Source organism: Caballeronia sp. GACF4 (genome assembly GCF_023631025.1).
Taxonomy (GTDB): domain Bacteria; phylum Pseudomonadota; class Gammaproteobacteria; order Burkholderiales; family Burkholderiaceae; genus Caballeronia.
Window position 1 is genome coordinate 1 of sequence record NZ_JALQDW010000006.1, and the last position, 57,671, is coordinate 57,671.

48 protein-coding genes (1 of these 48 running past the window's edge) are annotated in these 57,671 nt (G+C 60.5%); 20 read left to right on the forward strand and 28 right to left on the reverse strand.

Translation table 11 applies throughout. The features are described from left to right. Window positions 1–277 precede the first annotated feature (277 nt). The 3 genes from NCR40_RS07880 to NCR40_RS07890 are packed head-to-tail and all read right to left on the reverse strand — an operon-like array spanning window position 278 to window position 6,425. Window positions 278–3,682: a DEAD/DEAH box helicase family protein gene (locus NCR40_RS07880; RefSeq protein ID WP_250509146.1), complete on the reverse strand. Its 3,405-nt coding sequence runs from the start codon at window positions 3,680–3,682 to the stop codon at window positions 278–280. A 14-nt stretch (window positions 3,683–3,696) separates the two neighbouring features. Continuing rightward, window positions 3,697–4,890 carry a restriction endonuclease subunit S gene (locus NCR40_RS31450; protein ID WP_350029293.1) on the reverse strand — a complete coding sequence of 398 codons (1,194 nt, stop codon included), beginning with the start codon at window positions 4,888–4,890 and terminating at the stop codon, window positions 3,697–3,699. After that, a complete protein-coding gene (locus NCR40_RS07890; protein ID WP_250509147.1) occupies window positions 4,887–6,425 on the reverse strand; it encodes a type I restriction-modification system subunit M in 1,539 nt (512 codons plus the stop codon). The genes NCR40_RS31450 and NCR40_RS07890 overlap by 4 nt, the downstream gene beginning before the upstream one ends. 347 nt (window positions 6,426–6,772) lie before the next feature. On the opposite strand from NCR40_RS07890, the gene NCR40_RS07895 reads away from it, so the two are divergent. The 5 genes from NCR40_RS07895 (at window position 6,773) to NCR40_RS07915 (ending at window position 10,640) form a co-directional block, all read left to right on the forward strand. After that, window positions 6,773–7,942, forward strand: a complete 1,170-nt coding sequence (locus NCR40_RS07895) for an endonuclease/exonuclease/phosphatase family protein (RefSeq protein WP_250509148.1) — start codon at window positions 6,773–6,775, stop codon at window positions 7,940–7,942. Next, window positions 7,939–8,409, forward strand: coding sequence for a hypothetical protein (locus tag NCR40_RS07900; protein ID WP_250509149.1), 471 nt, complete (start codon window positions 7,939–7,941; stop codon window positions 8,407–8,409). The genes NCR40_RS07895 and NCR40_RS07900 overlap by 4 nt, the downstream gene beginning before the upstream one ends. A gap of 803 nt (window positions 8,410–9,212) precedes the next feature. Further along, window positions 9,213–9,584, forward strand: coding sequence for a response regulator (locus tag NCR40_RS07905; RefSeq protein WP_244831710.1), 372 nt, complete (start codon window positions 9,213–9,215; stop codon window positions 9,582–9,584). A gap of 80 nt (window positions 9,585–9,664) precedes the next feature. Further along, a complete protein-coding gene (locus NCR40_RS07910; protein ID WP_244831711.1) occupies window positions 9,665–10,003 on the forward strand; it encodes a hypothetical protein in 339 nt (112 codons plus the stop codon). Window positions 10,004–10,046: 43 nt separating this feature from the next. Continuing rightward, on the forward strand, window positions 10,047–10,640 hold the full coding sequence (locus tag NCR40_RS07915) for a pyridoxamine 5'-phosphate oxidase family protein (RefSeq protein ID WP_250509150.1): 594 nt from the start codon (window positions 10,047–10,049) through the stop codon (window positions 10,638–10,640). Window positions 10,641–10,658: 18 nt separating this feature from the next. Here the strand turns inward: NCR40_RS07915 and NCR40_RS07920 are convergent, their stop codons facing one another. After that, entirely contained in the window at window positions 10,659–11,783 is a 1,125-nt protein-coding gene (locus NCR40_RS07920; protein ID WP_250509151.1) for a sensor histidine kinase, read from the reverse strand. A 428-nt stretch (window positions 11,784–12,211) separates the two neighbouring features. On the opposite strand from NCR40_RS07920, the gene NCR40_RS07925 reads away from it, so the two are divergent. Next, window positions 12,212–12,433, forward strand: coding sequence for a YjzC family protein (locus NCR40_RS07925; protein WP_244831714.1), 222 nt, complete (start codon window positions 12,212–12,214; stop codon window positions 12,431–12,433). A gap of 70 nt (window positions 12,434–12,503) precedes the next feature. Here the strand turns inward: NCR40_RS07925 and NCR40_RS07930 are convergent, their stop codons facing one another. Further along, a complete protein-coding gene (locus NCR40_RS07930; RefSeq protein WP_250509152.1) occupies window positions 12,504–12,905 on the reverse strand; it encodes a DUF6632 domain-containing protein in 402 nt (133 codons plus the stop codon). 329 nt (window positions 12,906–13,234) lie between these two features. Here NCR40_RS07930 and NCR40_RS07935 point away from each other — a divergent pair, with 329 nt between their 5' ends. The 4 genes from NCR40_RS07935 to NCR40_RS07950 all read left to right on the forward strand — a co-directional run bounded on the left by NCR40_RS07935 (window position 13,235) and on the right by NCR40_RS07950 (window position 18,305). Then, window positions 13,235–14,821 carry a sugar ABC transporter ATP-binding protein gene (locus NCR40_RS07935; RefSeq protein ID WP_250509153.1) on the forward strand — a complete coding sequence of 529 codons (1,587 nt, stop codon included), beginning with the start codon at window positions 13,235–13,237 and terminating at the stop codon, window positions 14,819–14,821. Next, window positions 14,818–15,816: an ABC transporter permease gene (locus NCR40_RS07940; protein WP_244831717.1), complete on the forward strand. Its 999-nt coding sequence runs from the start codon at window positions 14,818–14,820 to the stop codon at window positions 15,814–15,816. The genes NCR40_RS07935 and NCR40_RS07940 overlap by 4 nt, the downstream gene beginning before the upstream one ends. A gap of 98 nt (window positions 15,817–15,914) precedes the next feature. After that, complete coding sequence (locus tag NCR40_RS07945; RefSeq protein ID WP_250494969.1) at window positions 15,915–17,057, forward strand: substrate-binding domain-containing protein; 1,143 nt, start codon at window positions 15,915–15,917, stop codon at window positions 17,055–17,057. A 177-nt stretch (window positions 17,058–17,234) separates the two neighbouring features. Beyond that, the gene (locus tag NCR40_RS07950) at window positions 17,235–18,305 is read left to right on the forward strand and encodes an SDR family oxidoreductase (protein ID WP_250509154.1); all 1,071 of its coding nucleotides are present in this window, start codon (window positions 17,235–17,237) and stop codon (window positions 18,303–18,305) included. A gap of 142 nt (window positions 18,306–18,447) precedes the next feature. On the opposite strand, the gene NCR40_RS07955 is transcribed toward NCR40_RS07950, so the two are convergent. Both NCR40_RS07955 and kce read right to left on the reverse strand, forming a co-directional pair. Then, complete coding sequence (locus NCR40_RS07955) at window positions 18,448–19,800, reverse strand: MFS transporter (protein ID WP_250494968.1); 1,353 nt, start codon at window positions 19,798–19,800, stop codon at window positions 18,448–18,450. A 57-nt stretch (window positions 19,801–19,857) separates the two neighbouring features. Then, window positions 19,858–20,796 carry a 3,5-dioxohexanoate:acetyl-CoA acetone transferase gene (kce, locus tag NCR40_RS07960; protein WP_250509155.1) on the reverse strand — a complete coding sequence of 313 codons (939 nt, stop codon included), beginning with the start codon at window positions 20,794–20,796 and terminating at the stop codon, window positions 19,858–19,860. A 157-nt stretch (window positions 20,797–20,953) separates the two neighbouring features. On the opposite strand from kce, the gene NCR40_RS07965 reads away from it, so the two are divergent. From NCR40_RS07965 to hfq, 4 genes are all read left to right on the forward strand, one after another. Beyond that, window positions 20,954–21,979 carry an AraC family transcriptional regulator ligand-binding domain-containing protein gene (locus NCR40_RS07965; protein ID WP_250509156.1) on the forward strand — a complete coding sequence of 342 codons (1,026 nt, stop codon included), beginning with the start codon at window positions 20,954–20,956 and terminating at the stop codon, window positions 21,977–21,979. Between the two features lie 175 nt (window positions 21,980–22,154). After that, complete coding sequence (locus NCR40_RS07970) at window positions 22,155–23,315, forward strand: helix-turn-helix transcriptional regulator (protein ID WP_250509157.1); 1,161 nt, start codon at window positions 22,155–22,157, stop codon at window positions 23,313–23,315. 289 nt (window positions 23,316–23,604) lie between these two features. Continuing rightward, entirely contained in the window at window positions 23,605–25,383 is a 1,779-nt protein-coding gene (locus NCR40_RS07975) for a hypothetical protein (RefSeq protein WP_250509158.1), read from the forward strand. Between the two features lie 213 nt (window positions 25,384–25,596). Next, window positions 25,597–25,869 carry an RNA chaperone Hfq gene (gene hfq, locus NCR40_RS07980; protein WP_250469659.1) on the forward strand — a complete coding sequence of 91 codons (273 nt, stop codon included), beginning with the start codon at window positions 25,597–25,599 and terminating at the stop codon, window positions 25,867–25,869. Window positions 25,870–25,881: 12 nt separating this feature from the next. Here the strand turns inward: hfq and NCR40_RS07985 are convergent, their stop codons facing one another. After that, window positions 25,882–26,895: a hypothetical protein gene (locus tag NCR40_RS07985; RefSeq protein WP_244831727.1), complete on the reverse strand. Its 1,014-nt coding sequence runs from the start codon at window positions 26,893–26,895 to the stop codon at window positions 25,882–25,884. A 123-nt stretch (window positions 26,896–27,018) separates the two neighbouring features. Next, on the reverse strand, window positions 27,019–28,434 hold the full coding sequence (locus NCR40_RS07990; RefSeq protein WP_250509159.1) for an amidase: 1,416 nt from the start codon (window positions 28,432–28,434) through the stop codon (window positions 27,019–27,021). Between the two features lie 135 nt (window positions 28,435–28,569). On the opposite strand from NCR40_RS07990, the gene NCR40_RS07995 reads away from it, so the two are divergent. Continuing rightward, window positions 28,570–29,481, forward strand: coding sequence for a LysR family transcriptional regulator (locus NCR40_RS07995; protein ID WP_250509160.1), 912 nt, complete (start codon window positions 28,570–28,572; stop codon window positions 29,479–29,481). 68 nt (window positions 29,482–29,549) lie between these two features. Beyond that, window positions 29,550–30,107, forward strand: a complete 558-nt coding sequence (locus NCR40_RS08000; protein ID WP_244831730.1) for a TetR/AcrR family transcriptional regulator — start codon at window positions 29,550–29,552, stop codon at window positions 30,105–30,107. Here the strand turns inward: NCR40_RS08000 and NCR40_RS08005 are convergent. From NCR40_RS08005 to NCR40_RS08070, 14 genes are all read right to left on the reverse strand, one after another. Continuing rightward, on the reverse strand, window positions 30,060–31,556 hold the full coding sequence (locus tag NCR40_RS08005; RefSeq protein ID WP_250509161.1) for an efflux transporter outer membrane subunit: 1,497 nt from the start codon (window positions 31,554–31,556) through the stop codon (window positions 30,060–30,062). The two genes, NCR40_RS08000 and NCR40_RS08005, sit on opposite strands and share 48 nt — an antisense overlap. Further along, window positions 31,553–34,687 (reverse strand): efflux RND transporter permease subunit, encoded by a 3,135-nt coding sequence (locus NCR40_RS08010; RefSeq protein WP_250509162.1) that lies wholly within the window; start codon window positions 34,685–34,687, stop codon window positions 31,553–31,555. The genes NCR40_RS08005 and NCR40_RS08010 overlap by 4 nt, the downstream gene beginning before the upstream one ends. Before the next feature lie 15 nt (window positions 34,688–34,702). Then, window positions 34,703–35,983 (reverse strand): efflux RND transporter periplasmic adaptor subunit, encoded by a 1,281-nt coding sequence (locus tag NCR40_RS08015; RefSeq protein WP_250509163.1) that lies wholly within the window; start codon window positions 35,981–35,983, stop codon window positions 34,703–34,705. 422 nt (window positions 35,984–36,405) lie between these two features. Further along, window positions 36,406–37,305, reverse strand: a complete 900-nt coding sequence (locus NCR40_RS08020) for a Solitary outer membrane autotransporter beta-barrel domain (RefSeq protein WP_250509164.1) — start codon at window positions 37,303–37,305, stop codon at window positions 36,406–36,408. 119 nt (window positions 37,306–37,424) lie between these two features. Continuing rightward, window positions 37,425–38,432 carry a GntR family transcriptional regulator gene (locus NCR40_RS08025; protein ID WP_250469667.1) on the reverse strand — a complete coding sequence of 336 codons (1,008 nt, stop codon included), beginning with the start codon at window positions 38,430–38,432 and terminating at the stop codon, window positions 37,425–37,427. Between the two features lie 91 nt (window positions 38,433–38,523). After that, complete coding sequence (locus tag NCR40_RS08030; RefSeq protein ID WP_459905921.1) at window positions 38,524–39,702, reverse strand: ABC transporter substrate-binding protein; 1,179 nt, start codon at window positions 39,700–39,702, stop codon at window positions 38,524–38,526. A gap of 41 nt (window positions 39,703–39,743) precedes the next feature. Then, complete coding sequence (locus NCR40_RS08035) at window positions 39,744–40,793, reverse strand: CobW family GTP-binding protein (RefSeq protein WP_250509165.1); 1,050 nt, start codon at window positions 40,791–40,793, stop codon at window positions 39,744–39,746. After that, window positions 40,790–41,089 carry a hypothetical protein gene (locus NCR40_RS08040; RefSeq protein ID WP_244831737.1) on the reverse strand — a complete coding sequence of 100 codons (300 nt, stop codon included), beginning with the start codon at window positions 41,087–41,089 and terminating at the stop codon, window positions 40,790–40,792. The genes NCR40_RS08035 and NCR40_RS08040 overlap by 4 nt, the downstream gene beginning before the upstream one ends. A gap of 12 nt (window positions 41,090–41,101) precedes the next feature. Then, a complete protein-coding gene (locus tag NCR40_RS08045; protein ID WP_250509166.1) occupies window positions 41,102–41,857 on the reverse strand; it encodes an SDR family NAD(P)-dependent oxidoreductase in 756 nt (251 codons plus the stop codon). Window positions 41,858–41,882: 25 nt separating this feature from the next. After that, window positions 41,883–42,638, reverse strand: coding sequence for an SDR family NAD(P)-dependent oxidoreductase (locus NCR40_RS08050; protein ID WP_244831739.1), 756 nt, complete (start codon window positions 42,636–42,638; stop codon window positions 41,883–41,885). A gap of 18 nt (window positions 42,639–42,656) precedes the next feature. Next, window positions 42,657–44,027, reverse strand: coding sequence for an MFS transporter (locus NCR40_RS08055; protein ID WP_250509167.1), 1,371 nt, complete (start codon window positions 44,025–44,027; stop codon window positions 42,657–42,659). 23 nt (window positions 44,028–44,050) lie between these two features. Then, complete coding sequence (locus tag NCR40_RS08060) at window positions 44,051–44,932, reverse strand: polysaccharide deacetylase family protein (protein WP_244831741.1); 882 nt, start codon at window positions 44,930–44,932, stop codon at window positions 44,051–44,053. 231 nt (window positions 44,933–45,163) lie between these two features. Next, window positions 45,164–46,054: an alpha/beta fold hydrolase gene (locus tag NCR40_RS08065; protein WP_250509168.1), complete on the reverse strand. Its 891-nt coding sequence runs from the start codon at window positions 46,052–46,054 to the stop codon at window positions 45,164–45,166. Window positions 46,055–46,170: 116 nt separating this feature from the next. Then, a complete protein-coding gene (locus NCR40_RS08070; protein WP_244831743.1) occupies window positions 46,171–47,058 on the reverse strand; it encodes a LysR family transcriptional regulator in 888 nt (295 codons plus the stop codon). Window positions 47,059–47,237: 179 nt separating this feature from the next. Here NCR40_RS08070 and NCR40_RS08075 point away from each other — a divergent pair, with 179 nt between their 5' ends. Next, window positions 47,238–48,347 carry an alkene reductase gene (locus NCR40_RS08075; protein ID WP_250509169.1) on the forward strand — a complete coding sequence of 370 codons (1,110 nt, stop codon included), beginning with the start codon at window positions 47,238–47,240 and terminating at the stop codon, window positions 48,345–48,347. A 269-nt stretch (window positions 48,348–48,616) separates the two neighbouring features. Here the strand turns inward: NCR40_RS08075 and NCR40_RS08080 are convergent, their stop codons facing one another. From NCR40_RS08080 to NCR40_RS08090, 3 genes are read right to left on the reverse strand one after another with little or no spacing between them, the layout of a single operon-like run. Beyond that, window positions 48,617–49,768 carry an epoxide hydrolase family protein gene (locus NCR40_RS08080; protein ID WP_250509170.1) on the reverse strand — a complete coding sequence of 384 codons (1,152 nt, stop codon included), beginning with the start codon at window positions 49,766–49,768 and terminating at the stop codon, window positions 48,617–48,619. 31 nt (window positions 49,769–49,799) lie between these two features. Then, window positions 49,800–51,134: a tricarballylate/proton symporter TcuC gene (tcuC, locus tag NCR40_RS08085; RefSeq protein WP_250509171.1), complete on the reverse strand. Its 1,335-nt coding sequence runs from the start codon at window positions 51,132–51,134 to the stop codon at window positions 49,800–49,802. A 43-nt stretch (window positions 51,135–51,177) separates the two neighbouring features. Next, the gene (locus NCR40_RS08090) at window positions 51,178–52,338 is read right to left on the reverse strand and encodes an L-talarate/galactarate dehydratase (RefSeq protein WP_250509172.1); all 1,161 of its coding nucleotides are present in this window, start codon (window positions 52,336–52,338) and stop codon (window positions 51,178–51,180) included. Window positions 52,339–52,538: 200 nt separating this feature from the next. On the opposite strand from NCR40_RS08090, the gene NCR40_RS08095 reads away from it, so the two are divergent. The 3 genes from NCR40_RS08095 (at window position 52,539) to NCR40_RS08105 (ending at window position 55,948) form a co-directional block, all read left to right on the forward strand. Beyond that, window positions 52,539–53,570: a LacI family DNA-binding transcriptional regulator gene (locus NCR40_RS08095; protein WP_250509173.1), complete on the forward strand. Its 1,032-nt coding sequence runs from the start codon at window positions 52,539–52,541 to the stop codon at window positions 53,568–53,570. A 105-nt stretch (window positions 53,571–53,675) separates the two neighbouring features. Then, on the forward strand, window positions 53,676–54,986 hold the full coding sequence (locus NCR40_RS08100; RefSeq protein WP_250509174.1) for an SGNH/GDSL hydrolase family protein: 1,311 nt from the start codon (window positions 53,676–53,678) through the stop codon (window positions 54,984–54,986). A gap of 134 nt (window positions 54,987–55,120) precedes the next feature. Further along, the gene (locus tag NCR40_RS08105) at window positions 55,121–55,948 is read left to right on the forward strand and encodes a phosphodiesterase (protein WP_250509175.1); all 828 of its coding nucleotides are present in this window, start codon (window positions 55,121–55,123) and stop codon (window positions 55,946–55,948) included. Between the two features lie 9 nt (window positions 55,949–55,957). Here NCR40_RS08105 and NCR40_RS08110 read toward each other — a convergent pair whose 3' ends face one another. Both NCR40_RS08110 and gcvA read right to left on the reverse strand, forming a co-directional pair. Then, complete coding sequence (locus NCR40_RS08110) at window positions 55,958–57,340, reverse strand: MFS transporter (protein WP_250509176.1); 1,383 nt, start codon at window positions 57,338–57,340, stop codon at window positions 55,958–55,960. A 127-nt stretch (window positions 57,341–57,467) separates the two neighbouring features. Continuing rightward, on the reverse strand, window positions 57,468–57,671 hold the end of the coding sequence (gene gcvA / locus NCR40_RS08115) for a transcriptional regulator GcvA (RefSeq protein WP_250509177.1). Its footprint extends 684 nt past the window's final position; the window shows 204 of its 888 coding nt (coding positions 685–888); its start codon lies beyond the right edge, outside the window; it ends in the stop codon at window positions 57,468–57,470.

Below are 57,671 nucleotides of genomic sequence, written 5' to 3' on the forward strand. Positions count from 1 at the left end.
GGCAGCGGCCCTCGGGCCGCTGCCTGAGAAGCGACGGTGCGTTTCTTCTTCATCGGCATATCCATGACTTTTACCTCTCATAATATGCCTCGCCCACAGAATTACGGATAGGTCCCTCGCAACAGCCCCCATCGGCGAACTCACACTTACGACCCGTTGCGGTCTTTCGAGTCGCGCTCTCCGCGGCGTCCCTTTCTAAGCCTTGAGCAGTCGTTGATTCAATTTTCCAAGGCACCTGCACCGTCGGGGTGAACAGGGTTGCACCTAGACACAGTGTCTAAGCAGCGGCCCTAGCTCGGATCAAATCCAGCACTGTGACCAACTGATCGACCTGATCGGCGAGAAAAATTGCCTCGGGCCCGGCAGGACACATATCCACGAAAGGAGTTTCATATAGACGAGATGCATCCATAACGCCGTTCTGCATCAGTTCCTCGACGATGAGGTTGATGAACTCGATCTGATCCGGGGTCGCGGTCGTTCCGCTGATGAACTCGCTGAACGCCTGCATCGCGGCTTCGCGTTCCAGACCCACCAGCGACCGGATGAAGATGCCCAAGCCCTCGCTCTGTTCGGTCGCGGACTTGATGAGTTCCGGCGAACCCCCTGCTTCGACCAGCATCTTCTCGAACTCTTCGAGGTCGGCTGCTGTCAGCGGCTGGTTACGACGAAGTCGCTGCAAAGCCAGATGATTCTCGTGCGCCCGCAGAAACGCTCTGGCCTTTTCTTTGAACTTGGCCATATTGAGGCCCGCCGTAACCTGTGGCAGCGTGACTTCGGTCATGTCGCCGAGTTCGTCCTCGAAGTCCGTATAAACGATCTTTTTCTTAACCTTCGGAATAAGCTTGATGAGGGCGCGCAGCCGACGACGCGCGGTTTCCAGCATCGGTACGGTGACATCTTCCCACCATTCGTCACTTGCGACTGCGCTGATAAGAGCGATCTGCGCCTTGATCGCGGGAATGGCGATCTGTTCCTCGAGTTCACTGGCGATTCCCTGAATCTTCTCGCGAAGTCCGGCAAACCCCGTTCCAGCCTGCAGAATGGTGAGCTGCGCGCGCAAAACCAGCATATCGAAGCGCTTGGCCTCCTCGTCACTGTCGATGAGCGTGCTCGGCAAGTCAGCCACACGCTCGGACAATTCGTGGAAATCTTCCTGCGAGAGCGACTTCCAGGCATCAGCCTGACCGAATTTGTCGACGAACTGGCGCTGCGGCCGAACCACGAAGTTATCGACGTTCATCGCCGCAACCTGCGAATGCAGCAGCGCTGCCGTCTCTGTGCGCAACTGTCCTTCGGAGAGATGGCCGCCATAAGGTGGCTGCTCAGGCTCGTTCATTTCGCCTTGCGCGCGTTCGTCGAGCGCGCCGATCATTTCCAGCCGCGCCTTGAAAAGGCGCGTCCCGAGCGGTTCGGTAGTCGAGCCTTCGGCGAAGTCCTGACTCGCACCGAAGAATTCCAGGTTCTGGCAGAAATCGAAGATAAAGAATTCTTTCTTGTCCTGACCTGGACCGAACAGATCGGGACGGAGGCGCGTGCCGCGTCCGACCATTTGCCAAAATTTCGTCTTCGAGCGCACCGCCTTGAAGAAGACAAGATTGACGATCTCCGGCACGTCGATGCCGGTATCGAGCATATCGACCGAAACCGCGATATGCGGCATCCTCTCCGGCTTCGAGAAGTCGTCGATGATCGTCTGCACGTACGTGGTCTTGTACGTCACCATCCGCGCAAAGTGTCCTTTGTACTGCGGATAGTTGACGTCGAAGCGCCTTGCGATGAACTCGGCGTGATCGTTGTTCTTCGCGAAGATGATGGTCTTGCCGAGCAGATCGCCGCCTGCAACTTTCTGCCCTTTCGTCATGAGCACTTCGAGCGCCTTGTCGACTGTATCGGTGTTGAAGAGCCACTTGTTCATGGCTTCCGTATCGACTTCGGTCGGCATCGTGCCGTCTTCGTTCCATTCGACGGCATCCCATTCCTCTTTCTCCTCTTCGGAAAGATCGTCGTAACGAATGCCTTCGCGCTGGAACTTGAGCGGGACAGAAATCGGCACGGGCGGCACAAGATGCGAATTAGCGACCGCTTCGTCGAGACCGTAAGCGTCAGTGGGGACACCTTTTTCGAGGTCGAATAGGCTGTACGTGTCTTTATCGACTTCATCCTTGGGCGTAGCCGTCAGACCGACGAGCATCGAGTCGAAATAATCAAAGATCGCGCGATATTTCCGATACACGGAGCGATGCGCTTCGTCGATGACGACAAGATCGAAATGTCCGACGCCGAAGCGCCGCACGTCGTTGTGGGCTTCGTCGATGAGTCCCATCATCGTCGGATACGTCGACACGAACACACGGCCCTCGGTGTACTTGTCCGTCACCAGATTCACTGGCGACGAATCGGGCAGATGGGTCTTGAACGCGCCGACGGCTTGATTGACGAGCGCCACACGATCCGCGAGGAACAAAATGCGCTTGGCCCAGTTGCAACGCATCAGCACATCGGCGAGCGCGATGACCGTGCGCGTTTTGCCCGTGCCAGTCGCCATCACGAGCAAGGCCTTGCGCTGGTTGTCGATTTCGAACGTTTCTCCGACACGACGAATGGCGCGCGTCTGGTAGAAGCGCTCGACGATCTTCGCATTGATGACCGCTTCCGCCAGCTTTCTGCGGCTCGTGCGTCGCTGGATGACGAGTTCGAGTTCCGACCTCTTGTAGAAGCCTTGCAGTGCGCGACGCGGATAGGACTGGTCATCCCAGATCCAGTTTTGGTAGCCGTTCGATAAGAAAATGACCGGGCGCTGTCCATATTGCTTTTCGAGGCAGTCAGCGTAGAGCTTGGCCTGTTGCTCGCCTTCTAGTGGGCTCTTGGTCGTGCGCTTGGCCTCGATCAACGCCAGCGGCTTGCCGTCGTCGGCCCAGAGCACGTAGTCGACATAGCCGATGCCTTCGTTGTTCGGCATGCCGGTGACTTTGACTTCGTGGTCCTTCGCCGGGTTGAGCGTCCAGCCCGCTTCCCTGAGCATCAAGTCGATGAAAGCGCGACGCGTATCGGCTTCCGAATAGTCGTGGGTGTCCGGCTGTGCGCTGTTGGCCTTTTTCGCGGCCGCAACTTCCTCGCGCAGTTTCTGGAGCTCTTCGTCGAGCGCTGTTTTGTCGGCGAGCAGATCGGAAAGGCGTTTGTCCTTTGCAGTCAGTTCGTCGTTGAGGCGCTGGATTTGTTCGAGCGTCTTCGCAGGCGGCGCGACGGTGACGGGCTTCGGAATCAGGTAAAGCGAGAACGTGAGGCCGGGATCGGGGCGAGTCGTGCGGCTGTAGGTGCGGGAGAGCCAATAGCAGAGGTGGAAGAGTTCGCGCGTGGCATTTTGCGCATCGGTGACCGCGATTTTCTTCACGCCGTGGACGGCGTGATTGCCCAGTTCCTTGATGAAGCGCGCTTTGGTGAAAAGCGCCTCGCCGACGTTTTGGCGGAACGTCGGTTCGTGGATCAGTGCGCTGAGGTTGTCCTGGTACGGAAGCTTGAACGCCTTGTCGTGCGTGTAGAGCCAAGCGACCGCGATTTCCAGCGTGCGTCGGGCGTAGAAGCAGGACACGCGCGGATCGGTGTTCGCGGACGCCTCCGCCCTGCTCGCCGCGTCGAAGAGCATGGACCATTCGGGGGAGAGGAAGGCGAAGTTGGTCATTTTTTTATCCGTTTTTATAGGCTGCCGGTGAAGGCGCGGTGTTGGAGGGAACGGAATAACAAGAAAAGGGCTGCCATTGATTGATTTTGTTTCCTCTTCTGCTCCGCGATGATTTCCGCAAGCCTGCTAAATTCGAGCTGCTTTTTAATAGGTGGAACCCGAATGGTAAGTTCTCTCTGCACTGTGATCGGAACCTGATTCCTGGTGGTTTGCGCCATATTCTGCTTCAACTGTTTCTGGAACAGCGCAGACGTCAACGAGAAGGATAAGAAGTGCGACGTCAGCACGGCTTGGTTTGGACGAAAAGCGGTGAGTGACGTACCGATAAGAGCTTTCCCAAACGTACCGTTATATAAAGCGACCTTTCCGACGGAGGCGTTATGAGCCAAAAGCACATCACCGGCGTCAATCCACCCAATTTTAAGTCGGTCTGCCTTGTCTTGCCTGAGGCGTTCAATCAGTGATTCATCAATGGTTCCATCATCTCGTATCGATTTCGCTGACAAGAACGGGGTACCGGATACGCCGAAATCATCAACTCTCGGATAGTTACTTCCGTGATTACCGTCTTTATGCATGACAAGGGCGCCTTCGGCTAGCAATTCAGAGATTGACGCAAGCTTGCAATCTCCCTGAGAAAACATTTGCTCGTAGATGGCCTGTCCGAGGATATCCAAACGCTCAAAACTCTCGCGCCGCTTAGCGCGTAGCGCGTCGGCTTTATCGAGAATCGCGGCGATGCGGCGTTGTGCTGCGACCGATGGAATGCTGATAGAAATTCGGGCCACTGTCGCTTTTGAAAGCTCCTTGAATGTTGCTCCATTTCCGAGACTTTCCAAGAACTCGCGGTTCGCTCTTAACCAGTGAAACAAGAACTTCGAATCAATCACGTCGTTCCGCGGAACGAAGCTTTTGAATCCTTGATTCGTAGCCATTGGAACACTATTGATAGCGACGTGTCCGATGGGAGCCCTGGAGCTGAATAAGACCGAATTCGCAGGTAGAACTGTGGCCGCGCAGCTTGTCAGTCCTTCAACGGTAAGCTTCCTTGGTGTGTTTGAGATAAAGTGACTGTCGAGACCACTTAAATCCTTTGGCGTGGCCCAGCATATGTCGCCGTCCCAATACGCAGTCACCGTGGTGTTAGGCGTTGCACCAGACACAATTTCACAGCACTCGGATAGAAGAACGCTCTTCCACTTATTCACTTTAACATCCCCTCAAGCTCCTTCATCCCTGCCTGAATCTCCGCTTCCAGCGCATTCAGCTTCGCAAGAATCTCCAGCGGCGGCAAATGCTCGACCGCCTCATGCACTACTTCCTTATATCGATTGATCGACAGGTCATAACCCTGCGCCGCGATATCCGCTTTCGGCACGCAGAAGCTTTGCTCCGTACGCGCCCGCTCACGCTCCGTGCCATCGCGCAGGTTCCACCGCGCGAGCACATCCGGCAAGTTGTTCTTCTCGTGCTCCGCTTCCGTCAAGGCAGTCGCAGGCGCGACACCAAGCTTGTTCTCGCTCAACAAAGGCTGACGCTTGTCATCGAGACTGCGCCCATCGGCCTCCATGTCATAGAACCACACGTGATCCGTGCCACCCGAATTCGTCTTCGTGAAAAGCAGAATCGCCGTGGACACACCCGCATAAGGCTTGAACACGCCCGAGGGCAATGAAACGATCGCATCGAGCTTCTGATCTTCGACGATCATCCGCCGCAATTCCTTGTGTGCCTTGCTCGACCCGAACAGCACACCGTCCGGCACAATGACCGCCGCACGTCCGCCCGGCTTCAATAGTCGCAGGAACAGCGCGAGAAACAGCAGTTCCGTCTTCTTCGTCTTGACGATGCTCAACAGGTCCTTGGCGGTATTCTCATAATCCAGTGAACCCGCAAACGGCGGATTGGCAAGAATCAGCGAGTACTTCTCATCGTCCTCCGCGTGCCCTTGCGCGAGCGAATCCTTGTAACGCACGTCCGGATTGTCGACACCATGCAGCGCCATGTTCATGCTGCCGATTCGCAGCATCGTGTTATCGAAGTCGTAGCCGTGGAACATGCCGTGGTGGAAGTGTTCGCGCTCAGCGGCATCGCGGAACAGTGCAGGATGCTTCTCACGCAGATATTCGCCCGCTGCCACCAGAAACCCACATGTGCCGCTGGCCGGATCGCAGATCACGTCCGCCGGCGCCGGTGCCGTGAGTTCGACCATCAACTGGATGATGTGCCTCGGCGTGCGGAACTGTCCGTTCTGCCCGGCGCTTGCGATTTTGCCGAGCATGTATTCGTAGAGATCGCCCTTCGTATCGCGGTCTTCCATCGGCACGTGGTCGAGCATATCCACGACCTTGGCCAGCAAACCCGGCGTCGGAATGGTGAACCGCGCGTCGCGCATGTGATGCGCGTAGGTCGAGCCGTCCGCATTCATCGTGCGCAGGAACGGGAACACGTGCTTGTCGATCAGCGTGAACATGTCCGGCGCGGCAAAGTGCTTGAAGCGCGACCAGCGCATGTCTTCGTAGGGCTGTCCACCGGAGTCAGCGCCCTCGGGGAAGATGCGCCGCGCCATCGGCTTCTTCGTGACGGTGGCTTTTCGCTCTTCCAGCGTATGGATATCATCCAGACGACGCAGGAACAGCAAGTAGGTAATTTGCTCCATGACTTCGAGCGGATTTGAAATTCCGCCCGACCAAAAGGCATTCCAGATGGAGTCGACTTGATTGCGTAGTGCGCCAGTGAGCATCGATATTTGCTTTTACGAGTTAAATGGCATCGGAAGGGGAAACGCCAGTGGCCGGATTTCGCTGAATTTTACTCGAAACGGTTGGCCGCTTCGCGGAAGAGGACGATCGGCCATTGACTTCGGCTCTCGGCCCTGACATCTATTGATTCAACCGTCGAATGAGGCATGTCAGTGCTTCCTAACGCGTCGGTAGCGACAGCGCACTTATGTAAGGAGCGGCCGCGCCAATGGGCTCACGGCGTCTACGACGAACGACTCCTTTCGATTCGCACGAGACAATCAAGAGGTTAAGAATTACGCTCGAGGAAGGGCCGCTCTTGGCCGTAGCTTCTCGTTTGAGCCGATCGATGAACTTCGGCGTATCGGTCGCGGGGTTGCCGATGTCAAACTCAGATCTAACTGGCGCTCTCGGCCATGAAGCATCATTCACGCTCATTGTCGGTCGGACGTTCATATGTCGGCTGTATCCCGCAACCAGCCGCAGCATCAGACCTCGAGGCTTCGAGTACAAACACGCTGTTAGCGCATTGGCTACAATGGCCGGCGCGACGCCGCATGCGGCAAATCGCCAAAATAATTTATTCAACGGGAACGAAATGCCATGGTCAACCGTGGGGTCGCTCGTGTTCGTTTGGTGGAACACAAGTTTGTCGCCCCCAATCGCGAAGCCACCCGCTAGCAAGCAAAACGTGGGATTTGTAGTCGAGCAGTTGCGGGACATCCGCCAAGAGATCGGCTTCGACATCTTGGCGTTAGGTGAAGTTCGTAGCTCTGACCTGCGGGCGATCATTGACGGCCTTGGCGACCTGAATCTTCGCGTTCATGATGCAACCGATCGTTCCGGACGCCTGATATACGACACTGCAGTCATTTACGATTCCAGCAAACTCTCAGTCGAATCCACTCATTCGTTGACGGACAGGTTCGGCAATAAAGCACTGAAGACGGGGGAGGTCGTTGAGCTCCGAGTCACAAAGACGGGCGATCAGATTGTTGTCGTTGTATCGCACTGGCCCGGCCGGCGCAATGTATGGGATTGCGCGCCAGCCAGACCGGAGCTTGGGTCTTCGCTCCGACGATTTGTGGAACGAATACATGAAGAAGCGCCCCATGCTTATATCATCCTAGCCGGCGACTACAACGATGATCTGTTTTCGCCATCGTTGGCAAATCATATGCTTGCAACGCGCGACCGCTCCCTAGTCCGCCGGAACAGTCGGTTCCTATATAACCCGTTTTGGCGGAAGCTCGGAGAGTCCCACGATCATGATCGTTCGAATGGGGTAGAGGGTATTTGTGGAACACATTTCTATTACGGTGGCGATCATTCGCAATGGTTCACATTCGACCAAAACATCTTTTCTTCGGCGTTTCTGCAAGATTCCTCTTTGCGCTTGAATGAGGAGTTATGCGGTATCGTCGCGCCCAGTGAACTACGCACTAAAGTGATGACCCGACGCGAAATTTTTGATCACTTCCCCGTGCTGGGGACCATCGAACTGAGGAGCGAATCGTGACAGATTTCGCCGATGCATTTAAGCGCGGCCAAGACGCCGCAGCGCAAGCTGCGGCCGCCCGTGCCGAGATCAACGACGTTTTCAAAGAGATCAACGAGCAACTAAGCGCTGCAACGGAAGGTAAGCTCGAAATTGAGAGGCAAAACTTCGAAAAGCCCAAAAAGAAAACTGTGGCCAATTTGCTCGGTGGGATTGGCATGGACTTTTTGGAAAGATTGGAGCCGGCAGAAACCGAGCCCTGGATCGCGGCGAGGAACCCACGAGCGACTAACGACAACTGGGTACGGCTCGCTAAGTGGTATCGACCGCAAGAAGGTTACCCCTGCCGGTTGACTTATGACAAAACAGATGCCAACTGCCACGATCGGACCGCTCTTGCTGAAGCGCTGGCGGAAATGTTGGCAAACGCGTCGATCGGTGAGCAGATACGGCGCCTTCTGAATAATCCGTTAAAGGAATCTCAATAGTGTTGTCCTATGGACGTTCGTGTTAGCTCTGTCTACCGCCTAGATCGACATGAACGGCTTCAATAGCTGTGGATTTTTGAAGTGGGCCTTGTCGACCGAGACGGGTCGATGACGGTCCGACGCTAAATAGATCTCACGTAAGTGCTCTATGCGGTCATCTTCGGCCATTAATCCCGTTCGACCATGACCCTGATGCGGTCGTATGGCGTAATCACCCCAGCGCTCGCGACGCGCGACCGGCCGCTACGCTTCGCAATGAATCGTTGACCTTTCGGCGCGCCGTCGGTCAGCAATGGGTCGCGAAAACTCATTCGCAGTTCGCGGAAGCCGACATTCAAGTGCGTCGCGTCGCCAAAGACGGCGAAGCGACCTGCAGCGGCCGGTCGGGGGCTAAACGCTGAACATTCGCAAATGCCGAAGAGACGCCCCGGCACAGCGTCTTCCAAACAACCCCTTCTAAGTCGAAGAAATCGCTCCAACTCTCGCAACTTTCCACTGAGCGACTGTTAGCGGCATCAAGAACCGCAATTCCGCTTTAGGCTCCGCGTGTACGTCTGGCACGAATCAGATTCTTATTGCCCTAAGTTTAGAGACGCATTCCTAACGAAGCCCGAATTGTTTCCAATCCCGTCTGCAGTTGGATCGGACTAGCCGCAGATGCAACCAATCTCGCGCCCAACTTCCCAATCACCAATCAAGACTCAGAAAACCTCACCGCCCCATCCAACCCAGCAACCTAGAGTAGACTGCAACCTCAACATCAAAACCCCGCACCTCGGTCCTCACTGTTGGGAGCACTTCAAATGAAAGTTCTCGTAGTGGACGATTACACCGATACCACCGACATGCTCGCCGAAATCGCGGGGTCCATGGGTCATGCGGTCACTCGCGCCTACACCGGCACCGAGGCGCTGAAAGCGGCCGCAGGCGAAGGCGCGTTCGAACTCATTCTTCTCGATATCGGGCTTCCCGATATCAATGGCCACGCTCTGTGCATGCGACTCCGCGCATCCGAGAAATATGCCTCCCGGCGCATCTTCTCGCTGACCGCACACGACGACATTCACGAACATTTCGATATGTCGTGCTTCGATGGCCACTTGTCCAAACCGCTATCCGTCGCCGCCATCGAATCGTTGCTATCGGGAAAAAAAGCCGAAGAGCCGGTTCGCTAATCGAAACTCCGTCGCTTGCACCATCGTGCGCTTCGACGTATCGAAACCACGGTGCAGACGATCAAATCAGGGAGGCCGCAGTGCCAGACATCAATGGATTCGCTGACGACCGTTCCGATCACAAACTCGAATCGTTACGCCCACTCGCCGATTATCTGGAACGCGCGCTCGACAAGGCGACAAGCGTCGTCCTTATTCGGCATACCGCCGACGTTTGCACGGTCTATCTCGGCGACCCATCCGGGCCCAAGGAAGAGCTGAAACAAGTAGGCTCGATTCCAAAATCGCTCGCCGATGAAATGCTGGAACTGACCTCGTCAGGTGCAAATCGAATCGAGATCGACGAGCAGTCGTATCGCTTCGTGCGCAGCTTCACGCAGATCGACGACACAGCCGCCATCGTCTTCAAGGCTGACTAATCGCCGCTGCCACTTCAACTGCATCAAGCAACGGAGGCGTCAGTTGAGCAACGCTTTGGATGCAATCCTGGCGCAGACGTGGAGCCATCTGATTTCAGGCGCCAATCCCGGCCGCGAGCGTTCCGCCTACACGTTGATGCAGTTCGCGACCATCGGGCTCGATGGCGCGCCGAAGCTGCGCACGGTCGTAATGCGGCGTGCCATCCAGGACCGCACGCTTGTGAGCTTTCACACGGACGCGAGATCGGAAAAGGTCGCTGAGATCGAACAGGAGCCGAACGTCTCCGCGCTTGTCGGCGACTGGCGTGCCGGCATCCAGATTCGACTCGAAGGGCGCGCGCAACAAGTCATCGACGATGACGAAAGACTCGCCGTGTGGAATGCGAGCCGCCCCGGATCGCTCGCGCTTTATCGTGCGCCGTTGCCTCCGGGAACACTAGTGGACAGTCCGCCCGATGCGCGCCCGAAGCCCGACGACACAACAGCGCACACTCAGACGGATGGCTTCGAACACTTCTGCCTCATCGACGTCATCGTCAGTAAGATCGATTTCCTCGACGTCTCGGGCGAAATGCACCGGCGCGCAAACTTCTGGCTCGAACGCAACGAGTGGCACGGTCATTGGATCGCGCCATGAATGCTGCCAACCTCGACTTCATGCGTGTGAAACGAGCGGCAAGCGAATAATGAAGACGCAACCGTGGCCAGGAATGTCCTTCACTTCCACGGTTCCCCTCAAAGTTTCTACGTTGCGCCTCACAATAGTCAGTCCTAAGCCCAGTCCACTGCGATCTGCGTTGAATTGCACGAAAGGATCGAACATCGACTCGCCGTTCTTACAAGGAAGTCCTCCGCACTGATCGTGGATTTCAATAAAGACGTCGTGATTCACGTAGATTCTCAACGCGACCGCGCTTTTCTCCTTGGTGAACTTGAACGCATTCTGTAAGAGGTTGATTATCGCCTCATACAACAGGTCGCGATCTCCACGAACCTTGATGAGCGCGTCGACCGGAGTAACGGAAAAGCTTTTTCCACGGGCTGTCGCGTCCACTCGCGCCGCTCCCTCGATTTCGAGGATTAATGGAGCAAGACTGAAGATAACGTCGTCATAACGTACGGTCGCCGGGTCTGCGGAGTCGCGAAGCATTCGATCAGTCAGCTTGCCGAGTCGCAAAAGACTACGCTCAGCAAGTAGTCCGGTGGCTCCTTTCGCGCTGAGATTTCCTCTTTGTAAAGCGGTGAATGCAAGCAGCGTAGTGTGGATCAGATTGCGCATCTCGTGCGCGAGCATTCTGTTCTCATCGGTCTGCGTCTGAGCGCCGCTATTCGTGCGCGCGTTGTCTCGCGCGGCTGAATAAGCCATCACGGCATTGGCAACCGCCGTATCGATGCACAGATTGAGTATTCGAAACTCCTGTACCGTGAAAGGCGCATCCCGTTCTACGGCCAGTTCGGTAATCGCCTGGCATAGATCGCCGTAACCTACTACGATGTCTTCGATCTTGAGTCCCGTTCCGAATAGCACCCTGCCTGCCTCGCGTGCGGTTCTGCCTATCGGGGTATCGTTCGATCTACCCCGTTCGGGAAGCCCCGTTGTCGAATTCTGAGTTTCGGCGGTGCGGTGCTGGCGCAGAAGTTCGGTAATTTGCGTAAGCAGTTCCGGAAGGACGATCTTTATATCCGCCATCGCCGGAGATTCAGCGTTCCGCTTGAAAGTCATGATGCGGCAACGTTCAAGCAAGATGCTTCGATTATTCTTGAGAAACTCGTGCATCATGGCCCTGCTCCTGATGAAGTCCAAAGCCAGGAAGCGTCCTTCAGGGAGACGATCTCGCCTGCATCGACAAGGATCGATCAGACCTTGATCGCCCGCTTTGAAACTTCGTTGGTCAAACTAATGTCGCGTTGTCGTTCGAACCGTATCGTCGTTCTCTTGTCGTGGGCGACGGTTTCACCGCTGGACTAGCGCAATCGCTATTCCCGTGCCGTGCTCCCGTGCCCATAAATAACAGTTTGGCGACCTCCCGCAGGCAACGACTGATAATCGGCGATTTCGGCTGACGCACGACGAGAAGCGAGCGAATAACGCCCGCTCGCGTTCACACCAACTCGGCTCCCTGCGCCGTTTACCGACCGGCATGACGCCGCTCGGAACGCCGATTGCTCTTTCGTCGGTCCGTATGTGGTTCCAAAAGGAGAAGCTAAATGGCAGGCGACAGTTCGTACAAGCCCGGTGAAATCGTCAAAGTATCGGGCATTTACTCAGTGGTCTATGAGGACGGGAAAGATACCTTTGAAGTCACCTGCGTCGAAGGCGAACATTTTCCGCCCACGCGAAACGGAAAAGGCGCGCACTTCGAGTTGAAATACGGAGCGACGCATTCGCACAAGCATGAAGCGTTGAAGGAAACTCAAGCGCAAGCCTGAGCGCGTATAAGGTATTGGTCGCGGTACGTCCTACAGACTCGGGACGCACCGCGAACACTGCATCGGCGGATTAAAGCGCTCGTGCCTTGTTTTCGCGCGGCATAAGGAAAGCCAGCACGGCCGCAACAATAAATAGCGCAGGCACATCGCCGAGCAAATGACCGACATGGCGCGTGCCGTCCATCTCGGCGCCGAACGACTGCACAGCCATGATTGCGCCGTGCACGACGCTCGACCATACCGTGAACCAGATCAGGCTCAGATGCTTCGTCGGGTTGCGCGATGCCATCAGTAGAAATACGCCGAGCGTCGCGTAGATGCCGACGATCATCAGCGGGTAGTCCGAATGGCCGCTTTGCCAACTCCATCCGGAAGGCCACAGGATCATGAGCGGCCATAACGCGAAGATGGCGATTAAACCCACGGCAATCAGCGCGATGCGCAAGGCGGCGAGTCGTCGGGCGTCGTTCATCGTGCGCTCCCAAAGAAGGCGTGCTTGCCGCACACGATACTCCCGCGCACCGCTCCCTATTCGGCGGCTCCTTCGCATCGGCAACGTAGTCGAGCGTCTGCGCGCCTGACGGACAATTACTCGTAGCGCTCCGTCACAGAACGCCGTCCCCGGAACGATAAGATCATCACAAAACCGGTCGATATTGTTGCGATTCTCCCGTTCAGAACACGAAAACTAGGGCTATCTGTTATTGACGCACCATTTACATGATGCGAAGATCACAACACAACACGCGGCCCGACTGCGAAAACATAAGAATTCGTCTATTCGACGAAGGAGACATCAGGATGAGTCAGCCGGTCGCGGCCGCTTCATCGCCGCCAGTTCCGTTGATCCGTGTAACCGGCGTCACCAAAAGGTTCGGTGGCGTGCAGGCGCTGCGCGGCGTCGATCTCGAAGTTCTGCCGGGCGAGGTGCACGCGCTGCTCGGCGAAAACGGCGCGGGCAAGTCCACGCTCATCAAGATATTGAGCGGCGTCCACGCCTACGACGAAGGATCGATCGAAATCGCGGGCAGCCGGGTCGCATTCGAATCGCCCGCAAAGTCGCGCGAGGCAGGCGTTGCCGTCGTGTATCAGGACTTGAGTCTGGTCGAATCGTTGTCCGTCGGCGCCAACCTCATGCTCGGGCGCGAACCGCGCACGCGTCTCGGCTTCGTCCGGCAACGTGAACTCATGGCGCAGGTCAGCACCTTTTTGCGCGAACACAATATTCCGCTCGATCCGCGCGTGCCCGTGGATTCCTTGCCGTTCGCCTATCGCCAGATGACGGAGATTTGCAAGGCGCTGATGGGCGACGTGCGCGTGCTGATTCTCGACGAACCCACGTCCGCGTTGACAGGCGGCGAAGAACGGATTCTCTTCGACGCTATTCGCACCGTGACGGCGCGCGGCGTCGGCGTGATCTACGTGACGCATCGGCTGAACGAGGTCTTTCGCATCTCGCAGCGCGTGACCGTGTTCCGCGATGGTGCAAACGCCGGAAGTTTCGCCACCGCCGAAACCGACATGAAGCAGCTCGTCGCGGCTATCGTCGGCCCGCGTCATGCGGCCATGCAGGCGCGACAGGAAACCTCGGCGGGTGCGGCGGCGCAAACCAAAGTCGCGATGGCCGATCGCGCTGCCGATGCGCCCGTGCTGAAGCTGTCGAAGGTAAGCAACGCGCATCTTTGCGCCGTCGACTTGTCCGTGAGCAAGGGCGAAGTGCATGGAATTGCCGGACTGATCGGCAGCGGCCGCACGGAAATTCTGCAAACCATCTTCGGTCTGCTGCCCGTGGAGTCGGGCAGCCTCGATCTCGACGGCGAACCGCTCGGCGCGCGCAATCCCTCCGATGCAATCCGGCGCGGCGTCGCGCTCGTGCCTGAAGACCGTCATGTGCAAGGGCTCGTGCTCGATCATTCGATCGAACGCAATCTGACCTTGCCGCGCCTGCCGCAGTTTTCGAGCGGCGGATGGCTGCGCGCGAAAGCCGCCGCGCAACAAGCACGCGTCGCGATGAAGCAGCTTTCCGTGAAAGCGCCCGATGCATCGACACACGTGAAGTTTCTCTCGGGCGGCAACCAGCAGAAGGTCGTATTCGCGAAGTGGAATCATCCGCGCCCGAAGTTGTTGTTGCTCGATGAACCCACGGTCGGCGTCGATGTCGGCGCGCGCGAGGAAATCTACGGCGTGGTACAGGACGCGGCGCGCGCAGGCACGGGCGTCGTGGTGGTGTCGTCGGATCTGGACGAACTGCTGCGGCTCTGCGACCGTATTTCCATCGTCGCCAATGGCGCGATTACACGTACTGTCGAGCGCGCCGAGATTCGTCACGCGGAAGAACTGCACCATCTCATACAACTGGCCCGCCCTACCGAAGAGCTTGCAACATGAACGAGTCTGTTTCGCCGATGCCCGCCGAACAACAAAGCGCTCAGCGTCATTCGCGCGCACGGCGCATTGCGCAGCTTCTGCTGCAGGGCGACCGCCCCTACATGCTGTACTTTGCGTTCGCGATTCTGCTGGTGGTGTTCAGCTTCGCGTCGCCGTGGTTTCTCTCCATCGACAACTTCCTCAACATCGGCCGCCAGACGGCGCTCGTGTCGATCATCGCTATCGGCATGACATTCGTGATCATCGCGCGGCAGATCGACTTGTCGGTGGGATCGTCGCTCGCGCTGTCCGGCATGGCCGCCGCGCTCGCGATGTCGCATATCGGCGATAGCTGGGTCATCGGCGCGATCGCGGGCATTGGCACGGGCGCGATCGTCGGCGCGATCAACGGTCTCGTCACGACGCGTTTGAACATTCCCTCGTTTCTCGTGACGCTCGGCAGCTTGAGCGCGGCGCGCGGACTTGCATTGATGGTCACGACGACGCGGCCCGAGATCATCACGAACGATCATTTCATTGCGATCTTCGGCGAAGGCGACATTGCAGGCGTGCCGGTGCCGATCATCTGGACCTTGCTTGCCGTGATCGGCGGCATTCTGCTTCTGCATTACAGCGTGTTCGGCCGGCAAATCTATGCAGCCGGCGGCAATCCCACGGCCGCGCTCTACTCGGGCATCAACATTCGCCGCGTGACGACGCTCGCATTCGTGCTGACGGGCGCGCTTGCCGGCCTCGCCGCGCTCGTCTTGTCCGCGCGTTCGCATGCGGCGCGCCCGGACGTCGTGCAGGGCATGGAACTCGACGTGATCGCATCCGTCACGCTCGGCGGGTGCAGTCTCTTCGGCGGACGCGGCTTCATTCTAGGCACGCTGCTTGGCAGTCTCATCATCGGCACGCTGAATAACGGGCTCGTGCTGCTCGGCGTGAGTTCGTCGCTGCAACTCGTCATCAAGGGCGTGATCATCGTCGCGGCAGTCGCGTTCACGCGCAAGTAGTTTTGGTTTCCCGCGCAGATCGACATTGCGTGAGAGACCACGAAAGGCAAGTCAAAAAAGCAGGAGACGAAGTACAACGCGACCAATGGAGGCAAGACATGAACTATCGTCGTGGATCAGGTGTAAAGCTGGCGAGTGTCGCGGCGGCGACTGCCATGGCTCTGTGCTGTGTGCAGGCATTCGCGCAATCGTGCGAGAAGCTGAATGTGGCGTCGATCGGGCCGACGGGCATCGTCGGCCAGGGACCGAATGGCGAGAAGGCGGCAGCCGTCGATGCCGTCAAGCTGACCGATGCCGAAGCCGCCAAGGTCAAGGCCGGCAAGTTCAAGGTCGGCATTTCGATGCAGACGATGAACCTCGACTGGTCGCAACTTCAAGTGCAAGGCATTACGGATACGCTCAAGAAGTACGGCGTGGAAGTGATCGGCACGGCATCGGCCGAGTATCAGGTCGACAAGCAGATCGCCGATATCGAGAACACGATACAGCGCCATCCGGACGGCATCATCTCCATTCCCGTGGATGGCACGGCAACGGCCGCGACCTACAAAAAGGTCTCGCAGGCGGGCATCAAGCTCGTGTTCATGGACAACGTGCCAACCGGCCTCAAGCATCCCGAGCAGTACGCGGCCATGGTCTCGGCCGATAGCGAAGGCAACGGCCAGATCGCGGCGAAGGTGCTTGCGTCGTGCGTGCCGAAAGGCGGCACGGTCGGTCTCGTGAACTTCGGCGTCGATTACTTCAGCACGACGGAGCGGACCAAAGCCGTCAACGACTGGCTGAAGAAGAATCGCGCGGACATCAAGATCAAGCAGGTCGCGTTCACCGATCCGTCAAAAGTCGGGCAGATTGCGGGCGACTTTCTCACGGCGAATCCGGACGTCAAGGGCGTGTTCGCCGTGTGGGATCAGCCCGCGCTGGACACGCTTACGTCGATGCGCGCGCAGGGCATCAACACGCCTGTGACGACGGTGGACCTGGGGCTCGAATCGGCAATCGAGATCGCCAAGGGCGGTCCGCTCAAGGCGACGGGCTCGCAACGTCCGTACGATCAGGGCGCAGCCGAAGCCATGGCGATGATGAAGGCGCTGATCGGCCAGACACCGCCCGCGTGGATTGGCGTGCAGTCGCTGCCGGTCGTGCAGTCGAATGTGCTCGAGTCTTACAAGACTGTGTTCAAGAAAGACCCGCCGCCGCAATTGGCCGATGCCTGCAAGAAGGCGGCGCCCGCTTGCGGTTGATCTTCTGACCGACAGCCAGCGCGGTACTGCGAGAGCGAAGCCTTTGCGGGCTTCGCTCTTTTTGCGTGAGGCTCGTCCGATGAAGCACCGCCGTATGCAAAGTACGCGTTTGCACGATCCCGCCTACAATCGAGCGACACCAAGATTCGCATCGATCCTCATCACAGGCACATCTCCATGCAAAAACGAGCACTTATCATCGGCGCGACGGGTATTGTCGGCGGCAATCTCGCGGAACATCTTCTAACGCTCGACGACTGGCACGTAACCGGTCTTTCGCGCGGCCGCTCGGCCCTGCGCGAAGGCGTCGAATCCGTGACCGCCGACCTGACTTCAGCGGAGTCGGTCAGCGAAGCACTCAACGGGCAGCACTTCAGCCACGTGTTTTTCACGGCATGGGCGCGGCAAGCCACCGAGAAAGAAAACATCCGCGTGAATGGCGCCATGGTGCGACATGTACTCGATGCGCTTGGACCCACCGGCAAGCTCGAACATGCCGCGCTCGTGACCGGCCTCAAGCACTATCTCGGCCCGTTCGAAGCATATGGTAAAGGCAAGGTGCCGCTCACGCCGTTTCGCGAGGAACAAGGGCGGCAGGACGTCGACAACTTCTATTACGAGCAGGAAGATAAGGTCTTTGAAGCCGCGAAGAAATATGGCTTCGGCTGGAGCGTGCATCGGCCGCATACGATCATCGGCTTTGCGCTCGGCAACGCCATGAACATGGGCGTCACGCTTGCCGTGTACGCGACGCTTTGCAAGGAAACCGGCGCACCGTTCGTGTTCCCCGGTTCACCCGCGCAATGGAACAGTCTCACGGACATGACCGATGCACGCCTTCTGGCGCGTCATCTCGAATGGGCATCGACTTCGCCCAATGCGCGTAACGAAGACTTCAACGTGGTCAATGGCGATGTCTTCCGCTGGAACTGGATGTGGTCGCAGCTCGCGGAATACTTCGACATCGAGGCCGCGCCGTTCGATGGCGAAACGCGTCCGCTCGAATCGCGCATGCAGGACGCGCCGCGTTTGTGGGCCGAGATCGCGGCGCGCTTCGGTCTTATTGAAGCGAACGTGGAGAAGCTGGCTTCGTGGTGGCATACCGACGCCGACCTTGGCCGGCCAATGGAAGTGCTCACCGATATGACCAAGAGCCGCAAAGCCGGATTTCTCGACTATCAAAGCACGCCTGATTCATTCTTTGAGTTGTTCGAGAAGCTGAAGGCGGCGAAGGTTATTCCTGGCTAAGGTTCGTACATGGGGCAGGCCATCGAGACTGATGGCCTGCCCTGTGATGTTGCCGCCGCTGGCGACGCCAGCGCTTCCCGCAAACGCGGCAATCGTGCATTCCATGCGTTCGCGAAGAATCACGCCGCAACTGCTCGACCGCTTACGAATGCGCGCTCGCCGCACCGCCTTCGGTCACACGCGATGCACTCACATCTTCGCGTCGAATCGCTCTTGCGAACACCGGAATGAGCGCCAGTCCAAGCACGGACGCCCCGAGAATCACCATGAAACCCGAATCGCTGCGGCCCGTGATGGTCTCGGTCATACCGAACAAATACGGCCCGACGAAACCGCCGATCAACCCGACGGTGTTGATGAAAGCAAGCCCCGCCGCCGCCTGAATGCCTTGCAGTCGCTTCATTGCGATAGCCCAGTACGAAGGCAACACGCCGCCCGCGAAGAACGCCGTGACCGCGAGCAACACCATGCGCGCCGCGGGAACAGATGTCGCGACGAACACGCATCCGGCCGCGACGAGTCCCGCCGTCAGAATGCCGAGATACACGCAGTCGTTGCCGTAGCGCCGATGAATGCGCGGCAAGATCAACACGCCCAGCAGAAAGCCGATACCCACGCTGCTCGACAACAAGCCGACGATAAACGGCGTCTTCACATGCATCTGCTGAATCATTGCAGGCGTGAAGAAGTAAAGCCCGACGAACGCCACCTGATTCAAGAAATAGATGAGGCCGATGAGCACGGTCGTCGGCCGCTTGATCGCGGCGAGCCAGTCTTCCGAAGTGAGTTCGGAATGACCGTGCGTATCGATGACGGCGCGTGCTTCCAGCACTTGCGCTTCATCGGTCGAAAGCCAGCGGGCATCGCGCGGACGCTCCGGCAGCTTGAAGTAGAGCAGCACGCCCGCCAGCACGCTCGGGATGCCTTCGATCATGAACATCCATTGCCAGCCGTGCAGACCGCCCATGCCGCCCAGTTGCATCAACGCGCCGCCGAGCGGATTGCCAAGAACGAGTGCAAGCGCGGGCGCCGTGTAAATCCAGCCGACCGCGATAGGCCGGTCGGCGGGCGCGAACCACAACGTCACCATGTACATGAGCGCCGGAAAGAGCCCGGCCTCGGCGATGCCCAAGAGCACGCGCAGCGCATAGAACGACCATTCGCCTTGCACGAACATCATCGCGGTGGAAAGAATGCCCCAGCTCACCGCGATACGCGCGATCCATCGCCGTGGACCCACGCGATGCGCCGCGAGATTGCTCGGCACTTCCAGCAACGCATAGCCGATGAAGAAGATGCCGGAGCCGAGCCCATATGCCGCCGCGCTGATGCCGACATCGGCGGCAAGCTGCGCCTTTGCAAGCGCGACGTTCGTGCGATCGAGAAAGGACATGAAGTAGATCGCGCACATGAGCGGGATCAGCTTCAGCATCGCCTTCTTCGTCGCCACGCGATGCAGCGCATCGATACTGTCTTTGACCAAGCCGTGGTTCATGTTGTCTCCTGATAAGTCCGCTGCTGTTCTTTTATGTGGCAGCGTTGAGCATGGGATTCAGAGCGTGACTTCGTCGCGTCCCTTGAGACCGAGCATTCGCCGTGCATCGGCAGGCGTTGCGATCTCGAAAGAAAGCTCTTCCAGAATGCGGCGAATCTTTCTGACCTGCTGCGCGTTCGATTCGGCCTTCACGCCCTTTGCGATATACACGCTGTCCTCCAGACCCACGCGCACATTGCCGCCAAGAATGGCGCTCATGGTGACGAGCGGCATCTGATGACGTCCGGCGCCAAGCACCGAGAAGTGATAGTTGTCGCGTCCGAAGAGACGATCCGCGGTTGCGCGCATGACCGTCATATTCTCCGGGTCCGCGCCCATGCCGCCGAGAATGCCGAACACGGATTGAATGAAGAACGGCGGCTTGACGAGCCCCTGATCGACGAAATGCGCGAGATTGTAGAGATGCCCAAGGTCGTAGCATTCGAACTCGAAGCGCGTGCCCTTGTCGCCGAGTTGCTGGAGGATTCGCTTGATATCCCTGAAGGTATTGCGAAAGATCATGTCCTCCATGCCTTCGACGTAGTCCTTCTCCCAGTCGTAACGCCACGTCGACATCTTCGCGGCGAGTGGATGAATCGAGAAGTTCATCGAGCCCATGTTGAGCGAGCACATCTCCGGCGCGGCATGCAGCGGATAAGCAAGCCGTTCTTCGAGCGTCATGCGCGTGCTGCCGCCTGTCGTGATGTTGATGACAGCGTCGGTCGCCTCCGCGATGGCCGGCGCGAACTGCCTGAAGATGTCGAGGCTTGGCGTGGGCCGTCCGTCTACGGGATCGCGCGCATGCAGATGGATGATCGCGGCACCCGCCTCGGCTGCTTCGATTGCCTGATCGCGAATGTCCGCGGGCGTGAGCGGAAGATATTCCGACATCGACGGAACGTGGGTCGCGCCCGTGACGGCGCACGAAATGATGACCTTGCGGGCCGGATTGCTCATCTGACTATCCTTGTCTCCATTGAGTTTTCATCGGGTCTCGATGCCGCCCGTATCGACGGACGAACTCTTGTGACACTGATAGTAGTGAGATAGCATCTCGTCGAAAAGGTCATTTTCGGACACACGGAAGTCCCGCGAGGACATTGCGAGGAGAGCCATGGCGACGACCCGCCCGCCGCTCAACGAGCGCATCTACGCGCCCTACAAGATCGCCGCGCTGGTCGAGGTGCTGGCTGAACAAGGCATTGCTGTGGCGGACAGTCTGCGCGGCGTGGGCGTGAGCGCGGAGGAGTTGCAAGACGCTTCCGTGCTGACCTCCATCGGGCAATACGCTACCGTTTGCCGGAATGCAGTGGCGCTATCGTGCGAACCGGCCACGCCGTTCAAGGTCGGCGGCAAGCTGCATCTGTCGGCTTACGGCATGTATGGATACGCGCTGATGTCGTGTCTCTCATTGCGCGACTACTTCAAGCTGGGCGTGCGGTATCACCGGCTCGCGACACCGACAGTCGCTATCGAATGGACCGAATATCCCGACAGAATGGTCTGGACTTTCCCGGATGCATTTATTTCGAGCCCATCGTGTGAACTGCGCGAGTTCATCATCGAACAGCAATACACGCAGCATGTGACGCATCTTCAGGATGTTGCGGGCAGCGTCTGTCCGCCGGTCAAGGCGTGCTTTTCGTATCCTGCGCCCGCGCACGCGGATATCTATCCGAAATATCTCGGCTGCCCGTGCTATTTCGATCAGCCGCAATGCGAGCTCGTCTACGACAGCGCCATTCTCGACCGCAAGCCGCAACTCGCGCACAAGCTCACGGCAGCGCTGCTTCAGGAGACGTGCGACCGGTTGATTGGTCAGGCGAAGACATCGAGCGGTGTATCGGGTGAGGTGTATCAGGTCCTGATGAGCACACCCGGCGTTTTTCCGGGCATGGAAGCGGTCGCCGAATCGATGCATCTCACCACGCGCACGTTGCGGCGTCGTCTGGATGAGGAAGGGACGTCGTTCGTGGCTATCGTGGACGATGTAAAACGTTCGCTCGCACTCGAATATCTGAAGACGACGAAGATGAGCACCGACGACGTCGCGATGCTTCTCGGCTTCAGCGATGCGGCGAACTTCCGCCGCGCGCTCAAGCGGTGGACGGGCAAAGGGCCTGGCGAGCTGCGACGATAAATAATTGCGGACACATTCGCACTCTGCCGGTGCACTACTCACTCAAAGCTTTCCCTTTTAGTTCGGTTACCTAAGGTGTAATCTGCAATTCCATTCGAGGCCTTGCAACCCGAAGGCCTTCGTCTACGGACCACGCTTCGGTCCTGAACTCGTGAGCAACCGCGAGGCAAAGATCATGGACGCAGACAATAAACCGGTCGGACATCAAGACCGGCTCGGTCCGGTAATCAGTCTTCTCTACGATGCCGCGCTCGACGACGCTCAATGGGCCGGCGTGGCTTCGGCCATTGCACGAGCGTTCGACGCCACGAGCGGCGTGCTCAAGACATGCGGCGGTCCTCGCGGTCCAAAGCTCGCAAGCGTGACCGACAATCTGCGTGTCGCGCCGAACGAACAGGCCTGGGCGGATTACTGGCATCGGAACGATCTATGGGTCGAACACTCCGCGCGGCTTCATCCGGGCGAAGTATTCACGAGCCAAAGCCTCATGCCCGATACGCAATTCGAGCGCACCGGCTTCTATCAGGACTGGACGCGGCGGCTCGATATTTATCATATGGTTGGGGTGCTGTTTCCCGTTGGCAATGGTGAGACAGGTGTGCTTGGCGTGCATCGGCCGCTTTCCGCAGGGCGTTTTGTAGAGAACGATCGTCAGGAACTGGGCGTGCTGTTTCCGCATGTGCGCCGCGCGCTCGGCTTGCGCGAACGGTTGCGCGACACCGCGCTCGCACAACGCGCGGCAGTGGATGCGCTCGATTGCATCGAGACCAGCGTGCTCGTGGTCGATGCATCGTGCATGGTCTTGTATTCGAACCGCGCTGCCGAGAATCTACTGGCTTCGTCATCCGAGATTCGCACGCATGCACGGCGCGTGTGCATGAACAGTCCCGCATTGAACAGCCGCCTTGCAAAGCTGATACGCGACGCCGCGCAAACCTCGAACGGCGCGGCTCACGCGGCTGGCGCGGCGCTCGCCGTGCCACGGCAAGGCAGATTGCCGCTCACCTTGCTCGTAGCGCCGTGGCGTGCCAATTGGGCGTCGGCGGATGTGTCACGGCCTGCGGCAAGCATTTTCATTCGCGATCCTGAGGTTTCCGGGGATTCCGCCACGCGCACGCTTCGGGACCTGTTCGGACTGACGCGCGCGGAAGCGGCGATAGCGGTCGCTATCGGCGAAGGACAATCGCTCGATCAGATTGCCGCCACGCTCGGCGTCGGGCTCGGCACCGTGCGCTCGCATCTGAAGAAAGTGCTTTCCAAGACCGGCACCAGCAGACAAGGCGCGCTTGCCGCACTGGTGGCCCGTAGCGTCGCGAGCATTTCGCCTCATCCGTAAGCCCTCACGCATCTCCTATTTGGGAGACGACTGCCCGCCCCGTCCGCCGTAGATTCATAGCGTCTCGCGTTCCGAGCGCGTCATTCACGACCGAGCGCGATCACGACATGGCCGCCCTGTTCTGGGTGAGCCGCCCTGCGTTTTCATGCTGGCGCGACGAATCGTATCGCGAGGAGACCATGCATTACGAGCGGCCCGCGTCGGTTGATCGTCGCGTGGTCTTCGTGCTGTACATCCTTCATAAGATGCGGATACCAGGGCAATTCATCAGTCATTTGGGAGAGCGAACATGATTACCGCCCGGAATATGGCGCGCGCTGGCGTCGTAGCAAGTTCGTTGTCGTTGCGCCGCACCGGCGTCGTTCTCGCCGGCTTCTGTTGTGCGACGCTCGCGCCCGAGGCCTTTGCCGACGGCCTCAATTTCGGCCAGATCATGAACAGTCTGCGTGGCGGCGGAGCGAACCTTCATGTGCAACCGCTCGTCAACGCAGCGAAGGGACAATACGAGAAATACGAAGCAAAGGCGCAGTGTGACGACGTAAAAACGTGGCTCACATCCGGACCGCTTCCCGCTGGCGGCGGTGGCATGAGTGCGGCGCAATCGCCGCAATCGGACCCGGCCGTGACAGCGCTGATTCAGGACGCGCGCTTTGCTCCCGTGTTCGGCAAGACCTACGATCAGATAGACCCGAAGATGCTGACGGAGTACACCAGCAAGATCTTGCCGCACTGTTTCAGCACGACCGGACCGCTCGCATCGATTCCGCCCGATCAGAAGGCCGCCGCCACTCGCGCGATGACTTCTTTCCGCTATAACAGCAATCTGCGCCTGCTCGCGCAGTCGCGCGCCGCGACTGGCGGACTCACGGAACTCGCGACGGAAGCGGAGTCGCTCAAAGCCGATGAAACGGGCCACGCGCGTTTGATCGAGATCGAAGCATCGGCGCAAAAGATTCTGCCGCAAGCACCCCGCGCCGAGCGCGATGAGTTCGCGAAACGCATGACGGTTGTCGAACAACGCGTGGCGATACCTGTCGAGGACGCGCAGACGGCGCAGGCCATCGACAACGCGCGCGGTTATCCCGGCATGGTGGAACTGGCGAAGTTGTATCGCATGCAAAACCGGCCAGCGTTCTCCACGGCACTCACGACATCGCGCAACGCCGAGATGGCGAAGATCGGCGTCGCGCTCAATCAGTTGGGCACGGCGCAGGAAGCCGTCGAGCGGCGGAGCATCGATGCGCTCGGCACTGGCTTGGCCGGCCTGCAGCAGGGGCGTACGTGGAGCGCGGACTTCCGCCGGCGCTACGACGGCATGGAGCGTGTGCCGAGCGTTCAGGAAACCTACCAATATTTTCTGAGCCGGCGCGCCCAGGCGCTCGAAAGCTCGCGAGGAGAAATCGAGCAGCAGATCAGGCACGCTCGTTCGGGCGAGGAGATCGCGCAGATCAAGTCGCGTTATCTGATGGATAGCGATGCCAACGCGCCGGCCAGCGTGGCGATTGCCACAGCGATGGTCGCGCACCAAGAAGACTTGCGCAAACGCAGCGCGCTCGGCGATGCGTACGAGACATCGTCCGGCAACGACTCGGCGCGTCCGGTCGCCGTCGCCGATGCACAGCCGCGCACCACATCGAAGTCATCCGAGCGGGCATCGCATTCGGGCGGCGAACCCACGGCGGCGGAAATGTACGATGCGGTCAACAATCGGGCGCAGGCCATCGCGCAAGGTATCTCATCGCAAAACGAGCGTTGCCAGCAGGCCGACCGTTCAAGGCTCACGAGCGGCGATGCCATGCTCTGCCTGACTACCATGTTCATGGGCAGCAAGTCGGTGCGCGGTAACGAACCCATGCGGATCGACTCGTTTCAGAAGCTCGGTTGCGCGCCGGCATCGGGCAAGCCGGGTTATGTCTGCGACTATTCGATGAACATATCGGGCGGACCCGCCGATGCCATGCGTGGCATGTTCACGACGCTTGGCAGCGGTGGTGGCGAGACTTCCGAGGCGCGGTTTCTCAATGCGGGCGGCCACTGGATCATGCAGGTGGATGACAAGAAGGAGTAGCAGCCGAGGGCGACGTGTTCCGGCGTTCACCCGTTTTATATCAATACTTAAAACCCAGTCCACCTAAACATACTAAGAAATAACCAACATAAAAAACAGTATTTCCACGGAGATTCCGAGAGAGACCGGTTTTGCCTGTGGCCCACCCCACACGTCGGGGCTTGCGCGGCGCGTATTCTGGGAGCGATGTACTCACGGAAAGGGACGGCCGCCATGACTCAAGCCGATACTGACATTCAGTCGACTTTCCTCGAGACCTTGATCGCCGAGCGAAAAACCGTATGGGTCTTTCTCGTGAGCGGGATCAAGCTGACAGGACTGATCGAATCGTTCGATAAATATGTGCTCGCGGTGCAATCGCCGAACGGCATACAGACCATCTACAAGAACGCGATATCGACCGTTTGCGAACCGCACACGCTCCCGCCCAAACGGACGGACGAACGCGCTTCGATGACGCGCGTCGAGCGCGCGCATCGAAAATAGACCGCAGTACCTTTACGCAGGTCTGACGCCGGTGCCTCGCCCGCGACGCTTCGCTGCAACGGCCGGTGTCACCACGGGCGCTGGCGCCGTCTCGATCACACCGAGCGGCGACGCTGGCGCAGCCAACCCCAGCACCGTGCTCACGCGACTGACGAAAGGCACCGCGAGCTTGCCGTATCCGGCTTCGGTCGCGTGAATTTCGTTTTCCCAATCATTGCTGATGCCCGACGCTTGCGCATCGGCGCGCGTGAGGATGCCTCGCGTATCGATCACATGAAAATTTTGCAACGTGAGGCTCATGCTGATCGAAGCAAGTTTGTCGATGAACGCGTCCGCAATGGCGTTCCAGTCGTTCGCAGGGATCTTATAGTCTGTCAGAGCAGGCAAGAGCCACGGTCCAATTCCCAAACCCGCGCCGCTCGCGCGAGGCGTCGCGTAGTCATAGGTGTGCGTGAAGATCGGCGTATTCGTGTTGTGTTTGCTCTTCGAGCGCATGAAGTCCAGCGCCTTGAATTGCTGCTCCAGATGCAGCCTGAAGGTCTCCCAACCTTGCGCCGAGATGTAGCGATTATCGGCGGCGGCGAGCGGCCCGCCCCATTCGTCGCTCGTGAGAAGCAGTCTTTCGTGCGGCGCGACAGGCACACCGTTGTCGCCGATTGCCGCGACCTGCACGGCATCGATGAGGTCGTTGCCGCCGCCCGAAAGCAAAATCGCGCTCCACGGCTGTTCCTTGGGACCGGCCAGCAGCGAATAAAACAAAGGGTCTCGACGAAGGTCGACCATGTGAGTGAGCGTATCGCCGGGGTCGGCGCAATTCACCGCGACCGCCGCCTGCGCGAACTCCAGGTTTTTTAGCAGATTCGACGAACTCCAATGCTCGACCGTATTGGTCGTGAACCACGAGTCCCCTTGCGCCAGGAACTGCCAGTTGAACGTGCCCACGTCCGGCTCGCCGTGCGCGTTCATCTGCTGCGACTGAATCACTGTCAGTTTGTCCGGCATCGTCTCCCCCGCCCTTTTCGTCATGCAAGCTCAAGGCAGCCGGGACGAACCCGGCGCTCTGAAAGCTTAGGCGATAGGCGACGAAGCCTCGCGATTTGCATTCGTCTGCGTACGCAAGCGCACACATTCGCCGATGCCGCGCACCGCTCAGATAGCAGGCCGCCGCTCGCCGAGGCCGCCCTTGCGCTCGATGAGCGCGCCGAGCCGCAAGATCGTGGCTTCATCGAGCCACTTCGCGACCAACTGAACGCCGATCGGCAAGTTCTCCGAGCTGAAGCCGAAGGGCACCGAAAGCGCCGGCAAGCCGGTCAGATTAAACGGTGACGTTGCGCTCATCACATGCGTCCACGGCACCGTCACGCCATTGACCACGAGTTCCTGCGCGCCGTGCGGCGTTGCGGTCATCGGATTCACGGGGCAAAGCAGCACATCGTATTGCTCGAAGAATCCGGCGAACGCAGACCTGAGCGCTTCCGCTTTCGCTTCGGCGCCGATGAAGTCGGCGAACGCAGGGTCCGGCGTCTCGACGATGCCCTTGCCTATCGCGTGCAAGTCGTGCTCGCGGCCTTTCACTATGGCCTTGACGGACGGCACGAGTTCGCCGAAGACAAGCGTCATCAGCGCACTGAGCGGCTCGCCGAGAAACGGCAGGCGTACCTCTTCGACATCGCAGCCGAGATCGGCAAGACGCGCGGCGGCAGCCTTGACCGCGGCGGTGATCTCGGGATCGACCGGGCCGAACGCGGCATCCGATACCCATCCTACCCGCACGGGTTGACCTGCAATCCCGGCACGGTCCGCGTCGGCGTTGCGGGCATGCACGGCGTAACCATCGAAGCCATCGGGGCCTTTCAGAATCGAGTAACCGAGCGCGACATCGCCGACCGTGCGAGCCATCGGCCCGACATGCCACCAGCGCGCGATCACGCCCGGATAGTGGCCCGTATAAGGCACGCGGCCATGCGTGGCCTTGAGTGCGGCGATGCCAGTGAACGCCGCCGGCCCGCGCACCGAAATGGCAACATCGCTGCCGATACCGATTGGCGACATGCCAGCCGCGATCGCCGCCGACTCGCCGCCCGACGAACCACCCGGCGTGCGTTCGAGATTCCACGGATTATTGGTTCGGCCGGTAACGAGGTTATCGGTCTCGGTCCACGCCGAGAACTCGGGCAAGTTGGTTTTCATGAGCGGGATGCCGCCTGCAGCCTTGAAGCGCGCGACCGACGTAGCGTCCTGCGCGGGTACGTTGCCGGCAAAGAGCCGCGAGCCGCGCTGCGTGAGCACGCCGGCGGTATCGAGTGCATCCTTGATGGAGAAAGGCACGCCATGCAGCGGCCCGAGCGTGGCGCCGCTCATCACGGCTCGTTGCGCCTGCCTGGCGGCTTCGAGGGCCTGTTCGCCCATTAGCGTCACCACGGCATTCACTTTGGGATTCACGGCCTCAATACGATGCAAATGTGCCTCGATCACTTCGACACTCGACAATTCGCGAGTGCGAATGAGGCGCGCGAGTTCGGTTGCGCTTGCGTAGTGAATGCGGGTTCGATCGTTGGAATTCATCTGATACTCCTTTGATGGTTTTTCGGTGCGTGCGCTTGAGCGTTGCGACGACGATGCAGCGAACGAAGCCAGAGTACATCCATCCGCCAACTCGATTAACATCGCCAGCGTGGATATGAGAAATCGAGGAAACGCATGAATGGCACAGGCTTGCTGGAAGCCGAAACGTTTCTCTTCGTCGCCGAATACGGTGGGTTCGGCGCTGCGGCGCGCGAACTGGGTGTCACGCAATCCACCATCAGCCGGCGCATTTCGCTTCTGGAGAGCAGAGTTGGCGTGCGCCTCATCGAACGCACGACACGACACGTCGCATTGACCGATGCCGGCAAGTCCTACGCGAGCGAATTACGCGACATCCTCTTGCGTCTTCGACACGCCGAAGCGCAAGCGCAACGCGGCGCGGCCGAACCCGAAGGCCTGTTGCGCATCACGATGCCGACCGCATTCGGCCGCGCCTGCGTCATTCCATGTGTTACGCGGCTTGCAAACCGTCATACGCGGCTGCGTTTCGAGGTCGATCTCTCGGATCGCTATGCCGACCTGCTCGAAGGCAATTTCGATGTCGCCGTGCGCCTTGCATCGACATCGCAATCGGGAATCAGCGAGCGGCACATTGCCTCCGCGGATCTTTGCTTGTGCGCGTCGTCGGCGTACGTGGCCATGCATGGACCGATCACCGAGCCTGCGCAGATCGTCGCGCACGAATGCCTCGCGCTGCAGACCTACGCGCCGCGCACGAGCTGGAATGTCATCTGGCAGGGCAAACGAACCGAGATCAGCTTCACGCCGAAGATGGTCGTGAGCGATTTGTTCGCGCTTGCGGACTTTTGCCGCGCGGGGCTGGGCGTCGCGGTCCTGCCCATGTATGCGATAGGGTCTGCGTTGGCCGATGGCAGTGTCGTCGATGCCGCGCCTGAACTTTCCTTCGTGCCGCTCGAAGTCTTCGCAGCTTACGCGCATGGCCGCGAAAAATTGCCGAAGGTCGCGGCCTTTCTCGAAGCGTTGAACGACATCGGCAGCGTGGGCGCGCCTTTGAAAAAGCGTTGAAGATGCGATTGGTCACGCACGCTTTTGGATGTTAAATTACATCCATTTGGAAGAGAGATAGACACGTCATGCGCAAGTCCCGACAGGAAGCAGCCGAAACGCGCGAACGCATAGTGGAGTCGGCGTCCACGCGCTTTCGTGAGAACGGTATAGATGGCACCGCGCTCGCCGATCTCATGGCGCAAGCCGGCCTCTCGCACGGCGGCTTCTATAAGCATTTCGGATCGAAAGAACAAGTGGTGCTGGAGTCGCTCGAACTGGCGAGCGACACGTTGCGCGAGACCATGTCGTCGGCGCTTACGCGCAAGAGCGGCATCAACGCCGCCGTTGCGGATTACCTTTCGCCGGAGCATCGCGACAACGCGGGCGCGGGTTGTCCGTTCGTCGCGCTGTCGAGCGAACTCGCGCGTTCCAGCGACGAAGTGCGCACTGCCGCGACCGCGGGCATCGAGCGCCTGGTCGAACTGTTCGCCGGTAGTCTCGACGAGCCGCCCGCCGCCGCGAGGAAGCAGGCGCTCGTCATGCTCTCCACCATGATCGGCGCGCTGACGCTGGCGCGCATGGTCAACGAGCCAGCGCTATCTGACACCATCCTTCGCGAGGCCAGAAAGGCGCTCGCTCAGTGAGGCATCGTCTGCGGTAGCGGCGGGTTGCGTGCGCCAGCCGCCGCCAAGCGCGCGGAATGCGCCGACCGCCGCACGCGCTGCATCGGCGCGCGTGGCATCGAGATCGTCGCGTGCCACGAGCAACTGACGGTCTGCATCCAGCACGTCCGTGAGCGTGATCGCACCGGCCTTATAAGCGCGCTGCGACAAGTCGCGTGCGCGCGTGAGCGCGGCCACCTCGGCATCGAGTTCAATACCCCGGTTCTGCGTTTCGCTCAATGCGACGAACGCGTTCTCGACATCTTCCGCCGCACGCAACACGCTCTGCCGATAAACCGCCAGCGCCTCCGCATTCGCGCCACGCGCCGCCGCGACTTCCGCATCCACCTTGCCGAAGTCGAAGAGACGCCAGCGCAGTCCCGCCGTAATCGCCGGTTGAAACGCGCGCGCCGTGAACAGCTCATGCGAGCCGCCGCTATCGAAGCCGAGCAGACCAGTTAGCGAGAGCTTCGGATAATAGTCGGCAATCGCAGCGCCAATACGTTCATTCGATGCCGCGAGACGCCGCTCCGCCGCGATCACATCGGGACGTTGACGCAAAAGCGCGGTGGCATCGGGCGACGCATCGATGGATGGAATGCCGGGGATATCCGCCGCTGTTGCCAATTCGCTCGCATACGTGCCGGGCTGCACGCCCATCAGCACGTCCAGTCGATTCAACTGCGCGTTGAGTTGCACACGCAGCGTCGGAACCACGGTGCGCGCTTGTTTGAGCAGTGCATCGGCTTGCGCGACTTCGCGTTCGTCGGCAGCGCCCGCGGCCACACGCAGACGCACGATGTCGAGCAGTCTCGCATCCGTCGATATCTGGTCCTGCGCCACCGCAAGACGTGCCTGAAAGCCGCGCACTTGCAGATAGGCATCGGCGGCATCGGCGGCGACTGTCACGCGTGTGCCGGCCTGCTCGGCCTGCGCGGCTTCTTCCTCGCGCGTGGCGGCGGCCGCATCGCGACGCAGACCGCCTGCCAGATCGATTTCCCAGCTTGCCGCCGCGCCTACCGTGTATTCGCGCTGATCGCGGCTATAGCCAGGGAAAGTGTGCGCAAGCGAGCCGAGCGGGCTGACGAGGCTTTGATGCTGCGCGCTCGCCGATGCATCGAGGTCCACCGTCGGCAACAACTGCGCACCCGCCGATGCCGCCGCCGCCCGTGCCTGCCGTACTCGCGCGAACGACGCCGCGAGATCGAGATTCTGCGACAACGCGCGCTCGACCACGGTGACGAGCATGGGATCGTCGAAGCCGGTCCACCAGGTATCGAGCGGTGGAGCGGTCTTGCCGGTTTGTGCGGGCACGTGCTGCAGCGGTTGCAGGGCCGTTTGAGGCGTGACGTAGTCGGGGCCGACCGCGCAACCGGCAAGCGCCGCGAATAACGTCGATGACGCAATCCATGTGAGCGATGGCTTCATCATGCACGCCCCTTGCCGAACCGGCGAATGAATACATAGAAGGCTGGCGTGAAGAGCAGACCGAAGCCTGTCACGCCCAGCATGCCGAACAACACGGCGGTGCCGAGCGACTGCCGCATCTCCGCGCCCGCGCCGGTTGCCACGGCCAACGGCGCGACGCCGAGAATGAACGCGAAAGAGGTCATGAGAATGGGCCGCAAACGGGTACGCGCCGCATGCACCGCAGCGGTGACGGCGGACACGCCCTCGTCTTCCTTCTGCTTCGCAAACTCGACGATCAGAATCGCGTTTTTCGCCGCCAGCCCGACGAGCACGACGAAGCCGATCTGCGCGAGGATATCTATCGGCATGCCACGCAACGAAAGCCCGGTGACTGACGCGAGAATACACATCGGCACGATCAGCACGATGGCAAGCGGCAACTTCCAGCTCTCGTATTGCGCCACGAGCACGAGGAACACGAAGAGCGCAGCCGCGCCGAACACGACGAGCGTGGGCGTGCCGCGTTGTTGCTGTTGATATGCAAGCTCGGTCCATTCGAAGCCGATGCCCTGCGGCAGCACCTGATGCGCAAGCTCTTCCATGCGATGCAGCGCGGTGCCCGTCGCCACGCCCGGCGCTGCAACGCCCTGCACTTCCGCTGCCGGATAGAGGTTATAGCGCGGCACGCGATACGGAATCGTGCGGTCTTCCAGATGCGCAACGGTTCCTATCGGCACCATATCGCCGGCCTGATTGCGCGCCTTCAACCGCGTAATGTCCTCACCTGTCCGCCGGAAACGCCCGTCCGCCTGCACGATCACTTCATACGTGCGCCCCAGATAGTTGAAGTCGTTCACGTATTGCGAGCCGAGATAGACCTGCAAGGTGGAGAACACATCCGTGGGCGTCAAGCCGACCTTTTGCGCCTTGACCCGGTCGATGTTCGCGAACACCGATGGCGAGCCCGCATTGAAGAGCGTGAACACGCCCGCGAGATTCGGATCTCGATTGGCCGCCGCGACGAGTGCGTTCGCGGCCTTCACGAGCGCTTCCGGTCCAAGGCCGGCACGATCTTCGAGCATCATCTTGAAGCCGCCTGCATTGCCGATTCCTTGCACCGGCGGCGGCGGAATGGTCAACACGTATGCGTCCTTGATGACCGAGAGGCGCTTGCGCATATCGGCGAGTACGGTGTTGGCCGTCACGCCCGGCAGCGAGTGGCTATAGAGCGAAGGCAAGCCTGAAAACACCGTGCCAGAATTCGATGCCACCGTGAGCGTGGTTGCATCGAGCCCGACGAAGGGCGCTACGTGCTCGATACCATGTGTCGACAAGATGATATCGATGGCCTGACGCACGACCTTCTCAGTGCGTTGCAGCGACGAACCCGGCGGCAACTGCACGACGGTAATCAGGTAACCTTGATCCTGCTCGGGGATGAAGCCCGTCGGCGTGCGCGCGAATTGCAGCGCGGTCAATCCGATGAGCGCGACATACACTGCAAGCACCACGGTCAACCCGCGCACGAGCCTTCGCGTGACGTTACCGTACCCGAACGAAAGGCGCTCGAAGCCGCGATTGAAGCGCGCAAAGCCGCCGTGCATGATGCGCGAAGCCCAGTTCGAACGCTCGGCATCGTGTTCGCTATGCGGCTTGAAAAGCACGGCGCACAGTGCCGGACTCAGCGTGAGTGAAACGAAACACGAGATCACCGTCGACGCCGCGATGGTCACTGCAAACTGCCGGAAGAAAAGTCCCGAGATGCCGCTCAGAAAAGCCGATGGCACGAACACCGCGCACAACGTGAGCGCAATCGAAAGCAGCGCGCCGCCCACTTCGTCCATCGTGCGATGCGCGGCTTCCACAGGCAACATGCCCGCGCGCATGTTCCGCTCGACGTTCTCGACGACAACGATGGCATCGTCCACCACGATCCCCACCGCAAGCACGAGCCCGAACAGCGAGAGGTTATTCAGCGATATCCCGAACGCAGCGAGCACGATGAAAGAGCCGAGCAACGACACGGGAATGGCCACCACGGGAATGATCGTCGCACGCCAGTTCTGCAGGAACACGAAGACCACGGCCACCACGAGCAGGATCGCAACGAAGATGGTCGTCACGACTTCATCGACGGACTTGCCGATGAAGATCGTCGGGTCATAGATGATCTTGTAGTCGAGACCCACCGGAAAGTCGCGCTTGAGTTCACGCATCTCGCCGAGCACGGCCTTCTCGACCGCGAGCGAGTTCGCGCCGGGTTCGGCATAGATGAGCAAGGTCGACGCATCGCTGCGATCCATGAACGCGGTCGAACCGTAGTCGGCCGCGCCCACTTCCACGCGGCCTATATCGCGAATACGCGTGATGCGCCCCTGTCCGTCCGACTTCACGACGATATCGCCGAACTGCTCCGGCGTGGCGAGACGCCCCAGTGCCTCGACGTTGATTTGATACGCCTCGCTGTTGCCCGATGGCGGCTGGTTCAGCACGCCCGCGGAGACCTGCAGGTTCTGCGCACGCAGTGCCGTCAGCACTTCGCTTGCGGTGAGGTTGCTCGCCGCGACACGATCGGGGTCGATCCAGATGCGCATCGCGTATTCGCGTGCGCCCTGGAACTGCACATCGCCCACGCCCTGAATACGTGCAAGCGCGTCCTTCACATGCAGCGTCGCGTAATTCGAGAGATACAACGTGTCGCGCAGCTTGTCGGGCGAATAGAGATGCACCGCGAGCAGAATGCTCGGCGTGGACTTGCGCACTTGCACGCCGAGTCTTTGCACGTCTTCAGGCAAGCGCGGCAAGGCATCCTGCACGCGGTTCTGCGTGAGCATCTGCGCAACGTTCAGATCGGTGCCGATGCGAAATGTCACTGTTACGGTGAGCCTGCCGTCGCCGGTCGACTGGCTGCCCATGTAGAGCATGTTTTCGACGCCGTTGATCTGCTGTTCGAGCGGCGTCGCTACCGTACGCGCGATCGTCTCCGCCGACGCACCCGGATACGATGTCGTCACCTGCACGGTCGGCGGCACGATCTCGGGATACTGCGCAACCGGCAGCACGTACATGGCGCCGAGTCCGATCAACGTCAGGAAGGCACTGACGACCGTCGCGAATCGTGGACGGTCGATAAAGAAGTGAGCAATACGCATGAGTGTGTCGTTCCGCTATTTCGATTGCGCTGTCTGCGTGGTCCGCGTCGTCTGCGCGTCGTTCGCTTCATAGCGGACGGTACCGTCGCGCGTAGTCACCTTCGAGCCGGGCGCGGCGAATGGCAGACCATCCACGATCACGCGATCATCGCGTGTCAGTCCCGCACGGATCACGCGCAAGCCGCCGCGCATCTCGCCGATCTCCACGCGCTTGGGCGTGACGGTGCCGTCGTTTGCAACGGTCATCACGACATGCTCGGATTGATCCGGCAACACGGATGCATCCGGCACCAGCAAGGTCGCTGCGGGATGCGCCACGGCAAGCCGCACGCGCGAGAACTCGCCGGGCGTGAGCCGCAAGTCGGCGTTCGGCACGGTGGCGCGTGCATGAATGGTGCCGCTCGCGCGGTCGATCACGTTATCGAGGAAGTCGAGCGTGCCCTGACGCGAATAGTCCGCGTCCGTGCCCTCGCCGGAGGCCAGCTCGACCCTGTTCGCAAGCGGCCCTTTCGTATCCGCGCGATAGCGCGAGAACGACTGAAAGTCAGACTCGCTCATGTCGAAGTCGAGATAGATGGGGTCGAGCGAAACGAGCGTGGCGAGCAGCGTGGTGGGGCTCGTTGCCGCGCGGCTGCCCGCGATCAGATTGCCCGCCGACACCAGGTGCCTGCCAATGCGTCCCGTGAACGGCGCGAAGATCTTGCAGTGATTGAGATCGAAGCGCGCGTCGCGAATCTGCGCGGCGGCATCGTCCAACGCGGCCTCTGCGCCGTGCAGTTCGGAAGTGCGTTGTTCGACGCTTTGCCGCGTGCCGGCATCGCCTCGCTGCAACTCCTGCGCGCGCTCCAGTTCCTGCTTCGCAAGCACGAGACGCGCTTGCGCGGTCTGCTGCTGCGCCTTTGCCTGAGAGAGCCGAATCTCGTACGGCACGGAATCGATAGTGAAGAGCAGATCGCCTTTGCGGACCACATCGCCATCCTTGAAGTGGATGCCCGTGAGCGTTCCGCCCACTTGCGCGCGAAGCTCGACCTGATCCACAGCCGAGAACTGACCGAGAAACCCTAAGCGCGTATCGAGGTCGCGCACCACTGGCTTGCTCACGGTCACGTCATGACGAGGCGGTGCGGCTTGCACACTTGCGGTGCTTCCGGCATTGCGATGGTTGTTGTAGAACCATCCGCCGCCTATGGCCAGCATGGCCGCAATGGCGATCCACGTGGCGGTGCGGCGCCGGGCTGGCGGACGATGGCCTTGCCGCGCCTCTGCCTCGTCATCGAGTTTTGCTTTCGTATCCACCTGCGTTCACCTCAAGAGAATTGGGATCGTCCGCCGAGCGCCGCTCGGGAAGACGTGTCCCGTCCGGCTCGTTTGGATGTCAACCATCGTCTAAAGGCGTTTAGATTACGTATACAATCTTATTGGTCAAGCGTTTTCAATAGTCGCAACCGGAATATGAAAAACGGAACGTGCGCAAGCTTCGGCCGGACAAGGCTCTGCGGGATTGTTCGCGCGCCGTGTCATGTGTGTTCAGACAGAGCGATTTATGCGGCGAATGCCGTGCTGTAGTGTGGCGAGTGATGGCTCTCGTCATGGAGCCGTCAACGGTTGCGGATAGAGGTTGTTTCTCGTCCGCTTTGCAGGCATCGATGGGTGGACTCCTCCAACCCCCGCCCTTTGCTGCCGGAGCGCACGGCATTGCGCCGTGCGCTTTTTTTTGTTCAGTACTGCAGGCCCAGGCTTGCCGACCAACCCCGGATGTTTGGTCCGAACAAATAGCTCACGCCTAGTTTCACGCTAGTTCCACCCTGAGTTTTGGCGCTCAACGGAGTCAGCAAGCCGAGGCCGACTTCGGCAACAGTGGAAAAGCCGAGCGCACTTCGGTTCGCGCCGAAGAAGCCGCCGTAGCCGCTGCGCACGAACCAGTCGAGCTTGCGCTCGAACACGCTGAGCGATGTCGGCCGCGCATATTCCACACGCAGCGAGTACACGCCGGCGGTTTCCCGAAAGCCCTCGAGTCCCGGCGATTCATCGAAGGTCGAGATCCACGACCATGCAATATGTGCCTTGACGCTGAGGCTTTGCTCGTCTTGCTCACGCATCCATTCGATGCCGGCGTTCGGCGTGACGAGCCATGCATTCGTATGCCAGTTGAAGAGCACGCCATCGGTGAGTGAACTCAGCGGCTTCGCGGAGCCTTCGTAGCTGGCGCCGTTGATGAGGCGCGCGAGTCCGGCATCGATGGCGGGCGTGAGTGTGAAGCCATAGCCGAGCTTCTGGCGCAACACTACGCCGCCGCCCAGGCTGAAAGCGGACCATTTGCTTCCGATACTGCCCGCTCCGGGCGATGGCGAATCCACTGGCAAGGTCGCGCGATTGGAAAGATAGCCCGCGGAAACACGCCAGAAGATATCGCTTCCGGGTGTGATCGTCGCGAGCTTCGACTCATACGGCACGCGAAAGATGTCGATGGTGGGCTTGATGCCCGCATTGGAGAGGTCGAAGTGAGCGGAATTGATATCCGGCGTGGCTGCGAGGTTCAGCAGTTGCGCATAGCCCGAGCCGAGCCGGACGCCCGCGACCTGATCCGCGACCGACTGCGCAAACGCGACCCGTGGCATGGCCACGCTCGCAAGAACGCCAGCAACGATGCAACCGCCAAGAGGCATTCGACGCACGCTCGGGCTCCTTCGGGCTATACGTCGCATCATCGCACAGCGGCGCGCTTGTCACGTGACTATCAGGCGATGCGTTGCATATACGCCGGCAAGTCGGGATCGGGCAAGACCGCCAGCACTTTCAAGCGCTGCAGCGTGCGCTTCTGTCCGGCGCGAAGATGTTGCGTGAGCGCATCGGCGGCAGCCTGCGCATTGCCCTTCAGAAGAAGACGAACGACCTCGCGATGTTCGCTCAACATACCCGCTTCCGGATGCAGATTGAAGGCATCGTAAAAGGCATGATTCACGATGAGCGGCATGTGCGCATGACCGATGGCCGCGCGTAATTTGCGGTTGCGCGAAAAACTCAGCAAGCTGTCGTGCAGCGTGGTTTCGATGCGATAGAGCGCTGCGGCATCGACGGAATCGGGCAGTGCAATCGCACGCTCGATCTCAACCAGCGCCGCTTCCAGTTGCGCGCGGGACAACGAAGGCGCGCTTGCCAGCAGCGCAGCAGGTTCGAGCAACACGCGCAACTCGTAGTCTTCCGCCACGGCACGCGCGGTAAGCGGCCCACATAGCCAATGCGAATACGCCGACTTCTCCACCAACCCGCGATCGCGCAAACGGTTGAGCGCCTCACGCACCGTGCCGCGACTCACGCCGAACGCTTCGGCCGCGTCGCTTTCGTCGATCCGAAAATGTCCGAACACGATGCCAAGCGAAATCACGCCTTCGAGCGCGTCGTAAATGCGCTCGCTATTCGAGGGAATGTCGAGCGGCTCGGGCGGGCGGTCGAAGCCGAGCGCATCTTCGGAAAGCGGCGCACGTAGCGGCTCCGGCACGCCGCCGTCGGGATGCGCCACGAGATAACCGCGTCCGTCGAAGGTATGCAATAGGCCGCCCGCATGTAGCATCTCAAAGGCCTTTCTCACCGGCACGCGGCTCGTGCCGAAGATACGCGCGACGGGACCTTCGAGCAGCACGAGACCCGGCGCGATATTGCCGAGTGCAATCGCGGTCTTGAGATGATCGTGAATCAACCGGTAGCGCAGACGGCTGTCCGGTTCGATAGAGTCGACCGATGCCATCGATGCGTCTGCCGTGTCCTCTGCGTCTGCGAGAGGAGCGGTGGTTCGGGAAGCGCTTGCGCGTCTTGTCATCGTTGAACGAACTTCGCTGTCAGGACCGCATGAATTCGGTCCAGCGGCGTACGAGATAGTTATGCTCGTCCATCACCGAGTCCCACACGGCGACCCGGCTCATGCGCGAGACGTAATTGCCGCCGTCGCGCATCTGTCCGGCAGGCACGAGATGCTTGCGCGTCGGGCCGGGAAGGTCCTTGGGCGCTTCCCTGCCATCGTACCAGTACGCCCATTCCGCGTCGCTCATGTGCTCGCGCGAACGCTCCGGGTTCGAGATATAAAAGCCCTGACGCGCCATGGTCGCGCCTGCCCATCCTTCGAGCCACCAGTTGAGATATTCGTAGGAGGCATCGAGCATGCGTCCATGCGCGAGCCGCGATATACCGATACCGCCGAACCAAGCACGATACCCCTCACGCGGCCGCGCGAGCCGGAAGCGCAAACCGGCGCGTTCGAGTTCGACCGTCGCCGGCGACCAGATGCTTTGAATCACCACCTTGCCCGCGATCATCAATTGCGCGGCTTCGGCGAAGCTCGACCAGAAGCCCGCGAAATGACCGCGCCGTTTGAAGTCGATGAGCGCGGCGATCAACGCATCGATCTCTTCGATACTCAGGTTGCCGATATCCTCGAAGCGCATCAGCCCGCAGGCTTGCACCGCCAGCGCAGCATCGATCGCGCCGATGGCCGCATCCGCCTGCAGCGCCACGCGTCCCGCAAGTTCGGGCGCAAGCAGCCATGCCCAGCTTTCCTCGCCTGCAAGAAGCGAAGGCGGCATGGCATCTTCGAGGTAGACGAAGCTGTCTGCATTGTGCGTGAGCGGCAGCATGCTGATGCGTTTGCTCGGCTTGCGCGCAAGCGATCCGTCCGTCTGCACGAAGAGGCGGTCGGCGGGCACGCAGCCCACGCCATTGCTCAAATTGCGTCCGGTATGTCCGGTGCGCGCAAGTGTGTTGACCTCGTCCCAACGACGAATGCGCGCGACATCGATAGGCTGCAACGCATGCGCGGGCCACAGGCATTCGATGCTATGAAACCATTGATCGTAGAGTTCGTAGCGGTCCGGGTGCATCACGCCTTCGCGCTGCACACTCGAACCGTCATCGACGATGAAGCGCAGTTTGATACCAAGGTCCTGCTCCGCGCGCTTGCGCAGATGTTCCTGTAGCGTGACGGATGTGCCGAGCACGCGCAGCTCGACCTTCGACGGATGCACGGCGGGCGCTTGTGGACCGGAGAGATTCGAGCGGACGGGATTCAATCTATGGCTTCTGTCTCGAGGTGCCGGCAAAAGCGCCGGTAGGAAGCAGCCACTGCGTCGCGATCCAGTCCTTCCGCAATGAATACGAGTCGCGAAAGCGGCGCGCCGCCGGGCCAAGCGTCGAGATGCAATACGGGATGCACGAGATGATGCACGGCATGCAGCACGACCGGTTGGGACTCGCCGCGAATGGCGAGCAGTCCCTTGACGCGCAGGATGTTATCACCGTGACGGTTGAGCAGCATGGTGAACCATAACGTGAACACGGGCCAGTCGGGTGCCTCGTCGAAATCGATAGAGAAGGAAGTCAGCGTCGAGAGGTTCTCCCGGTGTTGCGAAAGACGCGCCAATGGACGCTCGCCATCGTCACGTCGTGCGTTCGATGTCATGCCCGTGCGACGCACGAAGTCCGCGAAATCCGGCACATGCGCTGCAAGGCCGAGCACCGCGGATGCATCGTCGTGAACGGTACGGCGCGCCATGCTCGCGGCCGGATTCACGCGTTCGAGTTCGGCTTCGAGTGCCGCGACGTGAGCTTCATCCACGAGGTCCGTCTTGCTGATGAGTAGACGGTCCGCAGCCGCCACTTGCGCGAGCCATTCGGAATGCCGCTCGCGTTGCTGACGCGCGTTGACGGCATCGACCACGGTGACGACCGACGCGATCGAATAATGACTCGATACCACGCGATCGCCGAGCAAGGTCGCCATGATCGGCGCGGGTGTGGCAAGCCCCGTCGTTTCCAGCACCACACGCGAGAACGGCGGCACTTCACCGCGTGCGCGTCGTGAGAACAGGTGCGCAAGCGCGTCCTTCAACTCGCCGCGAATGGCGCAGCAGACGCAACCGTTGTCGAGCAGCACGGTCTGAGTTTCCACCTTGCCGATCAACAAATGGTCCAGCCCGACTTCGCCGAATTCGTTGACGAGCACGGCCGTATCGCGCGCGGCATCGCCCTTGAGGACATCTGCAAGCAAGGTCGATTTACCGCTGCCGAGAAAGCCCGTCACGACGATCACCGGAATCACATCGTAGGCAAGGCTCATGGCGCGGTCTCGTCATCGGCGAAAAGTGTCAGCGGATCGAGCGGACGCCCGAGCATGCTTTCCGCGGCCTTCCATATCTGCATGAAGTCTTCGATCATCAATTGCGCGCCGGTCGGCGAAGAGAGTACGAACGATTGGCCGTGAAAGTCGGCAAGACGCAGACGAAACGTTTCGAGCACGCGGTTCGCATGCGCGACCTGCGCATAGCGCTGCGCGCGCGCATTCACGCCCGCGCCCGCCGAAACCGTGTTCGACCAGTGCCGTCCGCCGCCCAGTAATCCGCACATGCCGCACATGAAACCTCCCTCTTAAGGCATGACGTCGCCGGAATTCGGTCCGAGCGTCTGCCCGACGAACAGGTTGCCGCCCGGATCGGAGGCGAGCAAGACCGCCGTGGGCGCAACTTCTTCCGCGCGGCCGAAGCGGCGCAGCGGCAGTTCTTTCGCCTTCATCTCCTTCCATGATGCGCTGATTCCATCGACGAGCGGTGTCTCTATCGGCCCCGGCGCAATGGCGTTGACGAGCACGTTGTCGGGCGCGGCTTCCAGCGCGAGCGATTTGGTGAAGCCGATCACGCCAGCCTTGGCCGCCGCGTAATGTGTGAGTTCCGCGCCGCCCTTGATGCCGAGCTGCGACGCCACGTTGATGATGCGTCCCCAGCGCTGCGCGGTCATCGAAGGCAATGCGCGACGCGAGCAGAGAAACACGCTGCGTAAGTCCACGCGCATCATGTCGTCCCACATCGACGTGGTGAGGTCCGTGCAGCGTGCCTGCGTGAGCATGCCCGCATTGTTCACGAGAATGTCGATGCCGCCATAAGCCTCGATACAACGATCCACGATACCGTGCGCGCCCGCCTCTTCGCCGACATCGGCGATCACGGTTTGCACTGTGACGCCGAGCGCGCGGCATGCGTCCGCTTGTGTGGCCAGACGCGTTTCGTTGAGATCCGCGAGCACGAGACGCGCGCCCGCTTCCGCATAAGCGAGCGCAATTGCCGCGCCGATACCGCTTGCCGCACCGGTCACGACCGCGCGACGGCCTTCGAGTGAAAAGGATGCCATGTGCTGTTGTTCCTGTGCGTGAGAATCAGCCGGGCCAGCGCACGGTGAGTCCGCCATCCGCGATGATTGACTGGCCGGTGATGTAGGAGGCGTCGTCGCTCGTCAGATAGCGAATCAGCGCGGCGATTTCTTGCGGCCTGCCGACGCGTCCGAGCGGAATGCCCTTCGCGGCTTCGCGCAAGCCATCGGGGCCGAGCGAATTGACGGCATCGAGCGATTGCGGCGTTTCGATCAGGCCCGGAATGACCGCGTTGCAACGGATGTTGCGCGGCGCGAGTTCCATCGCCACTGCGCGGCACAGTCCCGGCACGCCCGACTTCGCGGCGGAATAATGCGTGTGGTTCTCCCATCCATAGACGCCACCCGCTATGGACGATATCGCGACCATCGCGCCGCCATCGGTCATATGCCGCGCTGCCGCACGGAAGGTGCGCATGACACCGGACAGATCGACATCGAGCATCTGATGCCATTGTTCGTCGCTCATCTCCGTGAGCGGCGATGCGCGCAGCAAGCCCGCATTCGCCACCGCATAGTCGATGCGTCCGAAGCGCGTGATCGCTTCGTTCGCGAAGGCTTCGACTTCCTCGGCGGAAGTCACGTCCACCGCGTGCATCACGCACTGACCGCCCGCCTTCTCGACTTCGGCTGCCGTGACTTGCGGGTCATGCGGATCGCCAGGAAAGTATCCGCCGACCACGGCCACGCCGATCTGCGCGTATGCCACGGCCAGCGCTTGCCCAATGCCGCTCGCCGCGCCCGTTACCAATGCTGCTTTCACGAAAGACCTCCAGTGGAGTTACTTGATTTCGGTGGGATCGACATGACGCGCGAACATAATTAGCACGCCGGAAAGGAAACACGGCAATGCGCCGAACCAGAGCGCCGCGTGCAGCCAGTCGCTACCGTGATTGAGCATCGAGGTGACGCCGACGCCCGCGAGGATCGCGCCGATGGGACCCATTGCATGGACGATCGAGCTGCCCGTGCCGCGAATGGCCGTCGGATAACTTTCGCCGATGAAGAACAGCGCCGCCGAGTACGGTCCGATCAGGAAGAAGAGACCGAGGCTATAGAGCGCGACGACCACGCCCTGGCTGCTCGGACCATAAAGCATGCCCGCGAACGACAGACCGCCGAGCATCCAGCCGATGGCGAGCGTGTTGCGCCGGCCGATCTTGTCGCCGATCCATCCGTGACTCAGATAACCGCAATAGCCGATCACGTTCGACAACACGAGAATCAGCAGCGAGCTTTCGAACGACACGTTATGCACGCGAGTGAGCACCGTCGTGCCGAGCACGCTGAACACCTGAATCGCGGACCAGTTCAGCAAAATGCCGCCGCCGAGCACGAGCGTCGCACGCAATGCGCTGCCGCGAAACGCTTCGGAAAGACCTGCGCGGCTGTGCTCCTCGTAGTCCACCGAATGCGTGCCCGCGAGACTGCGCGCTTCGCCGTCGTGACCGGCTTCGCGCAACTGTTTGATGCGCTTGTGCAGCAGGAATTGCGGGCTTTCCTTCAGACGCCGCGTCATGAAGAAGATGACGATGGCCGGGAACGTCGCGAAGATGAAGCAGCCTTGCCAACCGATTCGCGGCAACAAGAGCGCCGTGAGACCAGACGCGATCAGCGCGCCAATAGGCCAGCCGCCTTGCACGAGGCTATAAATGAAGCCCTTGTTGCGATTGAGCTTCGGATCGTTGGCGGCCGAATACAGTTCGTTGAGGTAAGTCGCGTTGACGGTTTCCTCGGCATAACCGAGACCCGAGAGTGCGCGGATGAACACGAGCGGCCACTGACCCATTGCGCCGCCCACGACCGTCAGTCCCGAGCACAACGCCGCGCCAGCCACCGTCCACAAGAGCCCTGCCTTGCGGCCGAGACGATCCAGTAATGGCCCGATGGCGAAGGCGATCACCGCCGTGCCGATTGCCACCAGCGTGGCGATTTCGGCTTGCGAGGCGGCGTCCCAGTTGTAGTGCTTGCCGATCTCGGGCAAGAGCGTGCCGAACAGGATGAAGTCGTACACGGCAAAGACCCACGCGAAAAAAGCGACCACGGTTGCGCGTTTTACGTCGCCGGGCGTTATCTGTTCGAGTTTGAAGCTTGATGCCGACAGCGGGTTCGCTTTCGCCGGCGCGCTCTTGCTGAGCTCGGAAGGAGTCATGGGATGGGCTCGTATCGGTAGGGTCAGGACTTGCGTGGCTGGCGGCGCAGGAAGTCGTCGGCGATTTCATCGCAGGTGCAAAAGCGCACGCCTTCGTGCTTGCGGAAATGCGCGATCAGACGTTCGAGCATGAGCAGCACTTGCGCGCGGCCGGATACATCGGGATGGATGGTGATGGGAAACACCGCATAGTCGTGCTCGCGGTACACCCAGTCGAACTGATCGCGCCACATCTCCTCGATATCGCGCGGATTGACGAAGCCGTGACTGTTGGGCGCCTTCTTGATGAACATCATCGGCGGGAGATCGTCGAGATACCAGTTCGCGGGAATCTCCACGAGATCCGTTTCCTGTCCGCGCGAAAGCGGCTTCATCCACGTATCCGGATGCTTGCTGTAGTCGATCTTCGTCCAGCTGTCGCCGACGCGCACGTAGTACGGGTGGTAGTCGTTGTGCATCAGGCTGTGGTCGTACTTGATGCCCTTCTTCACCAGTAACTCGTTCGTCACGTTACTGAACTCCCACCACGGCGCGACGTAGCCCGTCGGCCGCTTGCCCGCGAGTTTCGTCACCAGGTCGATGCTGCGATCAAGCACGGCTTCTTCCTGCTCCGGCGTCATCGCGATTGGGTTTTCGTGGCTATAGCCGTGGATGCCGATCTCGTGGCCCGCGTCCGCAACCGCCTGCATCTGCGTGGGAAAAGTCTCGATCGAATGGCCGGGAATGAACCATGTGGTCTTGATCTTCTCGCGCTCGAAGAGCTTGAGAAGGCGCATGGAGCCCACTTCGCCCGCAAAGAGGCCGCGCGAGATGTCGTCGGGCGAGTCTTCGCCGCCGTATGAGCCGAGCCATCCGGCGACCGCATCGACGTCGATGCCGAATGCTACGAGTATTTCCTTGGCCATCTGCTTTTCTCCTTTGAGCGCTGCGTTTTCGGTTCGAAGCGTTGCTTCGCTTTCACCGGGCACTTAAATGTACATCGTTGACAACATACGTTTACGATGCCGGGTTCAAAAATAATCGGCAAATGAGGGATTACCCTTAGTAACGATCTCGGAGATAAAGGGGACGGGCGTGCGGAGGCGCGGTCCGTGTATTGAGCGCGGACCGGATTGAACGGAGGCGACGGCGAGGGGTTAGGTTTGCGCGTGCAGCGTTAGTAAGGCATCGGCGAATGCCTTGGGTTTTTCTTGCGGCAGGTTGTGTCCCGCGCCTTCGACGACGCGATATTCAAAAGGTCCGCTGAAATGCACGGAGTGATGCGCGGTGCCGCCGGTGGACATGACACCGTCGTCCGCGCCGTCGAACGAGATCGTGGGAACGGAGATGGGCGGCGCCTTCGCGAGTTGCTGTTCGAGCGCGTCGTAACGCGGATCGCCATTCACGAGCCCATAGCGATGCCGATACGAATGGATCACGACATCGATGAAGTCTTCGTTGTCGAACGATGCGGCCGTCGCGGCGTAAGTGTCGTCTTCGAAGCGCCAGCTCGGTGACCATAGCGTCCACAGCAAGCGGCAGAGTTCTCGGCGGTTCGCGGTCAGGCCGGCACGGCCGCGCTCGCCATGAAAGTAATACTGATACCAGTAGCGAAGCTCGTTTTCCGGCGACGACGGCTTGCCCGATGCCGCGATGTCCTGAATGTTGTAGCCGTTGAGCGTGACGAGCGCCCTGACGCGTTCGGGATGCAGCGCCGCGACGATGCACGCGGCGCGTCCGCCCCAGTCGTAGCCGCCGAGCATTGCGCGCCCGATGTCGAGCGCATCGAGCAATGCGAGCAGGTCAGCGCCCAACGCCGCTTGCTGACCGGAACGCGGGGTATCGGCGGAAAGGAAGCGCGTTGGACCGTAACCACGCAGATAAGGAACGATGACGCGCGCGCCTTGTGCCACGAGGAGCGGCGCGACTTCATCGAATGAATGAATGTCGTAGGGAAAGCCATGCAGCAACACAACGGGCCAGCCGTCTGTCGGCCCGGACTCTTCATAAGCGATATCAAGCAAGTCGGTCTCGATGCGGTTGATCATGCGCTTATCCTCGACGTAGACGTTCGATGACAGCTAGCGTATACGATCCGCATGATTCACGTGGCGCTTACGAGATATCGAACACGCTCGAAAGCGGATGTCATTCGCGATAGAGACTAAGCAATCCGCAAATGCTCGCTGATGTAGTCGATGAACACGCGCAGCTTCGGCGATGCATAACGCGTCGCCGGCCAGAGAATCCAGAATGTCACCGTCTGATCGATGTAATCGTCCAGCACGATTTGCAGCGCGCCGCTCGCAAGCGCATCGCGCACGAGAAAGGTTGGCACGAAGATAAGTCCTTTATCTTGCAGCGCCAGGAACGCCAGCACTTCGATAGTGTTGCTCACGAACGTCTGCGGCAACTCGGGCTCCGCTTCCGCCGTGCCGAGCTGAAACGGCCAGCGTTCGAGCTTGCCGGTGGCGGGAAACTTATGCAGCAGGCACGCGTGATTCACGAGTTCCGCCGGATGACGCGGCACGCCATGCTGCTTCAGATATCCAGGTGACGCGACGACCACTTGCCCGCATGAACCAAGACGCCGCGAAACGAGCCGCGAATCGTGCTGCGCGCCCGTGCGGATCACGGTGTCGAAGCCTTCCTCAATGATATCGACCATACGGTCTGACAAATCGACATCGATTTCGATATCCGGATACTTCGCCATGAACCCGTCCAGCGCGGGCATGATGAGCGCGGACAACTGCGGCGTGCTGATTCGCAAACGCCCGCGCGGGCTGCCCGCTGCATTGGACAGTTCGGCTTCGGCGGCTTCGACTTCGCCGAGGATGCGCCTGCAACGTTCGAGAAAGAGCGCGCCCTCGGCGGTCAGCGTAATGCTGCGCGTGCTGCGATGAAAAAGCCGCACACCGAGACGCTCTTCCATGCGTGCAATGCCCTTGCCCACCGCCGACGACGACACGCCCAATTGCCGTCCCGTCTCCGTGAAGCTGCGCGTTTCAGCGACTTGCACGAACATCGAAATGCCGCCTAGGCTGTCCATGAGTATCCCGAAGAACTGGCCGACTCGCGCGACGCGATCCGCCGATTAAGGAAGTTCTTGTCCGATATATTCGGAACCTTAGCCCATTTTTCTTCTGTCGTCCGGTTCATACACTCTCTTTAAGCTTTAACACCTGCCGTCGAAGAATTCGCCGGTCATCCGCATTCCGGAGAGAGAACATGTCCAAACTTCATTCAGCCGTCAGAGTCGGTCCCTACGAGTTTTCGCATCGCGTCGTGCTGGCGCCGCTCACGCGCATGCGTGCCGAGGCGGGCGCCATCCCCGGCCCGTTGATGGCTGAGTACTATGCGCAACGCACGTCGAAAGGCGGCTTTCTGATCAGCGAAGCGACCATTGCCGCGCCGAACGGCAACGGCTACCTCGGCGCGCCCGGCCTTTACGACGACAGCCAGATCGAAGGCTGGAAGCAAGTCACGGAAGCCGTGCATGAAAGAGGCGGCCGCATCTTCCTTCAGCTTTATCACGCGGGCCGCCAGTCCAATAGCCAGTTGCAGCCGGATGGCGGCGCGCCGGTGGCACCGTCGGCGGTATTGCATGGCGGCGTCGCTTATACGGAAGCTGGCTGGATTCCCAACACCCCGGCCCGCGCGCTCACCAGTCCGGAAATCGCGCAACTCGTCGAGCGCTTCCGCACGGCAGCGGAGCGTGGCAAGAAAGCCGGTTTCGATGGTGTCGAACTGCACGCCGCGAACGGCTATCTCTTCGATCAGTTCCTTCAAGACGGCAGCAACATGCGCACCGACATCTACGGCGGCTCGTTCGAAAACCGCGCGCGCTTTCTGCTGGAGGTCACGCGCGCCGTCATCTCCGTGTGGGGCAGCCAGCGCGTCGCGGTGCGCCTCGGGCCGAGCGGCACGTGGGGCGATATGTCGGACAGCAATCCCGAAGCGCTCTTCTCCTACGTGGCGCGTGAATTGTCGAAGCTCGATCTGGCGTATCTGCACTTGATCGAACCGCGCGTGCTCGGCAATGTCGATGACGACAGCAAAGACCCCGCACCCGTGGCCGCGCAACTGATCCGCAAGCATTACGAGGGCGTCATCATCGCGGCGGGCGGCTTCAAGGGGCCGACGGCCGAAGCCATCCTGCAAGCAGGCGATGCCGATCTAGTGGCGTTCGGACGCGACTTCGTCGCCAATCCGGATTTGCCCGAACGCCTTCGTAATCGGTGGCCGCTCAATGCGTATGACCGTCCCACGTTCTTTGGCGGAACCGAAGCTGGCTATACCGACTATCCGTTCCATCGCGCCGAAGCACGGGCCGCGTAAGCCGGACGCCGCCATGAACGCTACTTCCCCGCCGGTGTCTCTGACGCCACTCTGCTGGCTCGCGCTCGGCATGTTGCGGGGTTGCGCGGTACGCCTGTCGCGTTATCGCTCAATGCATGGTTCATGTGTCTCGGCTTCTCACTCGGCGCCGCGCTCGGGTCGATCACGCTGAATGTTGCGTCGTGACCGATCTTGGCTTGACCGCGTCGGTATGCAAGATCGCGGCGTTCACGCTGACCTTGTACGAAGCGGCGCCCGCCGCGGCATGACTAACGAAAGCGCCTGAAGAACGTGCGCATTTCGACCGCAAGAAGTTCGGGCTCTTCCATCGCGGCGAAGTGGCCGCCGCGCGGCATCTCGGTCCATTGCGCGACATTGAAGACACGTTCGAGCCATTCGCGCGGCGGCCGGCTCAATTCTTTGGGAAAGCGCGCGTAACCCACTGGCGGCAACACGCGCTGACCCGCAGCGAAACGCATGGGTTGCAGGCGGTTTTCGTAGTACATCTGCACCGCCGTGCCAATGCTCTGCGTGTGCCAGTAGAGCGAGAGATTCGTCAGCAACTCGTCCTTCGAGAAACTGCGCTCCACATCGCCGTCGCAATCGCTCCATGCGCGGAATTTCTCGCAGATCCACGCGGCGAGTCCCACGGGGGAATCGTTGAGCGATGCAGCAAGCGTCTGCGGCTTCGTGCTGTGCATGTGCGCGTAGGCGCCTTCTAGTGCGACCCACTCGCTTCGCGCGCGCACGAAGTCTTGTTCGGCAGCATTCATCGGCGCGTTTGCCGGATCCACGGATGGTTCGTAAGAGCCCGGCAGAAAGTTGAGATGAATACCATCGACATGCCGTCGATGCCGCAACGCCAGCGCAACCGATACCGCCGAACCCAGGTCGCCGCCTTGCGCACCGAAGCGCTCGTAGCCTAGACCTTGCATCAGCGCGGCCCAGATATCGGCGACTTGAAACGCGGACGTGCCGGGCTGCGCGGGCGCGGCGGAAAACGCGAAGCCCGGCAGCGACGGCACGATGACATCGAAGGAATCGGCCGGGTCCGCTCCGAACGATGCGGGATCGCACAGCATCTCCGTCAGCGCATGAAACTCGAAGAACGATCCCGGCCAACCGTGCGTGATGATGACCGGATACGGCTTTGGACCTACGCCCCGCCGATGCACGAAGTGCACGCGCTGGCCGTTCACATCCGCGATGAATTGCGGTTGCCGGTTGAGCTCGCGTTCGGCAGCGCGCCAGTCGAACGTATCGGTCCAGTACTGCACGAGTTCGCGCAGCCACGCGATATCGATACCTTGTTTCCAAGACTCGGATGGCGTCATGGGTGCCCAGCGGGTATCGCGTAGCCGGCGGCGCAGGTCGTCGATCGCTTCGTCGGGAACGGCAATCTTGAATGGCTCGATGTGCATGGCGGGTCGCTACTCCAGCAAGGTCGGAGGTTCAGTGTAACTCGACCTTTTGCCGCGCTCCCGTCTTCTCGTGATTCAGGCAAAGCGCCGCCGCGAGGCTGATCGCCGCGTTGATCGCGAGCCACACGCCGACCATCGCGCTGCTATGAAACGTGTGCGTGAGCCATGTGAGGATGGCGGGCGTGAAGCCGCCCAGCACGGCCGCTGCGATAGCCTGCGCGAACGCATAGCCGGATGTGCGCGCATTGGGCGGCACGAGTTCGACCATGGCCGCGACCTGAACGGCGCTGTAGGCTGCATAGATGAACGAGAACCACAGTTCGACCACCGCGAACCTCAGCACGGTTGCATGCGTGGCGAGCCATGACATCAGCGGATACGCGGTGACGGCGGCCAGCAACGTGACGACGATCAGCACCGTGCGACGGTTGAAGCGATCGGCCACGAGCGCCATGATCGGCAGCCAGACGAGCACCGACAAACCGCCGAAGAAGAGAATGATGAAGCCCGCGGATGCGCCCAGATTCAGGCTCTTGATGAAGGTCGGCGCGTAAGTGGTGATGGTCTGCGAAGTCACAGTCGCCATCGACACCATGCCCATGCACAGCACGATGGTGCGCCAGTCCGAGACCAGGCTCGTGCAGATCTCGGACATCTTCGGCGCGCGCTTTCTGGCCGCGAACACCGACGTTTCCTGAAGACTCGACCGCAGCCAGAACATGACGGGAATGACCATGCAGCCGAGCAGAAGCGGCACGCGCCATCCCCATGCGTGCAGTTCGTCTTGCGTCAGCCAGTAAAGCAGAACGAGTCCGACGAGCGACGCCACCATCACGGAGATTTGCTGGCTGCCGGCTTGCCAGCACGTATAAAACGCGCGGCGTCTGGCCGGCGCGATCTCCGCGAGATAGACCACTACGCCGCCGAGTTCGGCGCCTGCGGAGAACCCTTGCATTAGCCGTCCAAGCAAGACGATGATCGGCGCCGCGATACCGATACTCGCGTAGGAAGGCGTGCATGCCACGGAAATGATGCCGAGCGACATCAACGACAACGCGAGAATGAGACCCTTGCGGCGCCCATGACGGTCCGTATACGCGCCGAGCACGATAGCGCCCACGGGCCGCGCGAGAAAGCCGAACGCGAAGGTCATGAGCGACATCATCAGCGAGATGTATTCGTTGTCGCTCGGAAAGTACGTCTGCGCGATGTATCTCGCGTAATAGCCGTAAATCATGAAGTCGTAGATTTCCAGCGCATTGCCGGCGACGACCTGAATGATCGGCTTGATCGCGACTCTCGATCTGTCGACCTCCGGCGCACTCGCTGACGCGAGGCCTGGGCTTGCAACCGCGGAATCCTTCATCGCTACTCCTGTCGAAAAGCGTTCTTTCTGGCCGATGGAAACGTCAGGCGCGTGCGCCGATCTCCACTTCCTGCGCAGTCCAGCCCGCAACGCGGTCGCTGAGCGTGAGACCGAGACCGGCACGCGTCGGCACGAGCATGCGGCCATCGCGCGTTTCGAGCCGTTCGTTGAAGAGCGGTTCGAGCCATTCGAAATGTTCGACCCACGGCTCGCGTGCATAACTTGCCGCGAGATGCACATGCAGTTCCATGGCGAAATGCGGCGCGAGCATGAGACCCGCATGATCCGCGAGCGTCGCGACTTTAAGAAACGGCGTGATGCCGCCGACGCGCGGTGCATCCGGCATCAGATAATCCGCCCCGCGCAACCGGATGAACTCCCAGTGCTCCGACACGCTCGTTAGCATCTCGCCTGTGGCGATCGGTGTATCGAATTGCGTGGCGAGCGCTGCATGGCCTTCGGCGTCGTAGCAATCGAGCGGCTCCTCGATCCAGACGAGATTGAACTGTTCGAACGTTCGGCACATGCGTTGTGCGGTCGGACGGTCCCATTGCTGGTTGGCGTCGACCATGAGCGGGAAGGCATCGCCCAGATGCTTGCGCACGGTTTGCACGCGATGAATGTCGAGCGCCGAGTCCGGCTGGCCCACCTTGAGCTTGATGCCACCGATGCCTTTTTCGCGCGATATGTCGGTGTTGGTCATCAACTGATCGAGCGGCGTATGCAGGAAACCGCCCGACGTGTTGTAGCAGCGCACCGACTCGCGTTGTGCGCCCAGCAGCTTGGCAAGCGAGAGGTTCGCGCGCTTTGCCTTCAGGTCCCACAGCGCGACATCGAACGCGCCGATGGCTTGCGCCGCCATGCCGCTGCGCCCCACCGAGGCCCCCGCCCACGCGAGCTTGTCCCACAGCCGCGCGATGTCGCTCGGATCCTCGCCGATCAGCACGGGCGCGATCTCCTTCGCATGCGCGAACTGGCCCGGACCGCCCGCGCGTTTTGAATAGCTGAAGCCGAGTCCGCGTTGACCATCGGCCGTTTCGATCTCCACGAAAAGAATAGCGATCTCGGTCATCGGCTTCTGCCGGCCGGTCAGCACCTTGGCGTCGCTGATGGGATTGGCGAGCGGCAAGAACGTGGACGCGACGCGAATCCACCTGATTGAATCGTTCGATGTTCCTGCGAGAAGCGAAGACGTTGCGTTCATGTGCCGATTCCTTCAATGACGAGTTCGAAGCCTTTAGCGATGAGTCGATCATACAATGATTGCGCAATCATTCAAGCTTAATTGATTGCGCAATCATCATGGTTTACGCTTAATGCACGAGTGCGAACGTCTTTGATCGGTGGGGCTTCATGGTCTAATCCGATGCGTGGCGCTTTGAAAAAAAACGAAGTCGGGGAAATATGGCGAAGAAAGACGAAGGCATTCAGGCGACGGCGGAAAGCGTGACGCTTATCGATGTCGCGCGTGTGGCGGGCGTCGCGCCGATGACCGTGTCGCGCGCACTGAACCGGCCGGAACTCGTGCGCAGCGACACGCAGAAGAAGGTGCTCGACGCTGTTCGCGCGACGGGTTACGTGCCCAACCTGCTCGCTGGCGGATTGGCGAGCAGCAAGAGCCGTCTCGTGGCCATTCTGTTGCCGACCATTGCCAACTCCATCTTCGCCGACACCGTGCAGGCGCTGGTGGACCGTCTGACGGCATCGGGATATCAAACGTTGCTGGGCGTGACCGCTTATTCAACCTCGCGCGAGGAAGCGCTCGTCGAAGCCATTCTCGGACGCCGCCCGGATGGCATCGTGCTCGCTGGCACCAGTCACAGCAAGGCCACCGTCGCGCGGCTGGTGAAGGCCAACATACCCGTTGTCGAGATATGGGATCTCACGAGCAAACCTATCGATACGGTCATCGGTTTCTCGCACGAACAGGTGGGTAAAGAGGTCGCGCAACATCTCGTCGCGAATGGCTATCGTGACTTCGGCGTGTTGTCCGTGGACGATCCACGCGGTTTGCGGCGCTGCAAGAGTTTGATTGCGCAACTCGCGGCACAGGGAATCAGGAACACCGCGTTCGAGATAATGCCCGCGCCGGCAACGCTGCAGGCAGGACGAGAAGGCACGGCAAAGCTGTTGCAGGCACGGCCGCCGCGCATCGTCGTATGCAGTTCGGACACGCTCGCGCAGGGCGTGCTCGCGGAAGCCGCCAGCCGCAAGTTGAACGTACCGGACGATATCGCCGTGATGGGCTTCGGCGACTTGAGCACCGCCGCGCACGTGTACCCTGCACTCTCGACGGTACGTGTGGATGGCGCGACCATCGGCATGAAAGCGGCCGATACCTTGCTCGCGCGTTTTTTGCAGGGCCGCACGGGCGCCGTTTCCTCGCGCGTGAAGATCGACACGGGCTTTACGATCATCGACCGCGAAAGCACATGACACGCCCGCAAGCAGCGGGGTATACGATAGTGACATCGTCCAATTCGTCGTCCATATTTACTTGGCTATCCTTACAGGATGGTCAAATAAATAACGGAGACATCCATGAGCGAACGTCTGTTCTTCCGCGCGGCTGGCCGCGCGATGGCGCTGCTATGCGCAGCGTATCTCGTTCTCGCCGCGCCGAACGTCTCGGCATCGCGAGGAGACGGCCGCGACGATGGATGGATCTCCACTTGGACAGCAAGTGCCGATCGCAATAACAACCTGACCACGCCGCAGAGCTTCAATGCATCGACGACGATTCGCCAGGTCGTGCACTTGAGCGTTGGCGGCGACCGCGTTCGCGTGCGTCTCACCAACGAGTTCGGCACGACGCCAGTAACGGTGGGACCGGTACATATTGCGTTATCCGTCGGCGGCGCGAAGATCGCGCCGAACTCCGACCGCACGCTTACCTTCGGCGGAAAGACCACGGTCACGCTTTATGCAGGTGCGCCGATTCTCAGCGATCCGGTAGATATCAAGCTGCCGCCGTTCGCGGACATTGCCGTGAGCTTCTTCCTGCCTGACGCCACGCAAGCACAAACCGTGCATCAACTGGCCGTGCAGAACGCGTATGTATCGAGTGGCGACAACACCGCCACGGCCGATCAACCTTCTCCGCAAAAATACACGAACCGCTTTTTCCTGGCCGGCGTGCTGATCGATACCGACCGCGACACACCCGCCGTCGTGACCTTCGGCGATTCGATCACGGATGGCTACGCCTCCACCGTCGATGCGAACCGCCGCTGGCCCGACGATCTCTCGCAACGGCTGAATGGCGGCTCGGCGCGGCGCAGCTATGCCGTGCTGAATCAGGGGATCAGCGGCAATCGCGTGATCAAGGATGGCTCGGGCATCAGTGCGCTCGCGCGCTATGACCGCGATGTCCTCAGCCAGTCGAACGTCAAGCTAGTGATCTTCCTCGAAGGCATCAACGATATCGGCTGGCCTCAGACCGTGCTCGACCCGACGGCGGGACTCGTTCCGGCGCAGGACATCATCGACGGATACAAGCAGATCATCGCGCGGACTCATCTGCGCGGCATCAAGATCGTGGGCGGCACACTGACACCGTTCCACAACGCGCTGCAAGGCACGCCGAACCAAGGCTACTGGACGCAGCAAAAGGAAGCGATCCGTCAGACCGTCAATGCCTGGATACGTACGAGCCGCGCGTTCGATGCGGTCGTGGATTTCGATGCGGTGCTGCGCGATCCTGCGCATCCGATCGACATTCGCGCAGTGTATGACAGCGGCGATCATCTGCATCCCAACGATGCGGGCTATGCGGCCATGGCCAATGCTGTCGATCTCTCGCTGCTCTACAGGGCCGACGACGACCGCGATCACGATCACGACCATCATTGATTGAGGAACATGCGGACGCGCATCGCGCGCGTTCGCATTCGCGTTTTCCCGCGCACTACCCACCTGTCCGCGCTATCCTGCTGATTAGCCCATTCTTCGCATGGACCCTGCACCCGCACGGCCTGTCGACTCTCATGCTATTAGCGCAAATCAGCGATCTTCATATCAAGCGGCCCGGCAAGCTCGCCTATGGACGTGTCGATACCGCCGCCTATCTCAGCCGATGCATCGAGCACCTCAACGCACTCGATCCGCGACCCGACGCCGTGCTGATCACGGGCGATCTCGTGGATTTCGGCGATACCGAGGAATACGCCTATCTACGTACGCTACTGAATCCGCTTGCGATTCCGTATTACCTTTGCATCGGTAATCACGATGGACGAGAAGCGCTGCGCGAGGTATTCGGCGATCATGCGTATCTGCGAGACCAAGCGCGTTTTGTTCAGTATGAGTTCGAGCTAGGCGGCGTACGCATTGTCGTCGCGGACTCGCAAGACCCGCCACACGGAGGCGGCCGGCTGTGCGATGAACGGCTCGACTGGATTGCAGAGACGCTGGCAAGAAGCGCTGCGCAGCCGACCTTGCTTGCCATGCATCATCCGCCGTTCAATTGCGGTATCGAGCATATGGACGAGCAAAAGCTCGATGCCGCCGATGCAGCGAAGCTCGCGGCTATCGTCGCGCGTCATCCGCAGATCGAGCGTCTACTGTGCGGGCACGTGCATCGCGCCATTCAAATGCGCTTTGCCGGCACGATCGCGAGCGTGTGTCCGTCGACCGCGCATCAAGTCGCGCTCGACTTGCGCAAACGCGGCCCGTCGCGCTTTGTGATGGAACCGCCCGCATTCCAGTTGCATCGCTATGTCGCGGGCGAAGGGCTCGTCACGCATACGGCATTCATCGGCGATTACGGCGGTGCTTATCCGTTCTATGACGAGAACGACGCGCTCATCGACTAAGCGGTGCTCTCAGCGTCGCACCATGCCGAGATCATCGGCTGCGTTCGACGCACTCGCTGCGCGCTTGCCTTTGTTCCCTTCTTCGAGCGCGTTCAGTTGTTCGAGGCTCAGATTGCGCGTTTCCGGCGCGAGCCACACGGAGATCAGCAAGCCCGCGAGCGCGATGCCGAAGAAGAACCACAGCGCCGCACTCGCGCCCCACCACGCTACGAAATTGGGGAACACGAGTACGCCGAGAATCGAGCCGATGCGGCTTACGGAAGTCGCGAGACCCGATGCGCCCGCGCGCACGTTCGTCGGAAAGAGCTCGGTCGGATAGACGAAGTTGAGAATGCCGCCGCCCGAATTGGCGAACAGAACCGCGCAACTGAACAGCACGACCAGAAAGCCGAAGGTCGGCTTCGAGTTGAGCGCGAGCACGAGAAGCGCGGCGGAAAGCCCGGCAAACGACGTGATCAGCAGCGGCCTGCGTCCCCAGCGATCCACCAGATTCATGCCGATGATCGCGCCGATCATCCCGAGAATGGCGATGAGACCCGACCCGATGATGGTCAGCACGCGCGAGCCATGCGAGAACGGCGAGATGATGGTCGGCGCGTACATCGAGATGCCGTAATAGGCAGTTGCATAACAAAACCAGAAGCCAAGCACGAAGATCGTACGGCGCAGCATGGGCCTGGAAAAGAGCGATGCGAGACTGCCCTTCGACTCGACCTCGCGCGCAAGCACGACACGCTCGCCCGTTACCGCGAGCATGACGGCTTCGGCTTCCTCGTGACGGCCTTTGGATTGCAGCCAGCGCGGCGATTCCGGCAGCGTCATGCGAAAGAAGAACACGACCAACGCGAAGATGACGCCCACGCCCAGCATGTAACGCCATGCGTTATCGCCGAGCGGCAGGCACGCAAGCCCCACGACATACGCGGCCACCGCGCCGACAAACCACATCGCCGCGAGAAAGGTGCCGTGCTGTCCGCGCTTGTGCCGCGAACTGAATTCGGCGACGAGCGTGGCGGAGATAGGATAATCCGCGCCGATGCCCACGCCCAGCAAGAAGCGAAACAGGATGAGTTGCCACGCGCTCTGTGAAACGGCCGTCAAGAGCGCGAACAGCACGAACGCCAGCAGATCGACGACATACATGGCCTTGCGGCCGAAGCGATCCGTCAGCCGCCCGAGCCAGGCCGCGCCGATGAAGGCCCCGATGATCGCCGACGACACCACGAGACTCTGCACGCCCGCGCCGAGATGCCACTGCTTGATCACCGAAGGCAGCGCGACGGCGACGATCGTCAAGTCGAAGCCATCGAGGAAAGTGCCTCCGGCGGACAGCAGCGTGACCTTGCGTTGAAAGCGCCGGACCTGCTGTGAGTCCAGATGATCGAAGCTCATTGCGTGACTCCCATACGTAAGCGATTCGTCAGCGTGACGACTTGAGACGGACGAAAATTCGTGTGGCGCGAGTGTGACGGAGGTCTGTGACAGGCCGATGATGTCGATATCGTGTACCGCGCGTGAATCAGCGTATTCCCTCACCTTCGAGCCATGAGCAGAACAGGACGACGAGTTCGTCGTCGGACTTCGCATCCGGCACGTAGGTACAGTAGCTCCGCGATGGCAGGCGCGGCTCGGCAAACGGCGTGACGAGACGGCCAGCGGCCAGATCGTCGGCGACGAGCGCGGTCGGTCCCATCGCAATGCCGAGTCCGTCGATGGCCGCCTG

Coding starts and splice junctions, on each gene's coding strand:
- NCR40_RS07925 (WP_244831714.1), top strand. CDS start 12,212: ATGGCAGGCGACAGTTCGTACAAGCCCGGTGAAATCGTCAAAGTATCG.
- NCR40_RS08070 (WP_244831743.1), bottom strand. CDS start 47,058: ATGGACAGCCTAGGCGGCATTTCGATGTTCGTGCAAGTCGCTGAAACG.
- NCR40_RS08105 (WP_250509175.1), top strand. CDS start 55,121: ATGCTATTAGCGCAAATCAGCGATCTTCATATCAAGCGGCCCGGCAAG.
- NCR40_RS08075 (WP_250509169.1), top strand. CDS start 47,238: ATGTCCAAACTTCATTCAGCCGTCAGAGTCGGTCCCTACGAGTTTTCG.
- NCR40_RS07955 (WP_250494968.1), bottom strand. CDS start 19,800: ATGAACCACGGCTTGGTCAAAGACAGTATCGATGCGCTGCATCGCGTG.
- NCR40_RS07890 (WP_250509147.1), bottom strand. CDS start 6,425: ATGCTCACTGGCGCACTACGCAATCAAGTCGACTCCATCTGGAATGCC.
- NCR40_RS08025 (WP_250469667.1), bottom strand. CDS start 38,432: ATGGCATCGGTCGACTCTATCGAACCGGACAGCCGTCTGCGCTACCGG.
- NCR40_RS07995 (WP_250509160.1), top strand. CDS start 28,570: ATGAATGGCACAGGCTTGCTGGAAGCCGAAACGTTTCTCTTCGTCGCC.
- NCR40_RS08065 (WP_250509168.1), bottom strand. CDS start 46,054: ATGATCAACCGCATCGAGACCGACTTGCTTGATATCGCTTATGAAGAG.
- NCR40_RS08100 (WP_250509174.1), top strand. CDS start 53,676: ATGAGCGAACGTCTGTTCTTCCGCGCGGCTGGCCGCGCGATGGCGCTG.
- hfq (WP_250469659.1), top strand. CDS start 25,597: ATGACTCAAGCCGATACTGACATTCAGTCGACTTTCCTCGAGACCTTG.
- NCR40_RS08035 (WP_250509165.1), bottom strand. CDS start 40,793: ATGAGCCTTGCCTACGATGTGATTCCGGTGATCGTCGTGACGGGCTTT.
- NCR40_RS08045 (WP_250509166.1), bottom strand. CDS start 41,857: ATGGCATCCTTTTCACTCGAAGGCCGTCGCGCGGTCGTGACCGGTGCG.
- NCR40_RS07895 (WP_250509148.1), top strand. CDS start 6,773: ATGAACTTCGGCGTATCGGTCGCGGGGTTGCCGATGTCAAACTCAGAT.
- kce (WP_250509155.1), bottom strand. CDS start 20,796: ATGAGCAATCCGGCCCGCAAGGTCATCATTTCGTGCGCCGTCACGGGC.
- NCR40_RS08055 (WP_250509167.1), bottom strand. CDS start 44,027: ATGACTCCTTCCGAGCTCAGCAAGAGCGCGCCGGCGAAAGCGAACCCG.
- NCR40_RS08090 (WP_250509172.1), bottom strand. CDS start 52,338: ATGAACGCAACGTCTTCGCTTCTCGCAGGAACATCGAACGATTCAATC.
- NCR40_RS07935 (WP_250509153.1), top strand. CDS start 13,235: ATGAGTCAGCCGGTCGCGGCCGCTTCATCGCCGCCAGTTCCGTTGATC.
- tcuC (WP_250509171.1), bottom strand. CDS start 51,134: ATGAAGGATTCCGCGGTTGCAAGCCCAGGCCTCGCGTCAGCGAGTGCG.
- NCR40_RS07970 (WP_250509157.1), top strand. CDS start 22,155: ATGGACGCAGACAATAAACCGGTCGGACATCAAGACCGGCTCGGTCCG.
- NCR40_RS08080 (WP_250509170.1), bottom strand. CDS start 49,768: ATGCACATCGAGCCATTCAAGATTGCCGTTCCCGACGAAGCGATCGAC.
- NCR40_RS07920 (WP_250509151.1), bottom strand. CDS start 11,783: ATGATGCACGAGTTTCTCAAGAATAATCGAAGCATCTTGCTTGAACGT.
- NCR40_RS07930 (WP_250509152.1), bottom strand. CDS start 12,905: ATGAACGACGCCCGACGACTCGCCGCCTTGCGCATCGCGCTGATTGCC.
- NCR40_RS08095 (WP_250509173.1), top strand. CDS start 52,539: ATGGCGAAGAAAGACGAAGGCATTCAGGCGACGGCGGAAAGCGTGACG.
- NCR40_RS07940 (WP_244831717.1), top strand. CDS start 14,818: ATGAACGAGTCTGTTTCGCCGATGCCCGCCGAACAACAAAGCGCTCAG.
- NCR40_RS07985 (WP_244831727.1), bottom strand. CDS start 26,895: ATGACGAAAAGGGCGGGGGAGACGATGCCGGACAAACTGACAGTGATT.
- NCR40_RS08110 (WP_250509176.1), bottom strand. CDS start 57,340: ATGAGCTTCGATCATCTGGACTCACAGCAGGTCCGGCGCTTTCAACGC.
- NCR40_RS08010 (WP_250509162.1), bottom strand. CDS start 34,687: ATGCGTATTGCTCACTTCTTTATCGACCGTCCACGATTCGCGACGGTC.
- NCR40_RS07905 (WP_244831710.1), top strand. CDS start 9,213: ATGAAAGTTCTCGTAGTGGACGATTACACCGATACCACCGACATGCTC.
- NCR40_RS07880 (WP_250509146.1), bottom strand. CDS start 3,682: ATGACCAACTTCGCCTTCCTCTCCCCCGAATGGTCCATGCTCTTCGAC.
- NCR40_RS07950 (WP_250509154.1), top strand. CDS start 17,235: ATGCAAAAACGAGCACTTATCATCGGCGCGACGGGTATTGTCGGCGGC.
- NCR40_RS08040 (WP_244831737.1), bottom strand. CDS start 41,089: ATGTGCGGCATGTGCGGATTACTGGGCGGCGGACGGCACTGGTCGAAC.
- NCR40_RS07945 (WP_250494969.1), top strand. CDS start 15,915: ATGAACTATCGTCGTGGATCAGGTGTAAAGCTGGCGAGTGTCGCGGCG.
- NCR40_RS07990 (WP_250509159.1), bottom strand. CDS start 28,434: ATGAATTCCAACGATCGAACCCGCATTCACTACGCAAGCGCAACCGAA.
- NCR40_RS07965 (WP_250509156.1), top strand. CDS start 20,954: ATGGCGACGACCCGCCCGCCGCTCAACGAGCGCATCTACGCGCCCTAC.
- NCR40_RS07975 (WP_250509158.1), top strand. CDS start 23,605: ATGATTACCGCCCGGAATATGGCGCGCGCTGGCGTCGTAGCAAGTTCG.
- NCR40_RS08060 (WP_244831741.1), bottom strand. CDS start 44,932: ATGGCCAAGGAAATACTCGTAGCATTCGGCATCGACGTCGATGCGGTC.
- NCR40_RS08020 (WP_250509164.1), bottom strand. CDS start 37,305: ATGCCACGGGTCGCGTTTGCGCAGTCGGTCGCGGATCAGGTCGCGGGC.
- NCR40_RS08005 (WP_250509161.1), bottom strand. CDS start 31,556: ATGATGAAGCCATCGCTCACATGGATTGCGTCATCGACGTTATTCGCG.
- NCR40_RS08000 (WP_244831730.1), top strand. CDS start 29,550: ATGCGCAAGTCCCGACAGGAAGCAGCCGAAACGCGCGAACGCATAGTG.